The following is a 57,671-nucleotide window of genomic DNA, read 5'->3' on the forward strand; positions in this document are numbered from 1 at the left end:
ATTCCAATTGCGCCAAAATGGTGATTTATAAAAAGGACTATAAACCGGCCACGTAACTATATTGATCAGCATTTTGGCGAAAATTCATTCCAATTACGCCAAAATGGTGATTGATAAAAAGGACTATAAACCGGCGACGTAACTTTATTGAGCAACAATTTTATTAAAAATCCGCTCAATTGTGCTAAATTGTCAATTAATAAAGAAAGATTATGAATCTGTGACATCATAAAGTAACTCATCCTTTTGGCTTTAATCCCCAAATAAGCTCTAATGTTGAATTATAAATATTGTGTATGTCTTAATATTTAACCAATCTACATCCAGAACATGAAAGTCAATTATTTCAAATGCCTACTGACGTTATCAATTTGCTTTTTTTCTTATTCCGTTTTTTCGCAAAAGGAAGTTAAAAATAAAATTTCTGATTTTGGGACCTTGATGCCCATTGAAAGTGCAAGTATCTATGTGCAAAACACAACCATTGGAACGGTAAGTAATGCCGATGGTAAATTTGTTTTGTTGGTCCCAAATCAATTCGAAAACGATACTTTAGTCATTTCTTCCATCGGGTATAAAAGTTTTAAAACACCCGTAAATGAATTTGACAACGCTCAAGAAATTTATTTGGAAGAGGATATTGCATCCTTAGACGAAATTGTCCTCATAGCTGAAAATAGGCCAACAACAGCAAATGATATTGTGTTGAGAGCTCTTGAGCGCTTGCCCGTAAACATGCCGGATACGCCTTATCTGCAAAAAGGCTTTTTACGTCATAAAGAGCGAAATCGACGCGAATTTAAATGGCTGATTGAAAGTGCCATTACAGTTTATGATTCCAGCTATATGTCATCGGCGGCATCCAATCTAAAAATAAATGTTGATCAAGTTAGAAAAAGCTATGATTTGCGTGATGTGGACAGCTTGCTCACCTATACCGCCTATCTTAAGGAAAAGGCAAATAGACGCAATCTAATGGCAAGAAACTTAAGAAGAGACACGATCAAAACCTCTACACTGGTCAAAGCCATTAAATGGAACGATACCAGAATTAATGGTCTTCAAAACCTTTTTGAAAGTAAATTGAATGTATTAAGAAATGCCAATAATAACCGTGCTTTGTTTGGTGAGGACATTCTTGATAGGCACCAATTTAAATTAGATACCATATTGGTTGACGACGATCGGAAGATTTATAAAATTGAGATATCAGAAAGCTATAAGTATATAAACTTAGAGACAAAAGGTATTTATAATGATGGCTATCACGCCAAGGGATGGCTTTATGTTTATTATGACAATTATGCCATTAAAAAATTGGAGTACGAGTTGGTAGCTGCATCAGATGCCCAAAAGAGCAGAAGTAAAACGCTTTTTGATACAAAGATCAACCATAAGTTAGTCATGACCTTTAGGGAATATGAAGATAAGATGTATCCTAACTATTTGTATTACGAAACCCCAAAACTGGTAAATGTCGGTTATAAGCCAACAAAGCCTGGAGAAATAAACGATCCTGATGCCAACACCGATGAGCGCTTTTACTATACGGTACAAGAGCTATTGTTCACTGAGGTTATTCTTGATCCGGAACAAATAGAAATCGCATTAAATCAACCATGGGACCCTGATATTTTTGCTGTAAAACCATATAATAAGGACTTCTGGAGAAGTTATAATACATTATTGGAAAGTGAAGAGGACGAAAAATTGATTCAGGACCTGACCAAGAGATCTTCTTTATTTAAAGAGAATTAAATAGAAATAATTATTTTCTTCTCTCTGTTTGTCATCTTCTTAGATGTGGTAAATCTCCAATTAATTATTTTTAAAAAAATTAATTGGAGATTATAATTTACTTTCTATATTTGCAGCCTGAAAATTCTAAAAGAGAGGAGGTTAAGACACTATGTTAATAATACCAATTAAAGAAGGAGAAAATATAGATAGAGCGTTGAAGCGTTACAAGCGTAAGTTTGATAGAACGGGCACGAAACGTCAGTTACAGACGCGTAAGCAGTTTGACAAGCCTTCAGTTCTGAATAGAGCTTCATTTCAAAAAGCACAATATGTTCAACGTTTACGAGATCAAGAAAACTTCTAATTGTATTTTTGAAATCAAATAAAGAGATTCCTGCACCCGCAGGAATTTTTTTTGTCCTATATTTAATGAGCCAAATCCAAATGTGCTCATTAATGTCTAAAATGAAATCACAATTTAAATCCTTTACCGACTACTTACTGCACGAAAAAAAATATTCAAAATTAACGGTCAGGGCATATCTTACAGATCTTGAGGGTTTTTCAGGATGTATGAAAGAGTTTTATGGCTCCAGCGCCATTCAAGATGTCAATTATTCACAAATAAGAAGTTGGATTGTTTTTTTAGTTGAACAAGACCTCTCCAATAGGAGTATTAATCGTAAAATCTCATCACTCAATTCTTATTTTAAATTTCTGATAAAAACAGAAACTATAAAAGCCAACCCTCTTTCTAAACATAAAGCCTTAAAAACCACGAAGAAAATTCAGATTCCGTTTTCAACGAAAGAAATGGAAGAGGTTATTCAAATCTTAGAAAACGAAACTGATTTTGAGGGGGTAAGAAACCGTTTGATCATTGAACTTTTTTACGCCACAGGTATGAGACGTATAGAACTCATCCAAATTAAACTAAAAGACTTGGACTTAAACAATAAGTCCTTAAAGATTCTTGGGAAGCGAAATAAGGAGCGCTTTGTGCCATTGATTGATAGTGTTGTAACGGCGGCAAACAATTATCTGAAATTAAGAAATGAATTGCAAACAATTGAGGATAGAGAATATTTGTTTTTAACCAAAAAAGGGTTAAAAATATATGAAACACTTGTTTACAGAATTATAAATGAGTATTTTAGTTTGGCTTCTAATAAAGTAAAAAAGAGTCCTCATATATTGAGGCATTCATTTGCAACTCATTTGCTTAATCAAGGAGCTGATTTAAATGCCGTTAAAGAATTATTAGGGCATTCAAGCTTGGCGGCGACCCAGGTTTATACACATAATAGTATATCGGAATTAAAAAAAGTATATGCCAATGCGCATCCAAGGAGTAAAAATAATAACTAGTATCCAATCAAATAAACTAGTGTCTAACCAAATGAAAGTATGTAACCTTTATGGTTTTGTACGTTTAATTTATTAAAAAATCGAACAGATGAAAGTAAACACACAATCAGTTAACTTTACAGCAGACAAGAAGTTGATCGACTTTATTCAAAAAAGAATGGACAAGTTAGATTTGTTTTATGATAAAGTCATCCAATCAGATGTCTATCTTAAAGTCGAAAACACCAGTAATAAGGAAAATAAAATATTTGAAGCGAGAGTAAGCGTTCCGGGAGATAGTTTTGTGGTAAAGAAACAATGTAAAACATTTGAGGAAGGGGTAGATATGGCGGTTTCATCCCTCGAAAGACAGCTAAAAAGACGAAAAGAGAAATTAAGATCACATATTTGATAAAAATTTCTTCGAAAATGTTTTGAATAAAAAAATAAATCTCTACATTTGCAGTCCGTTAGAAATAGCGGGCTTTTTTATTGAAGTAAAAGTTCACAAAAAGCCGATGTAGCTCAGCTGGCTAGAGCAGCTGATTTGTAATCAGCAGGTCGTGGGTTCGAGTCCCTCTATCGGCTCCAAATTCCTGAGAAAGCAGGAGTCTCAAAGTTTAAGAATTTTGGGGAGCGTTCATAAAAATATTGAAAGTAAGATTTGAAATTTAATTTCGAATCGGTTTGGGGAGATACTCAAGCGGCCAACGAGGGCAGACTGTAAATCTGCTGACTACGTCTTCGCAGGTTCGAATCCTGCTCTCCCCACAAAACTTTTAAATAAGCAGTTGTCAAAAGCTTGCTTTTGTAAAACTGCGTTTTAAAAGTTTTAGTAAGGGGCCACCCTTACGGATCACCGACCAATGGGAGGTAATCCAAAATAATATGTTGAAGCTTTTAAGCTTGCTTTTGTAAAACTGCGTTTTAAAAGTTTTAGCAAGGGATCACCCTTGCGGATCACCGACCAAAGGGAGGTGTCCAGAATATTTCCGTGAAAGCGGCGATTTCAAATTTGGAATTCCAAAAGTACTTGGGGTTGCATTTGAAAATGTTCATTACATATTGGAAATCACATTAGGATGAAGTTCCTAAATAATTGCGGGAGTAGCTCAGTTGGTAGAGCGTCAGCCTTCCAAGCTGAATGTCGCCGGTTCGAACCCGGTCTCCCGCTCAAAGAGTGGATGTCGTCACGCCGAAAAGCGTGATCTTCCGTTCAAAAGAGTGAGTGTCGTCATGTCAAAAGCGTGACCTCCTTCTCAAAAGAGTGAAATGTTGTCACGTCGCAATGCGTGACCGGCCCTCTCAAAGAGTGAGTCTTGTATTTGAGGATATATGATTTACTATTCTGGATAAGTTTCAAGTTTCTTGTTGCAATTTTTTGAGCTTGAAATCAGAAACCTGTAACCACCAAACTCAAACGCCGGTGTAGCTCAGGGGTAGAGCGCTTCCTTGGTAAGGAAGAGGTCACGAGTTCAATTCTCGTCATTGGCTCTTTTTAAATAAGCAAAATTAAATTTTTGAACACTAATATAAATTAAGACTAAAATAAATTAAACATGGCAAAGGCAACTTTCGATCGTTCAAAACCACACCTTAATATAGGTACTATTGGACACGTGGATCACGGTAAAACAACTACGACTGCAGCTATTACTAAAGTATTAGCTGATGCAGGTTTTTCAGAAGTAAGATCATTTGATCAAATTGATAACGCTCCTGAGGAAAAGGAAAGAGGTATTACAATTAATACATCACACGTAGAATATGCAACAGCAAATCGTCATTACGCACACGTTGACTGTCCAGGTCACGCGGATTACGTAAAGAACATGGTTACTGGTGCTGCTCAAATGGACGGTGCTATCCTTGTTGTTGCTGCGACAGATGGTCCAATGCCACAAACACGTGAACACATCCTTTTAGGTCGCCAAGTAGGTATTCCTAGAATTGTTGTATTTATGAATAAAGTTGACTTGGTTGACGATCCAGAATTATTGGAATTGGTTGAAATGGAAATCCGTGAATTGTTGTCGTTCTACGATTATGATGGTGATAACGGTCCGGTTGTACAAGGTTCTGCTTTGGGTGCGCTTAACGGCGAGCAACAATGGGTTGACAAATTGTTGGAATTGATGGAAGCTGTTGATTCGTGGATTGAAGAGCCTGTTCGTGATATGGATAAGCCTTTCTTGATGCCTATTGAAGATGTTTTCTCTATTACTGGTCGTGGAACTGTTGCTACAGGACGTATCGAAACTGGTATTGCTAAAACTGGAGATCCAGTTGAAATCATCGGTATGGGTGCAGAAAAATTGACTTCTACAATTACTGGTATTGAAATGTTCCGTCAAATCCTTGATAGAGGTGAGGCTGGAGATAATGCTGGTATCTTATTGAGAGGTATTGAGAAAACTCAAATCTCAAGAGGTATGGTTATTGTTAAGCCAGGATCGGTTAAGCCACACGCTAAGTTTAAAGCTGAGGTTTATATCTTGAAGAAAGAAGAAGGTGGACGTCATACGCCATTCCATAACAACTACCGTCCGCAGTTTTACGTTCGTACAACTGACGTAACTGGAAACATTACATTGCCAGAAGGTGTTGAGATGGTAATGCCTGGAGATAACCTAACTATTACTGTTGAGTTGATCAACTCAATTGCAATGACCGTAGGTCTGCGTTTTGCGATCCGTGAAGGTGGACGTACAGTAGGTGCAGGTCAGGTAACTGAAATCTTAGACTAATTGTAATCTAAATATTTATTAAGGCGTCTTGATTTTTCAGGATGCCTTGATTTATATTTATCTGTCACGCTTAAAACGTGAGCTCAGCAACTGAGTCGTTTCATATTGAGAATTAAAATAAAAGGAAGAAGATGCTGGTCATGATTTTCTTTTTATAATACGGGTTTAGCTCAGTTGGTAGAGCACTGGTCTCCAAAACCAGGTGTCGTGAGTTCGAGTCTCTCAACCCGTGCAGAGCAATTTAAAATGTTTGACGCAAATATTTTAAAGTAAATTAACAGAGATTAAAGCGCTCATATTAAAATAAACACAACTGTAATGGCAGGATTTGTAAACTATATATCAGAATCATTTGGTGAATTAAAGAACAATGTTACTTGGCCAACATGGGCTGAAGCACAACGTTTAACCATAGTAGTAGCTGTTTTCTCAATCTTATTTGCTTTGGCAATTTGGGGAGTTGATACAGTTTTTAGCGGCGTTATCGAAGCATATTTTGACTGGATCAAGTAAAATACAAATATAGAATGTCAGAAACTAGTGGAAATAAAAATTGGTATGTTGTAAGGGTTGTTAGCGGCCAAGAAAACAAAATCAAAACTTATATAGAAAACGAAATCGCCCGCTTGGGCCTTGAGGACTATGTGGATCAAGTTTTGGTGCCTACCGAAAAAGTGATACAAATTCGTAACGGAAAAAAAATAAATAAAGAGAAAGTTTATTTTCCTGGTTACATAATGCTTCAAGCCAATTTGGGTGGTGAAATTCCTCATATCATTAAATCCATTACCAACGTTATCGGATTTTTGGGCGAAGTAAAAGGTGGAGATCCAGTACCGTTAAGGCAATCAGAAGTAAACAGGATGTTAGGTAAAGTTGATGAACTTACTGTTGATGCCGATGCTAGTGTAGCCATTCCTTACACCATTGGAGAAACTGTCAAAGTAATTGATGGACCGTTCAATGGGTTTGATGGAACCATCGAGAAAATAAATGAAGAAAAGCGTAAACTTGAAGTGATGGTGAAGATTTTCGGAAGAAAGACACCGTTAGAATTAAGTTATATGCAAGTAGAAAAAGTTTAATAAGTGTTACAAATAGATCGTATGTCTTTTGGCTTCCAATGAAAAGAGATACACTAAAAATTAAAAAATGGCAAAAGAATTAAGTAAAGTAGTTAAGCTACAAGTTCGGGGAGGTGCAGCGAATCCATCGCCACCGGTAGGACCCGCTTTAGGAGCTGCTGGAGTTAATATCATGGAATTCTGTAAGCAATTTAATGCTCGGACCCAGGATAGACCAGGTAAAGTATTACCGGTTGTTATTTCTGTGTTCAAGGATAAATCGTTTGATTTCGTAATTAAGACGCCACCAGCTGCAGTACAATTAATGGAAGCGGCCAAAGTTAAGAAAGGATCTGGAGAACCGAACAGAAAGAAGGTAGCAAAAGTAACCTGGGATCAAATTAAAGCGATAGCAGAAGATAAAATGCAAGATTTGAATGCATTTACTGAAGCAAAAGCAATGGATATGGTTGCTGGAACAGCAAGATCAATGGGTATTACTGTAACAGGTAAAAAACCTAATTAAAAATTTCTGAAATGGCAAGATTAACAAAAAAGAAAAAAGAGGCAAGGGCTAAAGTTGACAAGAATAAACTTTATTCGCTTGAAGAAGCTTCGGCTTTATTGAAAGAAATCACCTATACAAAGTTTGATGCTTCAGTGGATATCGCTGTAAGACTTGGGGTAGACCCACGTAAAGCAAACCAAATGGTAAGAGGTGTAGTTTCTTTACCTCACGGAACAGGAAAGGACATGAAAGTTCTTGCATTGGTAACTCCTGACAAAGAGCAGGAAGCTATAGATGCAGGTGCTGATTATGTAGGATTGGATGAATACCTTGACAAAATTAAAAGTGGTTGGACAGATGTTGACGTTATTGTTACCATGCCTGCAATCATGGGTAAATTAGGTCCTTTAGGTAGAATATTAGGCCCAAGAGGTTTAATGCCAAACCCTAAAACAGGTACAGTAACTATGGATGTGGCCAAAGCGGTTGCTGAAGTTAAAGCTGGTAAGATTGATTTTAGAGTTGATAAAACAGGTATCGTTCACGCACCAATCGGGAAGGCATCGTTTACTGCCGACATGATTGCAGACAATGCAAACGAACTTTTGACAACTTTAGTAAAAATGAAACCTGTTGCAGCTAAAGGTGTATATATGAAGAGTATCTTCATGTCAACCACCATGAGTCCAAGTATATCAATTGATACTAAAATAGGTTAGTAGTTAAACTTTAATATTATGACAAGAGAAGAAAAATCACAAGTTATTGAAGAGTTGACTACTCAATTAGCAGATAATACAAATATCTATTTAACAGATATTTCTGGATTAAATGCAAAAAACACTTCAGAATTACGTCGCGCTTGCTTCAAGGCAGGTATTAAAATGTCGGTCGTAAAGAACACATTGTTGGACAAAGCTATGGCAGCCTCTGTCAAAGATTTTGGAGATCTTCCAAAAACTTTAAAAGGCAATACGTCTGTGATGTATTCTGAAACTGGAAACGCTCCAGCTAAAGTAATTAAAACATTCCGTAAAAAATCTGATAAGCCTTTGCTTAAAGGAGCATTTATTGAAGAAGCAATTTACATTGGCGACGAGCAATTAGATGTATTAGTCGACATCAAATCAAGAGAAGAGCTCATTGGAGACATTGTAGGATTACTACAATCTCCTGCTAAAAATGTTGTTTCAGCACTTAAATCAAGTGGTGGAAAATTAGCAGGCATTCTCAAAACACTATCCGAAAAAGAAGGATAGTCAAAACAGTACGCACTTAAACAAATTATATTTTATTAAAATTATTAAAACGATAGAAAATGGCAGATTTAAAAGATTTCGCAGAAAAATTGGTTAATTTAACCGTAAAAGAGGTTAATGAATTAGCTACAATACTAAAAGATGAGTATGGTATCGAACCAGCTGCTGCTGCTGTTGCAGTTGCTGCAGGTGGTGCTGGTGCTGCTGAAGCGGCTGAAGAGCAGTCAGAATTTGACGTAGTTCTTAAAGCGGCAGGTGCATCTAAATTGGCAGTTGTTAAATTGGTAAAAGAATTAACTGGTTTAGGCTTGAAAGAAGCTAAAGAATTAGTTGATAACGCACCAAGCAACATTAAAGAAGGTATTGCTAAGGATGAAGCAGAAGCTTTAAAAGGTCAATTAGAAGACGCAGGAGCAGAAGTTGAGCTTAAATAAGCTTAACCCAAACTACAGATTTTGGTTTAGGTCTTCCGATCCCGATTACTATCGGAAGTTCGGAATGACCTAAACCCTTTTGTGTATACTTAAGGTACACAAAAAAACACACAATTATTTTAATCAAAATCCCGTTCATCGATGTTAGCACAAAAAGCTGAAAGATTAAATTTCTCGTCTATTGTAAATAGAACGGAGTATCCGGATTTTTTGGATATCCAAATAAAATCCTTCCAGGATTTTTTCCAATTAGAGACTAAATCTGAAGAAAGAGGGAATGAAGGTCTCTACAATACCTTCATGGAAAACTTCCCAATTACCGACACTCGCAATCAGTTTGTTTTGGAATTTTTGGATTATTTCATTGATCCACCAAGATATTCGATTGAAGAATGTATTGAAAGAGGATTGACATACAGTGTGCCACTAAAAGCGCGTTTAAAATTGTATTGTACAGACCCTGAGCATGAAGACTTTGAAACTATTGTTCAAGATGTGTATTTAGGTACAATTCCTTATATGACGCCAAGCGGAACGTTTTGTATCAATGGCGCTGAGCGCGTTGTGGTTTCACAATTGCACAGATCGCCAGGGGTTTTCTTCAGCCAATCCTTCCATGCCAATGGAACCAAGTTGTATTCGGCAAGAGTTATTCCTTTTAAAGGCTCTTGGATTGAATTCGCAACGGATATCAATAGCGTTATGTACGCCTATATTGATAGAAAGAAAAAATTACCTGTTACTACCTTGTTCAGAGCCATTGGTTATGAACGTGATAAAGACATTCTTGAAATATTTGATCTTGCAGAAGAGGTTAAAGTTTCTAAGTCTGGTCTAAAGAAAATAATCGGCCGTAAACTTGCAGCACGTGTTCTTAACACATGGCACGAAGATTTTGTAGATGAAGATACAGGTGAAGTAGTATCTATTGAGCGTAACGAGATTGTGCTTGATCGTGATACTGTATTAGACAAAGATAATATTGAGGAAATTCTTGAAGCTGAGGCAAAAACAGTTCTTTTACACAAAGAAAGTGCACAGCAGGGAGATTACGCCATTATACATAATACGCTTCAAAAGGATCCAACAAACTCCGAAAAAGAAGCTGTAGAACATATTTACCGTCAATTGAGAAACGCAGAGCCGCCAGATGAGGAGACTGCGCGTGGCATTATTGACAAATTGTTTTTCTCAGACCAACGTTACTCTTTAGGTGAAGTAGGTCGATATAGAATGAACAAAAAATTGAATCTTGATATTGGTATGGATAAGCAAGTGCTTACCAAATTGGATATCATTACCATTATCAAATATTTAATCGAGCTCATCAACTCTAAAGCAGAAATTGATGATATTGATCACCTTTCAAACCGTCGTGTACGTACCGTGGGTGAACAGTTATCACAGCAATTTGGTGTTGGTTTAGCACGTATGGCACGTACTATTCGTGAGCGTATGAACGTTCGTGACAATGAGGTGTTTACACCTATAGATTTGATCAACGCTAAGACCTTGTCTTCAGTGATCAACTCTTTCTTTGGAACAAATCAGTTATCTCAATTCATGGATCAAACCAATCCATTGGCTGAGATTACGCACAAACGTCGTTTATCAGCATTAGGACCAGGAGGACTATCCAGAGAACGTGCTGGTTTTGAGGTTCGTGACGTTCACTACACACATTACGGCCGTTTATGTCCAATTGAAACCCCTGAGGGACCAAATATTGGTTTGATCTCTTCTCTTTCGGTTTACGCCAAAGTGAACGGAATGGGCTTTATTGAAACACCTTATCGTAAAATTACTGATGGTGTTGTTGATATTAAGAATGAACCAGTTTATTTGAGTGCGGAAGAGGAAGAAGATATGCTGATTGCTCAAGCCAATATCCATGTAGATGATGAAGGTAAAGTTCTTGAGGACAAAATTATTGCACGTCAAGAAGGTGATTTCCCAGTAATTGACGGTGCAACCGCAAATTATACAGACGTTGCTCCTAACCAAGTGGCTTCCATTTCAGCGTCGTTAATTCCATTCTTGGAGCATGATGATGCCAACAGAGCCTTGATGGGATCTAACATGATGCGTCAGGCAGTACCTTTATTGCGAGTTGATGCACCAATTGTTGGAACAGGTTTAGAACGCCAAGTGGCGTCAGACTCAAGAGTATTGATCAATGCTGAGGGCGAAGGTACTGTAGAGTATGTTGATGCCAATGAAATTGTTATCAGATACGAACGTACGGAAGAACAAGCCATGGTAAGTTTTGATAGTGATACTAAAACCTATCCGTTGGTGAAGTTTAGAAAAACCAACCAAGGTACCTCTATCAACTTAAAACCTATTGTAACCAAAGGCGATAAAGTTAAAAAAGGTCAAGTACTTTGTGAAGGGTATGCCACTCAAAATGGAGAACTTGCTCTTGGGCGTAACATGAAAGTGGCGTTCATGCCATGGAAAGGTTATAACTTTGAGGATGCGATTGTAATTTCAGAGAAGGTTGTTCGTGATGATATCTTTACCTCTATCCATATTGATGAATATTCATTGGAAGTTAGAGATACCAAATTGGGTAATGAAGAGTTGACCAATGATATTCCTAACGTTTCGGAAGAGGCTACAAAAGACTTGGATGAAAATGGAATGATTCGTATTGGTGCTGAGATTAAGCCGGGAGACATCTTAATTGGTAAGATTACTCCAAAAGGTGAATCAGACCCAACACCGGAAGAAAAACTATTAAGAGCGATCTTCGGTGATAAAGCAGGCGATGTAAAAGATGCTTCGTTAAAAGCATCACCATCATTGCATGGTGTTGTTATTGAGAAGAAACTATTCGCCAGAGCGGTAAAGGATAAACGAAAGAGAGCTAAGGATAAAGAAGATATTGATGCGTTAGAATCTGTTTACTACAGAAAGTTTGACGAGTTAAAAGCAATTTTAGTCGAAAAGCTATTCGCTATTGTAAACGGGAAAACAGCACAAGGAATCTTTAATGATCTTGGAGAGGAAATCATTCCAAAAGGTAAGAAGTACACCTTAAAAATGTTGAACTCTGTTGATGATTATACACACTTAACATCAGGAACTTGGACCGTTGATGAACAGACGAATAATCTTGTTTTGGATTTGATCCACAACTATAAGATTAAAGAAAATGATCTTCAAGGATCATTGCGTCGTGAGAAGTTCACAATTTCTGTAGGGGATGAGTTACCATCAGGAATTATCAAATTGGCCAAAGTTTACATCGCTAAGAAACGTAAGCTTAAGGTTGGTGATAAGATGGCAGGACGTCACGGTAACAAAGGTATCGTTGCACGTATTGTTCGTCAGGAAGATATGCCGTTCTTAGAAGATGGAACGCCGGTAGATATCGTATTGAATCCACTTGGTGTACCTTCTCGTATGAACATTGGTCAAATCTATGAGACTGTTCTCGGATGGGCTGGTCAGAAATTAGGACGTACTTATGCGACACCAATTTTTGATGGTGCCACATTGGAGCAGATCAACGAATTGACTGATGAAGCTGGAATTCCACGTTTTGGGCATACTTATTTATATGATGGTGGTACGGGAGATCGTTTTGATCAACCTGCAACTGTTGGTGTGATCTATATGTTGAAATTAGGACACATGGTTGATGATAAGATGCACTCACGTTCTATTGGACCTTACTCATTGATTACACAACAACCATTGGGTGGTAAAGCTCAATTTGGTGGTCAGCGTTTTGGTGAGATGGAGGTTTGGGCACTTGAGGCTTATGGCGCATCTGCAACCTTACGTGAGATCTTAACAGTAAAATCTGATGATGTTATCGGTAGAGCTAAAACTTACGAAGCAATCGTAAAAGGAGAGCCAATGCCAGAACCAGGACTGCCTGAATCATTCAATGTGTTAATGCACGAATTGAAAGGTCTAGGTTTGGATATTAGATTGGAGGAATAATTTCTGTGAAATTATTCCGTAGGGCAAGCTCGCGAGCTGGCTCTAAAATCGGACAGCTTGCGAGCTGTCCGTACAACAATCATAAAAATTAAATTATAATTTGTTAGTACCATAAAAAATGGCAAGAAGACAAGATAAGAATACAGTACAGAGATTTAATAAAATCTCCATTGGTTTGGCGTCGCCGGAGTCTGTTTTAGCAGCATCTCGTGGTGAGGTTCTTAAACCTGAAACTATTAATTATCGAACACACAAACCTGAAAGAGATGGTTTGTTCTGTGAGCGTATCTTTGGTCCTGTAAAGGATTTTGAATGTGCTTGTGGTAAATATAAGCGTATCCGTTACAAAGGTATTGTTTGTGACCGTTGTGGTGTTGAAGTAACTGAAAAGAAAGTACGTCGTGACCGTGTAGGACATATCAACTTGGTAGTTCCTGTGGCTCATATTTGGTATTTCCGTTCTTTACCAAACAAAATTGGATACCTATTGGGGCTACCTTCCAAGAAATTGGATATGATCATATATTACGAGCGTTATGTGGTAATCCAACCAGGGAATGGTAAAAACGTTGATGGCGAACCTCTACAAAAGATGGATTTCTTGACGGAAGAAGAATATTTGTCTGTTCTTGAATCACTTCCACAGGACAATCAATATTTAGATGACACCGATCCAAACAAGTTCATTGCAAAAATGGGCGCTGAATGTTTGATCGATTTGCTTGCAAGAATTGATTTGAACGAGTTGTCTTTTGAATTGCGTCATAAGGCAAATACTGAAACTTCAAAACAACGTAAGACGGAAGCGTTAAAACGTCTTCAAGTTGTTGAAGCGTTCCGTGATTCTAACGTAAATCGTGAAAACCTTCCAGAATGGATGATCATGAAGGCCGTACCCGTAATTCCACCAGAGTTACGTCCATTGGTGCCTTTAGATGGTGGTCGTTTTGCAACGTCAGATTTGAATGATTTGTATCGACGTGTCATTATTCGAAACAACCGTTTGAAGCGTTTGGTTGAGATCAAGGCGCCAGAGGTTATTTTACGTAATGAGAAACGTATGTTGCAAGAATCAGTCGATTCTTTATTTGACAACACACGTAAAGCATCTGCTGTTAAAACTGATTCTAACAGACCGCTAAAATCATTATCTGATTCCTTAAAAGGAAAACAAGGACGTTTCCGTCAGAACTTACTAGGTAAACGTGTGGATTATTCAGCACGTTCGGTAATTGTCGTCGGACCAGAATTAAAATTATTTGAATGTGGATTGCCTAAAAACATGGCAGCTGAGCTTTACAAACCATTTATCATCAGAAAACTGATTGAGCGTGGTATCGTAAAAACAGTAAAATCTGCAAAGAAAATTATAGACCGTAAGGAGCCTGTAGTCTGGGATATTTTAGAGAATGTTTTAAAAGGACACCCAGTTCTTTTAAACCGTGCTCCAACATTACACAGATTGGGTATCCAAGCTTTTCAACCTAAATTGATTGAGGGTAAAGCCATCCAATTGCACCCATTAGTATGTACGGCGTTTAACGCGGATTTTGATGGTGACCAAATGGCGGTGCACTTACCACTAGGACCTGAAGCTATTTTAGAAGCGCAACTATTGATGTTGGCTTCCCATAATATTCTGAACCCAGCCAACGGTTCTCCGGTTACTGTACCTTCTCAAGATATGGTTCTTGGTCTCTATTATATGACCAAGGAACGTTTGTCTACAGACGATGTTAAAGTAAAAGGAGAGGGGATAACATTCTATTCCCCGGAGGAAGTGACTATTGCTTACAATGAAAAACGAGTAGATTTAAACGCAAGCATCAAAGTAAGAACAAAAGACTTCAATGAAGAGGGTGAGTTAGTCACAAAAATTATTGCCACTACGGTTGGACGTGTATTGTTTAACGAAACAGTACCAGCTGCCGCAGGTTATATCAATCAAGTATTGACCAAAAAATCATTGAGAGATGCTATTGCGGTCATCTTAAAGGTAACTTCAGTTCCTGAAACGGCTGAGTTCTTGGATGAGATCAAGGATTTAGGGTATAAGTTCGCATTCCAAGGTGGATTGTCATTTAGTTTAGGAGATATTATCATTCCTGCTGAAAAGCAAACCATGATCAATAGTGCCAATACCCAAGTAGATGGTATTATGGCCAACTATAACATGGGATTGATAACCAATAACGAACGTTATAACCAAGTAATTGATATCTGGACGTCAACTAATGCCGAATTGACTGAATTGTCAATGAAGCGTATCCGTGAAGATCAGCAAGGGTTTAACTCAGTATATATGATGCTTGATTCTGGAGCTCGTGGATCTAAAGAACAGATTCGTCAGTTAACTGGAATGCGTGGATTGATGGCAAAACCTAAAAAATCTAGTGCAGGTGGAGGAGAGATTATTGAGAATCCAATTCTTTCCAACTTTAAGGAAGGTCTTTCAATTTTGGAATACTTTATTTCTACCCACGGTGCTCGTAAAGGTCTTGCAGATACCGCCCTTAAAACGGCAGATGCTGGATATTTGACACGTCGATTGGTGGATGTATCACAAGATGTTATTGTCTATAGTGAAGACTGTGGTACATTGAGAGGTATTGAAGTCTCTGCTTTGAAGAAGAATGAAGAGGTTATTGAGAAGCTTCAAGATCGCGTTGTTGGTAGAACATCGTTAAATGATGTTTATGATCCATTGACAGAAGAACTTATTGTTGGTGCCGGAGAACATATTGACGATACGGTTGCAAAACGTATTCAGAATTCTGCTTTAGATTCAATTGAAGTACGTTCAGCATTAACCTGTGAAGCTACACAAGGAATTTGTGCTAAGTGTTACGGACGTAACTTGGCAACCGGTAAGATGGTTCAAAGAGGTGAAGCTGTTGGTGTTGTTGCTGCCCAATCAATTGGAGAGCCAGGAACACAGTTAACCCTACGTACGTTCCACGTTGGAGGTATTGCAGGTAACATTTCTGAAGATAATAAATTGATCGTCAAGTTTGATGGTATAGCGGAAATTGAAGATTTAAAAGTGGTTAAAGGAACAGATAACAATGGAGACCCTGTTGATGTCGTGATTTCTCGTACCTCCGAGTTTAAATTGGTAGATGCAAAAACGGGTATTACCTTAAGTACGCATAACATTCCTTATGGATCATTTATCTACTGTAAACCAGGAGATAAAGTGAAAAAAGGCGATGTAATTTGTTCGTGGGACCCTTATAACGGTGTCATCATTTCTGAATTTGCCGGTAAGATTTCTTATGAAAATATTGAACAAGGGGTTACCTACCAAGTTGAAATTGATGAGCAAACTGGATTCCAGGAAAAAGTAATTTCTGAATCAAGAAACAAGAAATTGATTCCAACCTTACATATTGAAGATGCCAAAGGCAATGCGATACGTTCTTATAACTTACCAGTTGGAGCTCACTTGATGATTAATGACGGTGAGAAAATTAATGTTGGTAAGGTCTTGGTAAAAATCCCACGTAGATCAGCTAAATCTGGTGATATTACTGGAGGTTTACCTCGTGTAACTGAATTGTTTGAAGCGCGTAACCCATCCAATCCAGCTGTAGTAAGTGAGATTGATGGTGTTGTGTCTTTCGGTAAAATCAAAAGAGGTAATCGTGAGATTATCATCGAATCGCGATTAGGTGAAGTTAAGAAGTATTTGGTGAAACTGTCCAGTCAGATTCTTGTTCAAGAAAATGATTATGTGAAAGCTGGGATGCCATTATCTGATGGTTCTATCACTCCAGACGATATTTTAAATATCAAAGGACCAGCTGCGGTTCAGCAATACTTGGTTAACGAGGTACAGGAAGTATATCGTTTACAAGGTGTGAAAATTAACGACAAGCATTTTGAAGTAGTCGTAAGACAAATGATGCGTAAGGTGAGAATCATTGATTCTGGCGATACTATTTTCTTAGAAGATCAATTGGCACATAAATCTGATTTCATTGAAGAAAATGATAAAATTTTCGGAATGAAAGTGATCGAAGATGCTGGAGATTCTAAAACCCTTAAACCAGGACAAATCGTTACGATGCGTCAATTAAGAGACGAGAACTCTGTAGTAAGAAGAGAAGATGGTCAGTTGGCTGTTGCAAGAGATGCACAACCAGCTACTGCAACTCCAATTCTACAAGGTATTACGAGAGCTTCATTACAAACAAAATCATTTATTTCGGCGGCGTCGTTCCAAGAAACTACTAAAGTTCTTAACGAAGCTGCAGTAAGCGCTAAAGTTGATCATTTAGAAGGCTTGAAAGAAAATGTTATTGTTGGACATAGAATTCCTGCCGGAACCGGTGTAAGACGATATGAGAATATCATTGTTGGTTCTAAAGAAGAGTTCAATGAAATGATGAAAGCTAAAGAAGAAATGAATTTTAACTAATACAAATCCCCGCAGTAGCGGGGATCTGTTTAATTAAACGGCGTGCGAAATTTATAGAATATTTGAAATAAAGGCGTCGAATAATTTAGATACTAACTTTTAAACAGGAGATTCCTTCCCGATAGCTATCGGAATTAGCAGGAACGTAAAAAATATGAGCGATAATAAAGAAGCACCAAAACAAGGACAAATCAATATTGAATTGGATGAAAATGTAGCTGAAGGAATCTATTCCAACTTGGCTATCATTAACCATTCGGTTTCTGAATTTGTAGTTGATTTTGTCAGTATCATGCCAGGTACACCAAAAAGCAAAGTGAAGTCACGTATAATTTTGACCCCACAGCACGCCAAACGGTTGCTAAAGGCTTTAGGTGAAAACGTCAAGCGTTTTGAAAATGCTCACGGTGAAATTAAAGATTATGAGCAACCAGCTATTCCATTAAATTTTGGACCGACTGGTCAGGCATAATAAAATTACCGCTCTAATACTAATTTAAAATCCCTATGAAATTATTTTCATAGGGATTTTTTTGTCTCTTATCAATTGGATTTTCGAATGTTCAATTGAAGATTATCGCATATCTATAAAGAATTTTAGAAGACTGAGATTTTCATTTGAAATCCATATCATCTTGCCTTTCCCGATAATTATCGATACTAAAGGTTGGCCTAGCCCAAACAAATAAATCATTTGAGGTTTTTACTCTGTTTAAGTGGGCCAAAAAAAGTCGGCATTGTAATTTCAGTTTTAGAGTTTTCTATTACATGCGGATAATAAGCATAACTTTAAATTTCTTACAGTTTATGATTGCACCATAGCTACAAACGACCAGACAGCATTCAGTCAATAGGGCTGTTTCTACATCGCGGTAAAAAGCCCATTTTTATGAGGATAAAGGCTTTATTGGCCGGTTAAGTAAAGAAAACCATTAATATTAGGCAACATTTGAAGGCTGTTGCAACAGAGTGTCTCATTGGATTTAAGCAACCTTCTGATTGCGATAAAATTTCAAAGCCCCTGAAGGGCATTTTTTGACCTGTTCTATGATTTTTTCAGTTGGCGCGCCGTCCAAGTCAATCCAAGGGATTACTGAGTTTCTAAAAACATCGGAAAGTTCTCTTGCACATCGTCCAGCATTGATGCAAACAGACGGTTCGTAGGTAATAGTAATATCACTATTACTAAAATGATTAGCATTTGTTTTCATAAGTAGTTCAATTTGGGGTTTGAATCTCTCTAAATCTAAATAATTTACATATCATTTCTCTAAATCATCCATTAAAGGTAGTAAATGATCGATGAAAAGCAAATTTAACGGGTTGAATTCGACGAACGACCATAGTGGATTTGAAAATAAAAGTTTTTTAATCTAAATGGGGCGAATTAATTGTGCGATTTAAATTGTGATTCACCATCACTATGAAAATATTATTGACTGCTGCTGCTATCAACTGCATTCTACCATCCTCCAGAAGCACCGCCACCTCCAAAGCCACCGCCACCGAATCCACCACCAAAACCTCCGCCACCGCCAAAGCCACCACCAAAACCACCTCCAGAAGAACGCCCGCCGCCGCCAAAACCACCACGTCCTAAATTGCTCAGAATTATGGCATCCCAGATACTTGGTCCCGAACTTCTATGATTCCCAGGGCCACCGCCACCATTATTGTTTTTAGAGACTGATATCATGATGATGATGAAAATGATAAAGAGAAGGAAAATAAAACCAACCGGAATTCCTTCTTCAGTATTGACTTGTCGAGTGCCTTGATATTCTCCCATCATCACTTCAAAAATAGCATCTGCGCCTCGGTTCAGACCGCCGTAGTAATCATTTTGTCTAAAATAGGGGAGGATGTCGCGCTCAATGATCCGTTTGGACATCGCATCTGTTAATAAATGCTCGGTGCCATAGCCTGTATTGATTGCAATTTTTCGGTCGTCTCTAGCCAATAGGATCAAGATACCATTGTCTTCTTTTTCTTGTCCAATGCCCCATTTTTGTCCCCATTGCGCACCTAAATAATTGATGTTTTCTCCTTGTGTAGAACTAATAATTGCGACTACAATTTGGGTGGAAGTAGTGTCTGAATATTTAATCAGTTTTTGTTCTAAAGTCGTTTTCTGACTATCCGATAGTAACGGAACGTATTGGTAAACACTCGTCTGTTCAGTGGTTTTTGCTGGTTTATCCGGGATATTAAATTGAGAAAAACCAAATTGGAAACAACCTAAAATCAACAAGGTGCTAAAAAGAAAGCGTTTAAAAACGCTTTCTTTGGTAATGGTAATTAATGGACTGTTGAGCGAAGACTGCATACGGCTTACTTAATTTATTATCCTATTGAAATATCGTCAGGAATTTCATTTTTATCGCCGGTTTCCCAAGGGAAATAAGTTTCCAATTGCTTTCCAGCTTTTAAAATGCCATCAACTAATCCTTGTTTGAAATGACCTCTCTTAAAATGAGCTTGCATGACATTTTTTGTGCTTTCCCAGAAATCATCGTCCACGACATTGTTAATGCCTTCATCCCCGAAAATCACAAAAGTCTTATCTTCTACAGCTACATAAATTAAAACCCCATTCTGTAATTTGGTGTTGTCCATTTTAAGTAAGTGAAACACCTCTAACGCACGCTCATAAGCATCCATTTTAGCCGTTTTTTCGAGATGGACGCGTATTTCTCCCGAGGTATTCTTTTCCGCTGTCCTTATGGCCTCAATCACTTGTTGCTCCTCTGCGGCAGTTAGGAAATCTTCTATTTTCGACATTTTATGTTTTTTTAGAATTGGTGCTTCAATGGAAATTATTCAGTTAACGCTAAGATTTCTAAAAATCAAAATCTACATCTGGCGCATTCTCAGCACCGGCATCTGCTTTATAATAGCTCATGTCATCAAAGTTAAAGAGACCTGCCAGAATACTGTTGGGAAAGATTTTGATATGTTTATTATAAGGTTCAACGTTTCCGTTAAATCGATCTCTCGCCACGTTAATTCTGTTTTCAGTGCCTTCCAACTGCGACTGTAATTCCAAGAAGTTCTGATTTGCTTTTAATTCAGGATAACGCTCTACCGATACCAAAAGTTTGGACAGTGCACCACTCAACCCGTTTTGGGCTTGTTGAAACTGTGCCATGTTCTCTTCAGTAAGATTATTGGCATCTATGGTTGTAGATGTGGCTTTTGCACGTGCTTCAATAACCTCTGTCAAAGTAGTACGCTCAAAATCGGCGGCCCCTTGTACTGTTTTTACAAGATTGCCTATAAGATCATTTCGACGTTGGTAGCTACTTTCAACATCGCCCCAACTTCTGGTGGCAGTTTCTTTTAATTCTACCGCTGTGTTGTTGAAGTTTTTTCCCCAAGAGTAAAGTGCAATTGCAATTAAAGCAATAATAATTACAGGAACGAGCCATTTTTTCATATAATGTTGGTTTTAGAGTTGTGTTTTAATTTTTATTAATTGAGCTTTTATACCTTTTAATTTGCTGATGATTTCAAACGTGCTGAGCGCTTCTTGTTTTTGCTCCTTCAAATGGGTCTTCGCGCCTTCAAGGGTAAAACCGCGCACCTTAACCAAATGATAAATAAATTTAAGGTTTTTAATGTCTTCCGGTGTAAACTTACGGTTGCCTTTAGCGTTCTTCTTTGGCTTTAAGATGTCAAATTCTTTTTCCCAAAATCGGATTAAAGATGTGTTGACCTTGAAGGCCTTGGCTACTTCACCAATACCATAATATCTTTTTTCTGGAAGATCGATCTGCATATTAATCTAAGGATTGATTTTCTAGAGAAGCATGCTCCAATAATTTACTATACTCTTCAGCCGATAAATTTCCGTAATAGAAGTTGATTGGATTGATCCGATCACCATCTTTAAATACCTCATAATGTAAATGTGGCGCTTCAGAACGTCCTGTACTACCAACAAATCCAATTAAATCACCACGTTTTACCTTCTGATTAACCCGAACATTATATTTGTACAAGTGGGCATACAAGGTAACATAACCATAGCCATGATCAATACGGATGTGGTTGCCATAACCGGTTGAGGAATTATCAGCTCGTTTGACCACACCATCACCTGAAGCGTAAATTGGTGTACCACGAGGCGCTGTGAAATCCATTCCATAATGAAACTTTCTAACTTTCGTAAACGGATCGGTTCGATAACCATAACCAGATGCCATTCGGGTCATATCCTCGATGTTTATGGGCTGAATGGCAGGAATTGACGCTAAAAATTTTTCTTTGTCTTCAGCAAGCACCACTATTTCATCCAAAGACTTGGATTGCACTACAATTTGCTTTTGTAGAATATCCATGCGCCGGTTGGCTTCAATGATTATTTTTGAATTATCAAACCCTTCTAAAGCTTTATATCGATTGATGCCTCCAAATCCAGCCTTCCGCTGCTCTTCGGGAATAGGATTGGCAGCAAAATAAAGTCTATAAATGGCATTGTCCCGTTGTTCAACATTGGCCAACACCGCTTGCGCCTCGTCCATCTTTTTGTTGAGCAATTGGTATTGAAGTTCCATGTGTTGCAATTCTCTTGCTAACGCACGCTCTTTAGGCGATTGTATAAACTGACTCGCCAAAAAGACAAATAAGAAACCAAACAAGGCTGAGCCTAAAATAAAGATAGAAGCATATTTAAAAGTATTCCTTTTTCTACGCTCTATTTTCTTATAAGAGAGGGTGTCAGAATCGTAATAATATTTTACCTTACTCATTTCCTAATTTATACTATTTTTGCACAGTTAAAAAGACTGTAAAAGGTCTTTAGACATGAAGCTAACGAACAAACCTACAAAATATTTTATTTGTAAATTTAGTAAAACTAAATGATTCTCGATTAAACTAAGCCTGCGATATATCAACTTTAAAATAATTTTGTGAAAAAGTCGGCCATATCACAATTATAACCTATTATAAGACATCAATTTATCAAAATGAAATCTCAAGACATCCGTTCCACATTTTTAAACTTTTTTAAGAACAAACAGCATAGTATTGTGCCATCGGCACCCATGGTTCTAAAAGATGATCCAACCTTAATGTTTGTCAATTCCGGAATGGCACCTTTTAAGGAATATTTCTTGGGCAACGCGCAACCCAAAAACAGCAGAATTGCCGATTCCCAAAAATGCCTTCGTGTTTCTGGCAAACACAATGATTTGGAAGAAGTGGGGTATGACACCTATCATCATACCTTGTTTGAAATGCTTGGTAATTGGAGTTTTGGAGATTATTTCAAGAAAGAAGCCATTGCTTGGGCCTGGGAACTACTGGTGGATGTTTACGGAATAGATAAAGATATTCTGTATGTGACCGTTTTTGAAGGCAACGCTGAAGATAACTTGCCAATGGATCAGGAAGCTTTTGACCTGTGGAAATCTTTTATTTCTGAAGATCGTATTTTGATGGGTAATAAAAAGGATAACTTTTGGGAAATGGGCGAGCAAGGCCCATGTGGTCCATGTAGTGAAATTCATGTGGATATCCGATCGGCAGAAGAAAAAGCAGCGGTCGATGGTAAGACCTTAGTGAATATGGATCACCCTCAAGTGGTTGAAATTTGGAATTTGGTTTTTATGCAATACAACCGAAAAGCCAACGGATCTTTAGAGCCATTGCCTCAAAAACATATTGATACTGGAATGGGGTTTGAGCGTCTGTGCATGGTGTTGCAGGGTGTTCAGTCTAATTATGATACGGATGTATTTACGCCAATTATTCGTGAAATAGAAACCATTTCAGAAAAACCTTATGGCAATAATGAAGACGTAGATGTTGCCATACGGGTTATTTCCGATCACGTACGTGCCGTGGCATTTTCTATTGCCGATGGACAATTACCAAGTAACACCGGTGCAGGTTATGTCATTCGCCGGATTTTAAGAAGAGCCATTCGTTACAGTTTCACATTTTTAGATCAGAAAGAGCCGTTTATTTATAGGTTAGTTGATGTACTGAGCAAGAAGATGGGCGATGCTTTTCCGGAATTGAAATCGCAAAAACAGCTGATTGAAAACGTTATAAAAGAGGAGGAGCAATCGTTCTTAAGAACTTTAGATCAAGGTTTGGTCCTTTTAAACCGAGTAGTAGAAGAATCAAACTCAAAAATTATATCAGGTGAAAAGGTGTTTGAACTTTACGATACCTTCGGATTTCCAATTGACCTTACGGCATTAATATTGAGAGAGAAAGGACTGGAACTTAATGAAGAAGGGTTTCATCTTGAAATGAAAAAGCAAAAAGACCGCTCACGTGCCGCCAGCGAAATGTCCACTGAAGATTGGACTATTTTGATGGAAGATGATGTACAGGAATTTATAGGCTATGATTTTCTTGAAACCAATGTAAAAATTACCCGATATAGAAAAGTCGTATCTAAAAAAGACGGCGAAATGTACCAATTGGTATTCAATCTGACGCCATTTTATGCAGAAGGCGGCGGACAAGTTGGTGATAAGGGGTATTTAACCGACAGTAACGGTGATGTTGTGTATATTTTAGACACTAAGAGAGAAAATAATGTTGCCATTCATTTCACTAAAAGTTTGCCAAAGGATCTTACGGGAACTTTTAAGGCCTCAGTAGATGCAAAACAGCGCAGAAGAACTGAATCCAACCATACGGCAACGCACTTGTTGCATCAGGCCTTACGAGAGGTATTGGGTGAACATGTGGAGCAAAAAGGAAGTGCGGTGCATTCAAAGTACCTTCGTTTTGATTTTTCGCATTTTTCAAAACTGACACCGGAAGAATTGAATGATGTTGAAAATTTCGTCAACGCGCGTATTGATGGGAAATTGGATCTTCAAGAGCAGCGTAATATTCCGATGGAGTTAGCGATTGAAGAAGGTGCCATAGCGTTATTTGGAGAAAAGTATGGTGATACCGTTCGGACGGTTCGTTATGGGAAGTCATTTGAATTATGTGGCGGTACACACGTTAAAAACACTAGGGATATTTGGTATTTCAAGATAATTTCGGAAAGCGCAGTAGCTTCTGGTATTCGTCGTATAGAGGCCATTACCAATGATGCCGTAAAAGACTATTATCAAGAACATGACCGTGAATTTTATAGAATCAAAGGTCTTTTGAATAATGCGCAAGAGCCTTACAAAGCCATTCAGAGTTTGCAATCTGAGAACGATGAGTTAAAAAAGCAAATCGAGAATTTGTTAAAAGATAAAGCCAAAAACTTGAAAGGCGATCTTAAAAACGAATTAAAGGAAATTCAAGGCATCCAGTTTTTAGCGAAAAAAGTAGATTTGGATGCCTCGGGAATCAAGGATCTTTCATTTGAAATGGGGCAGCAATATGACAATTTATTTTTGTTGTTTGGCGCTGAAAATGATGGAAAGGCATTATTATCCTGCTATATCTCTAAAGAATTGGTGAAAAGTAAAGGTTTAAATGCAGGTGCTATTGTCCGCGAATTGGGTAAACATATCCAAGGCGGTGGGGGCGGACAGCCATTTTTTGCAACAGCGGGCGGTAAAAATCCGGCTGGGATTGAAAAGGCTTTAGAGGCTGCGGCGGGGTATTTGAAATAAATTATCTTTTGATAAAGTTGAATAGATTTCTCGCAGAAGCACTCATCAAATCTTACGCAGAGGCTTCAATTAAATCGATCGTAGAGACACAGAGATTTAATGGACAATAGATTGATTGGAGATTCGATAAATAAGTTTGAAATATTAAAAACTTGGCATCTTCGCGACTTTGCGAGCTGAAAAAGAAAATTTCTTAAATACGTATTTCATCGTATGGTTTTATAGGTTTCAAAAGCTTTTATTTGTAAAAAAGTCTACCTATGCTGTTTTCTGTTTATATGCCTAATCGCAACAATTTGTATGTGTGGATGAATATCGTGTTTCTGGTAGGCTTCCTTCTGATGGGAAAAATTACACCCTATGCAATTTTGTTTGGATACTTTTTAGAGACAGTAATTATCGGGATGTTCAATATTTTTAAGATGGTGGCAGCATCTCGTCACGATGGCTCAGGCAAATCTATTGGTTTTTTAGTTCTTTTTTTTATCTTCCATTATGGCATGTTTGTGGCCATTCAGTCCGTTTTTGTTTTTGTAATCATCGGAATGGAGGGGCAAACTTTCGTTAAGGAGCCGTTTCACATTATTGAAAATTATCGGGCGATACTGAGTTTGGAAGGTATGGTTTATGTTCTTCCTATTTTAATTGGAACACAGTTGATGAAATTCATTTTCGATTTTATGCAGTCTCAAAAATATCTTGAGTTTGCAGCTTATGAAATTATGTATAAACCTTATGTCCGAATAGTGATCCAACAATTTGCGGTCATAATTGCGTTTTTTTTCTTTATAATATTTGCCGACGCAGCACTTATAGCAGCGCTTTTACTTATTTTTTTCAAATCGCTTATCGATTTTGGTTTAACTGCTATTCGTGAAGACACCAAAGTTCTCGAATACCTTGTAGAGAAATTTTATGATGGCAAAACACCTAAGGATAAATTAAGAAAACAACTTTTATTGTTTTCGGAATAGTCTTGAAAATTCCAAATTCCGTTTCTGATTAAACTTTAATATTCAACATTCAGGATGCGATATTCAAATACTGCTAATCCATAACCTCTCATCCCACATCCGCCTATAGCCCAAAAGTTACATTCAGACAAATTTTGATTGCCCAAAATATACGACATATGCCGTATTGATTCCCCTTCTCTTTATTTGCAATTTTGGAATATTATAAACCCCTTAATATTTCAACAATGAAAATTCTATTACTTCAATTCAAACTTATGATGATGATTGCTCTCTTTTTCGGAACAACATCTGCAAATGCCCAAAAAGCTGAAACACCCAATCAAAGCTATGATCTTGGATCAAGTATCAACGAAATGACGCTCACCGTGGGTGGTGTATTAGTAGTCGCAACCAATGATGGTTTGGTCGGGATCAGGCCCACCGAAAGTCAGCCGGTTTTTAGGTTTAATGATTTTGGGAAGCTCAAACCAGAAGAAACTCAGTTTGTTCCTAACTCCCCATATATAATCGTTACTCAAGGCGTTGGGTCTAAGTTTGCAGGTATAGCCAAAACCAAACGTGCCGTAATCGATTATATGACCGGAAAAGTCATTTTTAATTCAGATACGGACAACTGGAATCAAGTTTTTACTTGCGATGTGGTGTTGCCACAGAATAAATTGATCTTAAGTGGCATACAAAAAGAAGGAGATAAATTTGAAAAAACTACACCAAAAGTAGCCGTATATGATTTAGGAGCATCAAAATTGGATTATAGTTTTTTCTTGGATAAACCAGGTCGTGTTGGTGTTGCCAAGGATGTCAGTGTGACCGGAACTCCATTGCTGTTAAAAGACATGTTAATTATTCCAACGGCACAAGGCTTGGTTGCAAAATCACATACGGGAGAAGATATATGGACCACTAAAATCAAAGGCATTAATTGGATGGTTGCTGATGCTACTGAAAAGGAAATTTATGGTTTTGAGACCACGTCCAACGGTAAAAACACCCGCATCCATAAAATAGGAAATAATGGTGCTGAACTGTGGAAGGATGACCGTAAAGTGCAAGGTAATATCTCCAATTTCCAGATTCTTCCGCAGGGCTTGGCTGTGGTCAGTGATAAAAGTGACGGTGGCAGTTCGAGTGTGTTTTCAACAAAAAATGAATCTGAAATCGCCTTTTTAAGTGCAAATTCTGGAGAGGACTTGTGGGATAAAGCGCCAAAGACAAAAGGCTATGTCCAGCATTTCTATGTTCAGGACGATGGCATCTTATTTGGCATCCAACAAGGTGGCATCAATAAAATTTCTTTTGATGGAAAAACTTTGTTTAAAAAGCCCCTAAAGACTGGAGAGAATATACTTGTTATGGCTGAGTCTCCACAAGGCTTGATTTATATCACTGGAGAAGATGCTAATATTGTCGACTTAAAAACGGGGGACCAAGTCTGGAAAAAGCCATTGAAATATAAAAATTCAGCTGCGGTGGCTTCAACTTTTGATAGCGCCAAAAATAGATACCTTATCGCTGCAGATGACACGGTGTTTGCCATTGATGCAAATTCCGGAGATGTTTCAGAACTGGCCAAAGTGAAATTTGACGAAAAGGAAGCTGCGAATACGATGGAAATGAGAGATGGCAACATATTTCTTAGCGCTTCACAAAATTTGATGATGTTGGGTGATAATGGCGACCAAAAATACCATGGATACTATAAATCTCCTGGAAAAAGCGGATTTATGAAAGTTATGGGAGGTGTCATGGCAGTGGCGTCCACAGGTTTGGCAATGGCCCATGCGGCAAAGGCTGGAATGAACAAAACAGGCTATGGCAGCAGCAACAATTTAAGAAACTATAATGATTATGGTAAAGAAAACCAACGCGCGGCAGATATGTTTGCCTCTATTGGAGATGCCTCTTTTAATATGATGTCACAACGTTTTAAAGCTACAGCCGCGACAGAGAATGCACAATTCATTCTTACAAAACTGGATGATGGCGTTGGTTTGGTTAAAGTCAATAAGGATACCGGAAACGTAGATAAAGAAATTGTTTTAAAAGATAAAAAACCCGAATATCAAGTAGATGATCTTGCGGGTGTTCTGTACTATAAGGCCAACGATAAGTCTATCTACGCTTACGATCTTAATAAATAATTATATTCTTGGGATGAAGGTTAGGCGTGATTATCATATAATTACGCTTAATCTTTTTTAATTGCTATTTGTCGAAAAATACCTATCACAAAAACTTTTAGAACTATATTGGTAATGCTATTAATCAATTTTCTTAAGAAAGCATCAGCTATTTCCATTATTCAAAAATATGGGTTAATACTGATGCTTTCTTTTTTTCAAATGCTTAACATGAGACAGGTACTTTTGATTCTAATATTCTTTTGTATCCTATTTTCCTATGGGCAAAAGAATGCACAATTTTCTTCAATTGCTCTAACCAAAGCAGATTCCCTTCAAATATCAAAACTTCAAAATCGTCTGAAATCGGCTAATGATAAAGAAAAGCTTGAACTCTATTATAAACTGGCTACTATTTATCTTTCTAAAAATGATTCCATAGCAACTACATATACTGATTTACTTTTTAAAAATGTAACAAATTTCAACAACACTCAGTATAAAGGAAGAGCTCTATTCCTTAAGGGTAAAGTAAATGCAACCTCGTCATCTCTAAGAGCTTTGGATTATTATCAAGAGGCCACCAAAATTTTGGAAGATTATGAAGATCAAGTTCTCAAGGATATTTATTATGAACAGTCTCAAATACACACTTTGTTTTCAGAATTCCCTGAGGCTTTAGATCTTAGTTTTAGGTCATTGGAATTCAATAAAATAAACCACATTGAAGTCAATGTTTTAAGAGATATGTCTTTAATAGGCTATATCTATGACCGAATGTACGAATACGAAGAATCCATCAAATGGAACAGAGAAGCGTTGAAAATTGCCATAAAGATTGATGATAAAAAAGGTGAAGCACTATGTTATGGACGCATTGGAATTGCCTATGATGAATTGGCAGAAAAGGATAATTTCAACAAACGTTTGTTTGATAGTGCTTTGTATTACAATAAAAAAGCCGCAAGATTGAGCGAAAGTATGAATTACCTAGCCTTTTCTAGAACTACGTATTCAAACATCGGCAATACTTATTCTAAGTTAAAAGATTATAAAAGAGCTGAGGAATACACTTTGAAATCGCTCTCAGTGCCAGGGTTTGAAGCCAGAAAGGGTGTGACCTTGGTCAACTTGGGAAAAATTTATTTGGAAACCAAACGCTTTAAAGAGGCTAAAAAGGTTTTGGATAGTGCCATGCGTAATACCTTAAAATATGGAACGCGCAAATACCAATTGGAAGCGTATTATAGATTTCATGAGTTGGATGTTAAAAAAGGAGATTACAAGAGCGCATTAAATAATTATATAGAATACAAATCCATAGAAGATTCACTTCTTAACGAAACCAAAACACGGCAGATTGCTGAAATGGGAGAGCGTTATAAAACGGCAGATAAAGAACGGCAAATTTTGATTCATCGCGCAGATTTGGCAGAACGGGATCTGACCATTCAAAAGCGAAACTCACAGCTTTTTGGAATGATAGCCTTTGCTGTGGTTTTAACGTTTATTGGTTATTTATTTTACAATCAGCAAAAACTTAGGAACCAACAGCTTAAGAAGGAAAGTGAATTGAAAGATGCTTTGCTGAAAATTGAAACCCAAAACAGACTTCAAGAACAACGCATACGAATCAGTAGAGATCTGCACGACAATATAGGTGCGCAATTAGCTTTTATCATTTCTTCTATCGATAATTTGAAATACGGTTTTGACATAACGGATCAAAAACTTAACGATAAACTAACAAGTATCAGCGAATTTACCACAGAAACCATTTATGAATTGCGGGACACTATTTGGGCAATGAATAAAACCGAAATTACTTTTGAAGACTTGCAGTCGCGTCTTTCAAATTATATTGATAAAGCACATGTGTTTGAAGGAAAGGTGGATTTTTCATTTAAGGTTGATGCTGATGTTGATCTTAAGCGAAAATTTAATTCCATGGAGGGTGTTAATATCCATCGCGTCATTCAGGAAGCCATACATAACAGTTTAAAACATTCCAATTCCAAAAATATCGAGGTTAAGGTAGAAAAGTTTTTAGATCATTTAAAATTCACAATTTCAGACGATGGTCAAGGGTTCGATATAACTACTGTGGAAAAAGGAAATGGTTTAATAAATATGCAAAAAAGAATTCATGAAATAGATGGGAAGTTTGAAATTGAATCCTTTCCTAATCATGGCACCAAAGTAAGTTTTATCATATAGAAACTAAGGATCTTCTGAAAAATCAATATTTTAACAGTGGCAATCCAAAAAATGAACTTGAAACCATTTATCTGTCTTTTATTTTTCCTGTCCATCAGCATTGGTTTTTCTCAAGGAACTGCAGAAAAGCTAAATGATTCGGCCATGACATTATATAAACAGGACCCGCAAAGAGCTTTGGTTATTTTGGAAAGCGCTCTTGATATTGCTCAGAAACACAAGCAATCAGAATGGATTGCTTACTCAAAAAATAATTTAGGCATCGTCTACCGAGATTTAGGGCAATTTCAGAAGTCCAAAGCTTTATCTGAAGAGGCGTTGACAAGAACAAAAGACGAACGCGCTTTAGCCTCAGCATATAACAACATTGGCGCATGCAATCGGAGTTTGGGAGATTATGAAGCTGCGCTGACTGCCTATTTAAACGCCTTAACTATTTATGAAAAAGAAAACTTAGTGATTGAGCAGGCCACTGTAATCAATAATATAGGAATGGTCTATAGCTATTTGGGAATGAATTCCAAAGCGGTCGAAAACCATTTGAAAGCCATTGCGATATTTGAAAAGGAAAACAACAAAAAAGGACTGTCTGATGGTTACAATAATATTGCCATTCTATATGCTAATGATGGCGAATTGGACAAAGCCCTTAAATATTTTAAAAGTTCATTAACCATAGAAAAATCCCTGAAAAGTCAAAAGGGAATTGCAGAGTCGACCAATAATGTTGGGGCCGTTTTCTATTATTTGGCAGAGATTGATTCGGCATTGGTGTATTTCAACCAGTCAGCCAGTATAGAAAGAGCTATCGGGAATTTGGCAGGTGTTGGCGCCAGTTATAATAATATTGCCCAAATTCTATTGGAAAATGAACGTTTGGAGGATGCTAAAATCTATATTGATAGTGCTTATTATTGTGCCAATCAGTCTAAAACGGCGGTCGATATTGAAACCGCTTTAAATATGTATTCACAATATTACGAAGCCAAAAATGATACAGAAACAGCCCTCTATTATTATAAGAATTTCACCACATTAAAAGATAGTTTGCTCAATATTGAAACCAACAGCAGGGTGGCAAAATTGGAAATTGAATATCAAACTGAGAAAAAGGAAAAGGAAATACTTTCACAACGCGCTGATTTAGCTGAAAAGGAACTCGATTTGAGTAGAAAAAACAGCTATATATGGGGACTCGTTGGTTTAGCAGTGGTATTGACGCTTTTGGGACTTCTGTTTTACAACCAACAAAAGCTTAAAAATAGTCAGCTAAAAAAGGAAAATGAACTTAAGGACGCTTTGATCAAAATTGAAACCCAAAACAGATTACAGGAACAGCGTTTGCGTATCAGTAGAGATTTGCATGACAATATTGGTGCGCAATTGACCTTTATTATTTCGTCTCTGGACAATCTCAAATATGGCTTTCAGTTGCCAGATAAATTGAATGCGAAACTGAAGTTTATAAGTGAGTTTACCACAACTACAATTTATGAGTTACGAGATACTATCTGGGCCATGAATAAAAACAACATCTCTTTGGAGGATTTGAAGGCCCGTATTTCTAATTTTATAGATAAAGCCAATAGTACTTCAGAAAATGTGACCTTTAGCTTTGAAGCGGAGGATACGTTGCAGACAGAAATCAAATTCTCTTCTGTTGATGGGATGAATATCTACCGTATTATTCAAGAGGCGCTGAACAATGCATTAAAATATGCCGGTGCGAAACATATAGATGTCAAAATCCACTCCGAAAATCAGCACTTGGAAATTTTAATAACCGATGATGGCCATGGTTTTGATCCAAAAACAATTGAAATGGGAAATGGCATTAATAATATGAAGAAAAGGGCCAATGATATAGGAGCGGAAATTTTAATTGAATCAGTCATAGCCAAAGGAACGACTATTATTGTAAAGTTGTCATTGCAGAAATTAAATACGACGTTTGACGTATAGGAAGATGCTTAAAAACATCCGAAATTTAGACTTTAACTAATCAAGAAAGCATTTATGAACATCAAAATAGCTATTGTAGATGATAATTCTTTTTTAATCTCTACGGTTAAGGAGAAACTCTCCTTTTTTGAGGATTTGAATTTCAAATTCTCGGCGTTCAACGGTTCTGAGTTATTGACGAAGCTGGAAGAGAACTCCAACCTCGATTTAATTTTGATGGATATTGAAATGCCTGTTTTGAACGGTATCGAAACCACAGAATTGGTAAAAAATAAATATCCCCACATCAAAATAATCATGTTAACCGTTTTTGACAATGACGAGAATATTTTTAACGCCATAAAAGCGGGGGCAGACGGCTATTTACTAAAGGAAATCAATGCCCAAGAGTTACATAATGGTATTTTGGAAACTCTAAACGGGGGTGCGGCCATGAATCCATCCATTGCCTTAAAAACCCTGAAACTACTCAGAAATCCGATTGATATAGACAATAGAAAGGATCAAGAGGATATCCAACTTACGTCACGCGAAACTGAAGTTCTGGAACACTTGAGCAAGGGGTTAAATTATAATAGAATTGCCGAAAATTTAATCCTGTCTACTGGAACGGTACGCAAGCACATTGAAAATATTTATAAAAAGCTGCAGGTACACAACAAAATAGAAGCGGTTCAAAAAGCAAAGCGAAATAATTTGATTTGATAGTGGCCTATGTGCGAACGATTGAGAATTAGAGGTTCCAATTGTTAAGTAAAATCAATTTTTTGTCTCAGAAGGCATGCCGACGATTTTAATTTTGACTTGAAGAATACTGAGCTTAGTTATAAAAATGCATATACATCTTAAATTGATAGCTATTTATTCAAATGTCCATGTGTGGGACTTGAATTTAAGAACCTTTCAATTGGCTTAATATTTCTTTTGGTGAAACTGTATGTGAAGAGAATTTTACACAACCCGAACACTATCCGGTACCAAAACGGTATAATCTCCATTGTTCCTGATCACATCTCTTACAATAGAAGAAGAAATATAGGATGTGCTCGCAGCGGTCAGCAAAAAAACAGTTTCTATCCTGGAAAGTTTTCGATTGGTATGTGCAATAGCTTTTTCAAATTCGAAATCGGCTGGATTTCGTAAACCCCTTAAAATAAACTGAGCCTCAATCTCTTTACAAAAATCAATGGTCAAACCTTTATAGGTCATCACCTTTACTTTAGGATTGTCTCTAAACGCCTCTTCTATAAACTTTAGACGCTCTTCTAAAGAAAACATATACTTTTTATCGGCATTGATACCAATGGCAATCACCACTTCATCAAAAACTTTCAATCCGCGTTTAATGATGTCAAAATGTCCTAAGGTTAGCGGATCAAATGACCCAGGGAATAGTGCGCGTTTCATCGATAAATTTTTATCGTTCCCTCGAAAGAGGAAATCCTATATTAAATTAGACCTAAATATACAACTCTTTTTCATAAGGTTTATGTCAGACACTTATTGTCAAAAGCATCAAGTCTTCAAGCATTCCTCAATGGCATTACCAAACAAGTCCACTAAGCTAATGCCCGCCGCCGCCGCTTGTTGGGGTAAAATACTTGCCTTTGTCATTCCTGGAATGGTATTGATTTCCAAAAAGTGTGGTTCACCGTCTTTAAATATAAACTCACTACGACTAAAGCCTTTCATTTTTAAGACTTCATAAACTTTCTTGGCGGCAGTCCTTACTTTTTCCTCTTGTTCGTCGGTCAATCGAGCTGGCGTAATTTCTTGAGATTGTCCCAAATATTTGGCCTGATAATCAAAAAAGTCATTATTGCTCACAATTTCGGTAATGGGAAGTACAGTCACTTCACCTTTATACATAATAACGCCAACCGAAACCTCTACGCCATCTAAAAAAGACTCAATAATCACTTCATCATCTTCCTTAAAAGCGACTTCCAATGCTTTCTTGAACTCTTCTTTTTTATAGACTTTGCTGATCCCAAAACTGCTGCCAGCTTTATTGGCTTTTACAAAACATGGCAAACCTACTTTGGCGATAATGGCATCTTCATCAATAACATCGCCTAAATTTACATAGTAAGATTCGGCGGTTTTGATACCATAAGGTTTTAAAGAGCTCAAACAATCCCGTTTGTTAAAAGTCAATGCCGCTTGGTACATATTGCAACTTGTCTGTGGAATTTCTAGCAATTCTAAATAGCCTTGCATAAATCCATCTTCCCCAGGAGTTCCGTGTATGGCGTTAAAAACACAGTCAAAATTGGTTTTAAGTCCGTTAACAGAAATCGAAAAATCATTTTTATCCACAGGATACTCGTTGTCGCTTTCATCGACATATACCCATTTGTCTTTAAAAATATGAATGCGATAAGGATTATATTTTGACCGGTCAAGCGTTTCATAAACTACTTGTCCGCTTTTGAGGGAAATCTCGAATTCGCTCGAAAATCCGCCCATGATGATGGCTACATTCTTTTTCATATTTAATTCCCGCAAAAGCGGTAGTCTAATTGGGGTTTATTTTTTTAGCCACGAATGCACAAATACATTTATGGTCGTTTAGAAAGTTATTAATAATAGCATTTCACATCTAGGTATTGAAACAACAATATTTACAAGTAATAAAAGTTATACATTCGTAAATTAATGGACGATATTCTACGAACAAAAATATCACATTAAAAGGAAAAGAAAAAACGGTTGGATTTATATATCTTTGCCACTTATAACAAATTTTCATGAGTCTAATAAAATTTTTAACGAGTAAAGCATTTTTAATACAAATTGTACTTGCTATTGTGGCAATTATAGTATTGTCTTTTTTAATGTTGAAATGGTTAGATTATCGCACTAAGCATGGGAGTTTTGTAACAGTCCCGGATTTGGCTGGCAGAACCATTGAAACCGCAGGGATTTTATTGAACGACAATCAGCTGACTATGGAAATTCAAGATTCTGCCAATTATAATCCTAAATATCCTAAATACTCAGTAATAGAACAATATCCGTTAGCCGGTAGTCAGGTTAAGGAAGACCGAAAAGTATATTTGATTTTAAATCCTTCAGGCTATCGTAAAGTTGAAGTGCCTATAGTGGTTGGTCGTACCTTTCGGCAAGCCAAGCCAACTTTAGAAGCCATTGGATTTGAGGTGGGTAAAATATCTTATATTGATGATATTGGTAAAGACGAGGTTCAATCCATCTCGTTTGAAGGTACATCGGTCAAAGCAGGCGATTTACTGCCCATGACCTCTAAGATTGATATTGTTTTGGGGAATGGTAATAGAGGTACAGACGAAGAATGATAGAAAACACCCCAGATTTAGAAGATCAAAATGATGATGATTTGTATGAGCATTACGCTTTTACAGCAGAAAAAGGTCAAACACCATTGCGCATCGATAAATACTTAATGAATTTTATCGAGAACGCTACGAGAAATAAAATTCAGGCAGCGGCCAAAAATGGTAGTATCTATGTCAACGATATTCCTGTAAAATCCAATTACAAAGTCAAACCTTTTGATAAGATTCGTGTGCTTTTTGAGCATCCACCTCATGAATATTTACTGACACCAGAAGACATCCCACTTGATATTGTATATGAAGACGATGATTTGCTTGTAGTGAATAAAGAAGCCGGTATGGTCGTGCATCCAGGGCATGGTAATTATTCGGGCACGCTCATTAACGCCCTGATTTTTCATTTTGAAAATCTGCCCAACAACTCCAGCAACAGACCTGGTTTGGTGCATCGTATTGACAAGGATACCAGCGGCTTATTGGTCATAGCCAAAACCGAAGCTGCCATGGCCAATTTGTCAAAACAATTCTTCAATAAAACCAGTGAGCGCGAATATATTGCGATTGTATGGGGCAATGTTGAGGCGGACGAAGGTACAATTGAAGGTAATATTGGCAGGCATCCCAAAAACAGGTTGCAAAATACCGTGTATTTAGATGATGTTGAAGGTAGAGGTAAACCTGCCGTCACACACTACAAAGTTATTGAGCGCTTAGGTTACGTCACATTGGTGTCCTGTAAATTGGAGACTGGCCGTACACATCAAATCCGTGTGCACATGAAACATATTGGACACACATTATTTAATGACGCACGTTATGGTGGTGATAAGATCTTAAAGGGAACGACATTTACAAAGTATAAACAATTTGTTGATAATTGTTTCAAAATATTACCGCGTCAGGCGCTACATGCCAAAACCTTGGGCTTTGAACACCCTACAACGGGAGAATTTATGAGTTTTAATTCTGAAGTCCCACAAGATATGCAAGAATGTATTGCCAAATGGCAGCATTATGCCAAGCATAAGGATATGGATCAGGAATAATTGAAATCTAATATTGACTTTTCTTCAAAGTATTGAATTCTAATAATACTTTCATTTGGGCGTTTTTCCTCTACAATTCAATTGTCAGAGGGTCGGCTTTTTTTCTTCTCACTTACTTCTAAATACTACCAATAGAGAGACTCAAAAAAGTAGTTTATAAATTCATAGAATTCATGAGATTATTACTGCCATAAATGTGGGCAAATAATCCGAAACGCCATGGATGAAACAGTTGCAGATCATTTTGTGTCTTTTATAATTGAATATTCGCAATATTTTGACGCAACTAAGAGAGATAATTTGCATCTCTATAATAGACTCTATTTTTAAAAAAGCTATGAAAAATAAAATTTATCTCTTTATATTCATTGGAAGCTTAGTAATTTCTTGCTCTAATGATGATGACCTAAACTATAAAAATGAATTTGAAAAAAGCCACAAAGCCTGGTTGGATTTTAAAGAACACCATGCAGATTCTTACAGGTATACGGTTGTTGATAATTCTTGGGTGGGTTTTTCGTGGGAAACAATAATAACGGTTGTTGACGGACAAGTAACCCAAAGGCATTTCAAATATACATCTCCTGATGATTTAAATGATATTCCTGAGGAAGAGATAGAATGGATTGAGAATGGCTCAAAAGTAGGGAGCCATAAAAACCAAGCGGCTGAGCCCTTAACTATGGACCAGGTCTACACTAAGGCTGAAAAGGAATGGTTGATTAAAAGAAAAAATGCCAAAACCTACTTCGAAACCGGAAAAAACGGATTGATATCTTCTTGTGGTTATGTTGTAAATGGCTGTATGGATGATTGTTTCATTGGTATTCATGTTAAAAATATAGAGTTTTTATCTTTTTAACTGGCCAATGAGTTTAAAATCGTTGTATTTGTTAGCAGAAAGTCTATTGACATGATATACCTCATTTCCCAATTGCAATTTGATTCGTAACTTTGCACATTAAGAGCATATTAATCTAACAAAAGATACCCGCTTTAGTGGGAGGAAACTATGAAACTTGTATTATCGCCAGCAAAGAGCCTAGACTTTGAAACGGAATTGCCCACAGATAGAACTACGCAACCTGAATTTTTAAAGCAGTCAGAGCGTCTCAATAAAATCCTTAAAAAGAAATCTGTTAAGGCTTTAGCAGAGCTAATGGGAATTTCGAAAGATTTGAGCCAACTCAATTATGATCGCAATCAGGATTGGCAAATGCCATTTACAAAAGACAATTCGAGACCTGCAATTTATGCCTTTAGTGGTGATGTTTACAGAGGTTTGGATGCCTATTCCATTCCAACAGATAAAATGGAGAAGGTTCAAAATACGGTACGTATTCTTTCTGGATTGTACGGCATTTTGAAGCCATTGGACTTGATGCAACCCTATCGTTTGGAAATGGGTACAAAATTGAGCATCGGAAAAAATAAAAATTTATATGAATTTTGGAAAGAGGACATTACCAAAGCTTTGAATGCCGAGTTGAAAGATGATGAGATATTCCTTAACTTAGCAAGTGTAGAATATTTTAAGGCGATAGATAAAAAAGCTTTAAAAGTCCCTGTTGTGGATGTGGATTTTAAGGAATTGAAGAGTGGGGAGTATAAAACCATCGGAATTTATGCTAAAGTAGCCCGCGGACTCATGACCCGATATATTATAGATAATGATGCAAAGACCATAGAAGACATAAAGGGCTTTGACTTGGAGAATTACAGATTTCATGAAAAGCTATCTGTAGAAAATAAATTAGTTTTTACGAGATAGCTTTATGATGATAGAAACAAATTCAACCCAAACTTTTAAGGTTTAGACTTCTTTTCTAAATTGATTTTTTCAAGTGTGGTTGGTCTTTTCTTTATCCTAAGACGTTTGACACCGTAAGATCCACGTTGAATTTTTCCTCGTCTGGTTTTTTTATCGCCTTTTCCCATTGTTATTATAGTTTTATTGTAGTTAAAATGAAGTAATCCTGAAGGTACTCATTTTTAGAACTACAAACCAATACCTTCAGACTTTTAATATTATTTAACAGATGTATTTTTATTTTATCATTGCTTTTCAAGCCTTTTGTATCTATCATCTATTCAAAAATAGAAAGTCGTTTTATTGGATTTTTGCGATTATATTTTTGCCGTTGGTAGGCTGTGTCGCGTATTTGGTTACTCAAGTTCCCAAAAGAAATGATTCTGAAAAAATTCAGGAAAATTTTAAGAAAAGAATCAATCCTTCCAATAAAGTAAAAGCAATGCAACAAAAGCTTGAATTTGCTGACACATATCTCAATAGAGTCAATCTTGCCGATGCCTATTTGGAGGCCAATGATTATTCGGCTGCTATTGAACACTATACTATAGCCTTGGAGGATAAGACCCAAAACGATTTTTTTGTTAAAGAGCATTTAATCAAATCTTATTATAATATCAACGATTATGATCAGGTGATTGCACATAGTGACGGTTTGGAAAGTCATAACGAGTTTGAGAAATCAGAAGTTCCGTTTCTTTATGGGATGGCCTTGGCGGAAATGGGTAGAACGGATGAAGCTATAGCCCTATTGAGAATGATTGATAGACCATATTCCAACTATAATGAACGCGTGGCATTTGCAAAATTGATGTTGCGTATTGATAAAACTGCCGATGCCAAAGAAATTTTGGAAGAGCTCTCTGTTGAAATGCAAAATATGACAGCGCCTAACCAGCGCATATATAAAGAGACGATTCTTGAGGTTGAAAAATTGAGAAAAAATTTGTAGTTGTTTTTTCACCAACATCCATATCCCCCATTTATTAAAAGCGATACTACAAAGCTGATTGTTGGAACTTTACCGCCGCCACGCTTTTCTGTTGGCGAGTTGCTTGAAAAGGATGTCGATTTCTGTTATGGCAGTTATTTCAATTCGCTGTGGCTATTTATTGACAAGATTTATGATCTTAACTTGCGATATGATAATTCGGAAGAAGCTGTTGCACAACGTAAAGATTTTCTGATAGCACATAAGATTGGAGTTTGCGACATTGTAGAAAGCTGTGAGCGAGAAAAAATAAATGCCTCTGATTTGGGGATGATCAATATTCGGTTACGCAACCTTATTGGATATCTTCAAAAGTATCCCAATATAGACACCATTTTATTTACGGGAGGAAATAGCAAGAACGGGCCTGAGTATTTCTTCAGAAAACATTTAAAAACTTACGGATTGAAATTAAAAGTGGTATCTGATGAGGTGCCACGGATCCATGAATTTCAACTTCCAGCCAAACCGACTAAAGTTGAAGTTTCAAATTTATCATCTTTAGAAAAGTCAACACAACTCCGTACCATCAAAACAGTCTCCCTTACTTCAGGATCTGGAGCTGCAAATATTTCTATTAGTAGAATGCCTTTATACCAACATTTAAAAGCCAAAAATCCCAACTTCAATACCTTCGATTTTAGAGTGCTCCAGTACCGCGAGTTTATTTGAGTCAACACCATTTTTGAATGTGTTAATGCTTTGCAATGTATTTCGTAAATTGTCCTATTATCGAGAGGTGATCTTATATTACCGTTCGCAACTTCGCAGAACAGTCCAATGAAAAGAATTTTACAAATCAGCAATGGTATTGCGCTCGTTTCCACTATTATCGTCAATTATCTTTCCAATACTGGAGCTATCAATAATACCACAATTGGTGAGGTTTCAAAAGGTTTGAATTCACTTTTTACTCCAGCGGGATATGCTTTTTCAATTTGGGGATTTATTTACTTACTGCTCATTGGTTTTATTATTTATCAGGGGAGAAGTTTGTTTGTGAAAGTACGGGATGATGATTTCGTTTTGAAAATTGGATGGTGGTTCGTGATATCGTGTATAGCAAATTCTGCATGGGTGTTTCTGTGGATTTATGGGTATACAGGATTGTCTTGTGTGTTCATCTTCTTGCTGTTATTCTCTTTATTGAAAATTGTGATGAACAATGCGATGGAATTGTGGGATGCGCCCATTTCAGTGATTGCCTTTTTATGGTGGCCTTTTGTGTTTTATAGTGGTTGGGTTTCAGTAGCAAGTATTGCCAATGTGTCTTCCTATTTAACAAAAATAGAGTGGAGTGGCTTTGGAATGTCAGAAGTGGCATGGACGATTTTCATGATTATTGTGGCCTTGATCATTAATTTAATTGTGACCTGGACCCGAAATATGCGAGAGTTCGCATTGGTTGGCGCTTGGGCGCTCATTGCCATTGCCTACAATAATTATGAGTATGAAATCACTGTTGTCTATGTAGCGGGTGGTGCTGCGCTTGTTCTCATTGTAAGCAGTTTGACTCATGGTTATATAAACAAGGCTACCAATCCAATGGCGAAGTTAAAGGAGCGTTTTCAATAATTATCCGCTATGGATAAAGGCTTGTTTTATTTCTGTTAATGGGTTAATGTTTACACTCTACTTATCGTCTTTCGTTTTTGCCATTAGTCTTCAATCCATCTGTTGCTCCAAAATAAACAGCGCAATCTGATGGAATCGAAACACCATCAGACATCCAAATTGTTTATGTCGTTTAGCGCGTAGTACTTTTGTGTGAAATTTATTTTTGTATCAAGGTTCATCAAGCTATTTCAAGGATAGTATGTCCAGGAAACCATTAATAATGGACCTTTGTGGCTTCAATTACGAGTTGAGTGGTGATAATTTAAGTAATGCCCATAAAAATACCGTATTTTTCTAAACTGTGAGCGATTTAAATCTCCAAAATTCGTTTTTAGGTGGTGTTGCTTCGAAGGTTAGGACTTCCTTAGACTCAGAGGCTTGGTAGGTCAGTTTCCACGCATGAAGACAAATAGCTAATGGAAAATAGTTTTCATCTGAGCCGTATTTATCATCGCCAATAATTGGTAACCCTATGTGCGCCAATTGTGCTCTTATCTGATGGAAGCGACCCGTTTTAGGTTTTACTTCCAAGAGATAACCAAAAGCATTCTTGCCTAAAACTTGATAAGATAACATACACTTTTGAGAGTCTTTGGATTTTGATGGAACGATATCAGCTCTTTTTTCTAAAGTGTTTTTAACCAGAAAATTCGTTAAGTTATCTTTGTCTTTTGGCGGTTTGTTTTTAACCATGGCCAAATAGGTTTTTTGAACATTTCGACTGCTGAAGAGATGGTTAAATTCTACAAGAATACTTTTTTTCTTGGCAAATAACAATACCCCACTTGTAACCCTATCCAATCTGTGTATCACACCGACAAAGGGCTTTTGTTTGTTTTTTGAAAAATGATTGAACACTTGATCCTCGACGGTGTTTTTTTCATATGGACTTTTTTCACTAATAAGTCCAGCTGTTTTATTGACCACGATAAAATCATTGTTTTCATGTACTATTTCAAGTTTGGACATTGATGCTGCGCTTTTAAATTATCTGAATCGTAAGGATCGATAGGACTCAGTGCAAAAATAGGATTATCTATAGAGTATGGTAGAAGCTTAATCATTTTCTCTTTTATTATACTCAAATATAGTCGCAGAACATATAAAAATTTAGAAAAATCTTTTGATTTGGTAATCTAATTGTTGGTTTGCATCGTCAACCATGTTTTTGATGGGTTTAACCTCTTTTTAAATCTACTAACCAAAAATTCACTTTAAGCCCGTTAAGAAGTTCATACTCCATACGCACAAAACCGTAGAGGCTTGAAAAATAACTTGTTAGTTTGGTCGTGCCAATATCAGAGGAAGCCGAACTTTCTATAACAAAACACTCTAAAGTACCAAAGGCTGTTTTGACATTTTCCATTTTGCTTACCTTGTAATTGAGAGATAGTAGTAAAGGCTCTTCCCAAACACCCCAAAGCGGATTGCTCCAGTTTTTTCCAATCGCCATTTTGTCCGTCCATTCCTGACCTATAGATGGGGGCTTCTTTATAAACGGAAACGGGGCGGTTTGCAAGGCATTGAAAAACCCAGTTCGGACGGGATGAAGCCAAATATTGTGAGAATTATCTACCAATCCAGTTAAACTCATGCCTTTTGACAGTGGATCTTGAATGTAGGATATTTCCGTTTGTCCCTCGTTGGTTCTTTCCGTATCTGAAACCTGTTGTACAACCAATCGGATTCTGTCTACTTCAATACCATCAGTAGCTAAAGGCACCAATTCAAAATCGGCACTTCCGTACATACCTTTGTTGTGTTTAAGTTTCAGTACTTTACCGTCTTTTTTAATTTCATAGTCAAATATGTAGGCATTCCCTACCAAGTAAACCTCATTGGAAGCGTCAATATTGTGCGTATCCATAACAACCGTATCATAATTTTGGGTTACGCCAATTTGGAAGGTAATAAGAAATAGTATGGTCAATTTTCTGGTCATGACGATTTTTTAAAGGGCCTCGAAGAATTTTTAAAGATAATTAAAATAAATAGTTGAGAATGCTACACAACAAAAATAATCTTTCAGGATGGTTTTTATAGTACAGAACATCTTACATGTTATGAGACTTTTCGATTCTCTTTCTTACATTTTATAAGATAAAAGGGATAAATGTCCATCACCTCCGTTATCTCAAAAAGGCCTGCTTGACCAAATTCCTCCTGTATAGACTTTCTGTCATAGAAAAACATTCTTACACCACCAAAAATTTCAAATCTGTCTTTGTCAATACAAGTTCCTTGGCCATAAATTTGAGCTTCCTTAGTAACGGTCGTAAACACCATAAATCCGTTTTCCGAGAGTTGTTTATAACAATTTGTGATTAATTTTTTTCTGTCGTTTTTATCCAACAAATGAATTAGGGCATAGCAATAGATGCCACCATACTGTTTGCTGTCAAAAGGCATTTCGGTTACAGAACCGTGATGAATATGTAAGTCATTTCCAAAGTGTTTATGGGCTAAATCAATAGCTGTTTTAGAAATTTCAATACCTGTAACCGACATACCGTTATCCCTAAAAATTTGTGCGTTTCGTCCGTAACCAATCCCAGGAATAAGTATGTCTTTTACGTTTTGTTCAATAAAAAAATCTTTAATCAATACAGTGGATTTTGCGGGTTCAAAACCCCACATGTTCCGATTGATTTTAAATGCTTTTTCCCAAAAATCTGTCATTCATTTAGTGTTTTGGATGATATGATTCACTTCTTGTTTTTGAAATTCATCTTAAGCCATTCAAATATGATTTTATAAACATACTCTCTTACCTCATGTTTAGAGAGTACTAAATCATGCAAACCATGTTCAATTTCGCGAACAGTCACTTTGCCTTGGAGTTGGCTGGCATATTGGCGGATATGATCTACATTTAAAACCGCATCACCTTCCATAAACCGTTCCGACCATTTTTTATCCTTAATAGTTTGACTGCTATACAGTATCAGGCCAGGCACGTTTAGCTTCATATTGTTTTGTATACTCTTATGTGCCTTATGGATGGCATGGATAAAACTTAAAGTTACCTTCGGCAAATCGTGCGGCTTCCATGCCAGATTATAATCCCATTCCCCAAAGTGATCACGGTGAAGGCTATAACCATAGAATCTTGAAAATCCACCTGAGATTAACAAATTGGGAAAATAATTGCTCAAAAAGGATAATACAGGAATCCCGATTTTCCTTTCAATAGCATTCAGATTAAATTCATAAAACGGGCTGTTGCAGATGATTCCATGGAATAAATTGCTATGTAAATGTCTACCCGCATAATAGGTAATAATGAGCCCACCCGTAGAATGGCCCATGAGGATGACTTCAGAGTGCTTTTCCGATTTTATGATGTGCAAAGTGGCATTGATTTCTTCATCATACTCTATAAGTGAACGGACATTATTTATTATTTGATGATTCAGGTACGACCGACCATATTTTCTTAGGTCCAAAGCATAGAACGTATAGCCTTCTTTATTGAAGCGCTTAGCCATTTGGTCCTGAAAAAAATAATCGCTGAAACCATGAATATATAAAATGGCCTTAGCAGAAGGAATTGTCGTTTGTCTACGGATTAATGTTGCAATGACCTTACCTTCATAGTCATCTTTCAAGGTCAACGTCCGTTGTTCAAATTCATCACCAAGGATGTCAGGCACATATGCTTGGTTGCTATTTATCATCGACTTCTATTTTATATTTGATTTGGAAAGCCATTGAAGGCAGAAAAATCACGCCTTTTTCTTTCCGATGAATCGGATCACGCTGGCTAAACCGTTGTGAAAGTTACCTTCCTTTAATTCTATTAGCGTTTCTTCAAGATGAATAATTTCAAAATCTATAAAAGTGTCTTTAATCTCCTGCTTTGTATATAGCATCTCTCTATTGGCAGGGCCGCCAACTTTCGGATTTTTTTCACGAAGCTCAAGATTGTTAACGCTAAATCCTTCTAAAATGAGATAGCCATTTGGTTTTATTAATTCGGCTAAATCTTGGTGTAGTTTTTCTTTTTCATGAGCAGCAAAATGAGCGTAAATTAACGCGAGAGCGTCAAAGCTGTTCTTTTTTAGATCTAATTGGTTTAGCTCTCCGACTCTATAATCGATCTTCACATTTTCTGAACGGGCTAATTCCATTGCTTTATTTCTACCTTCTTCACTTATATCAAAAGCAATGACTTCTAAACCTTTTTTTGCCGCATAGACGGCGTTTCTGCCTTCGCCTTCGGCTGGCAAAAGCAGGGTGCCATCTAAATTTAGTTTATCAATGGTATTTTTAAAAAATACATTTGGATGTGTTCCGTAGGCGAATTCCTTTTCCTTGTATCTGTTATTCCAAAATTCTTCCATAGTAATTTTATGTTGCTTAGTATTTATTAATTCGTGTGTTAATCCATCAATCGGAATATTTTGAATAGAATGTTTTTATCCGTTGTAGATCTATTGAGAAGTTTATAGTGATACATATGAGCTTTTTATGCATACGATGTTCTCTTGCCACTAACTTCTTGTTTTTAGTTCACCAAAATACCCTATTAATGTAAGAAATCCTATTGACGGAATAAAGTCTTTGTCGCTTATTAAAAATGATCAATTTGTCGATTTACATGCGGATATTTTCGACAATCCTTCCACAACAGCCCGTCGTAACGAAGCACACTCGAGAAAATATTCGAAATTAGACCGAACAATAACTCCTGTAAACTGAGACCAATTGGTTGTAAACAAATAAAAAACAGCAGTGGGAGACAAGTATGAGCAAAGATTTATTGTTGGCTTATAAGCCTTTCAGAGCTGATAGGATATGCGTTTGTAGCCAATTACACATGGTGAGATTTGGAATATAATGCTACACATGGCGTAATACGATCAATTTAACCGTACATTTGCACAAAATTTAAAGGAGTGACCTAAATTAATAGTGTTTGCTTCGTAAACACAATTTATGTCATTCAAATCATTAGGATTATCTGATGCTTTGCTTAAAGCAGTCAGCAAACAAGGCTATACAACGCCTTCACCAATTCAACAAAAGGCCATCCCGTTAATTTTAGAAGGAAAAGATGTTTTAGCATCGGCACAAACGGGAACAGGAAAAACAGCCGGTTTTACATTGCCATTGTTACAATTATTGTCGCAAGGACAAACGTTGCGCAAACGCCCAGTTAGAGCATTGGTATTGACACCAACTCGGGAATTGGCGGCTCAGGTGTATCAGAACGTTAAACAATACAGCACGTATTTAGATATTAGAAGCACCGTTATTTTTGGCGGTGTCAACCAAAATCCGCAAGTGGCAACACTTCGCAATGGTGTGGATGTGCTTGTCGCCACCCCAGGACGGTTGTTAGACTTGCATAACCAACGCTTGTTGTCTCTTGCCAATATTGAAATTCTTGTTTTGGATGAAGCCGACCGTATGTTGGATATGGGTTTTTTACGCGATATCAAAAAAATCATGGCAGTGATGCCAGCCAAACGTCAAAACCTTTTGTTTTCGGCGACATTTTCAAAAGATATTAAAGCGCTTGCCAACGATATTCTTAACCATCCGGTCATGGTGGAAGCTACTCCGGAAAATACTACGGTGGAGGCTATTGACCAACAGGTCTATCGTGTTGCCAAAGGCTTAAAGCCCGACTTGCTTGTGAAGCTGATTTCTGATGGTAATTGGGAACAAGTGCTGGTGTTTACCCGTACAAAACACGGTGCTAATAAATTGACCAAAAAACTTATCAGCAGTAATATTACGGCCATGGCCATTCATGGGAATAAAAGTCAAGGTGCAAGAACCAAGGCCTTGGACGGATTTAAAAGAGGTTCGGTGCGTGTGTTGGTAGCCACTGATATTGCTGCTCGTGGATTGGATATTCCGTTATTACCACATGTAGTCAATTTTGAATTGCCAAATATTGCTGAAGACTATGTGCATCGTATTGGTAGAACAGGAAGGGCAGGAGCTAGCGGATTGGCCGTATCATTGGTTAGTGCGGATGAGACAAGCTATCTTCGTGATATCCAAAAACTGATAGGTGAGCGTATTCCTGTGGAAATTGTAGAAGGCTTTGAACCTGATCCGAACGCATCAACTGAGCCTATTAAGCAAGGCCAAGGAAGAGGTAGAAGACCCCAACAACGAAAGGCAGGTGGTAATAAAACAGGCTCCAAGGGTTCAAATTCTGGAACTGGTTCTGGAAGAAATAGAAATAGGAATCGACGGAATTAAAAAGTAAGTTAGCTGCCGTGGGTAGTTATAGTGATGGCAGGAAATCGAAATTGAATTCAAAGTCGAAATTTCAACGATATAACTTTGCTAAGTTTTAAATAAAATTGTCTCCAATCAGTGTTTTTAACTTGGATAGTTGTAAGAAACAATAAACAAGAACCTTCAAATGTTAAGTCCAACTTTAAAAGACAAAATGATAACGGTATGTGAGGCAAAGATTGCCTCGAAAGGCCCGAATGTCGGTTTGTCTTTTTATGCGTTTTTCGCCAATAAAAATGAGACGCCTGAGTTGTTGATGGAAGCTGCCACTTGGTGGATCATGAAACATAAGTTGGATCATTTTGAGAAGGCGGTGAAGATCTTAGCGATGGTGAAGGATTAGCGGTTGTTCTCTCGCAAAGTCTTAGTGCCACAGATTAAAATCTCAAAATACAAAACCCAACTTACAGAAGAATTGTCTAAGTTTTTTTTAATTTAGCGTCTAACAAAATTTGGGAATATCAGCTTAATCAGCGTCATAAGCCTGAACGTACGGGCAGGTCAGCTTTCCATTGATTGAGTTTTTGAACAAGAAACCTAAAACTTGCAACTAAAATAAGAAACCTTCAAAAAATGCAACCCAACAACCCTCTACACGGCATAAAACTTGAGCAAATCATTAATGATCTGGTGGCGCATTATGGCTGGGAGTATATGGGTACGGTGGTTAAAATCAGGTGTTTTAATGAAGATCCATCAGTAAAATCCAGTTTGAAGTTTTTACGACGAACCCCTTGGGCCCGCGCTAAAGTGGAACGGATGTACCTGAATATGTTGGCAAATAAACGCTAAAGTTCTACTGGTTTTCCAATCTCATTGATTTCATCTGTATTTGGTCCTTTATGGATTCGGTTCCCATTTGTTCGGCATCGGTTCGCTATCCTGTACTGTGAAAATCAGAAGAATATATGAGCCTTTTTAAGGGATTAAAATAAAATTAGATAAAACCAACCACTTTTTCCCGTATCATGCAAGCGTCTAACGTTTATTGCCAATGCTGGAAAAAAGGATACCAATATATATAAATCACCAGTAAAATCACAGCGATAGATTCCAGATGCAGTTCAACCAGTGCGCTTGACAGGAATGCCAAAAGAAGATGCTTAGGAGATGAAAAAGCATGAACATCCGATAGTCTATTCGTCTTGCACGTTTACTAAAGTCGGCATATTTGTTTTTGAAAGCTTCTAAATACCAATTTGTAGGTCGGTAGTCAAGCTGAGGTATTGGTTAAAATAGAAATATTGCTGAATAATTATCTCAAAACACTTGGTGTTGAACCATTGGTCAATTATCCTTATAAGGATACATCAATTTAAAAGTATCATTCACACTTTGATGTAAAATGGTGGCATGATTTTCATTCGGTAAAAAGAGAAACTCAGAGTTAAGATCTGGTTTTCCAGAGTTTTTCAACAGTTTGGCCAGACTTCTCGCCTCACGTTCCATAATTTCACCTTCAGTACCTACCGATATATATACATTGGCAGGCATCTTGGAATGGGCGCCTAAAAACATTTTGGCGTCTTTAAGTAAGGATTCATTATCCCACCATAAACTCGGACTTACAATAATATAATCTGTAAAGAGTGTTGGTTTTTTAAATAGAATTTCTGTAGCGAGCAAGCCTCCAAGCGATTGCCCAATGAGTATTTTTTGGTTTGTGGTAGCATAATTGGCCTTAATATAGGGTTGTACTTCACTTTCTATAAAGTCGATGAATTTACGCGAACCTCCTGTCGTTGGATAATCCATTTTTAGCTTCCTGTCTGTTGTGGGAAAAGTGAAGTCCCGTTTCCTATCGATATTGGCAATGCCCACCACTATGGATTTTGGCATAGTCATCTGTAAGTTAAAAAACTGTACTAAGCCAACTATATGCACAAAATCTTCATTAATACTGCCGTCCAATACATAGATTACTGGGTATTTTAAGGTGTCTGAAGTCTTATAACCCTCAGGCAAATAAATGTTGAGCGTTCTGGATTCTGATAGAATTTTGGAATCAATGGAAACTACTTCCCCAATCGTTAGGGGTAATTTTGAGTTTTCTTCTAACACGGTTTGTGCATCCGAAGAACTAAGGGTGATAATTATCAAAAAAATACTAAAAAGAAGGTGTTTCATTATAGAGAATAGTTTGGATGCTTTTTGATTTGTAAGAATAGGTTAAATATAGTGTATTGATGAGGTTTTATTAAGGTTTTTAACTTTTAGAAATTTTATTCTTTAACCACGAATTTCGCGGATTAAATGGATTCCTAAATTGCACTAATGTGAAATTAATTTATCTTATATTGCTTTAAACCTGGTTGTTCTGCGATGGTTTTGCGTGTTCCTTTCTTGAGTGCAGTCCAAGCAAACGGTCCTAATGCTCTTTGTGAAACTAAACAAAAGCTCCAGATTTTAAATAAAACCCGGAGCTTTAAAATTTGACCTATTCTGTTTTGATTCCATGCCTGGCCGATTGATTCTAACATCTAAAGGAGACCTATTATGCTGAGCGCAATCAAAGCAAGCGGTTTGCTTTAATCTTCTTCCTCCTCCTCATAAATGGCAATTGTAGCATCGAATTCTGCATCCTTAAATTCATCCCTACTGATCCAATATTCCGATGTGGTCATGATATAAGAATTCTCACCTGTATTTTCTAATTCCCACACAATATCTTCTGCTTCATCAAAGGCTTCCTTTCCTTCTAATTGGTCCGCGTACAAACGCTTAATAATGTTATTATTTGCAAGCGTCTTATCTAAAACTTTTAAGACCACTTCTTTTGAGACATCTTGATTTGGAGTGATTTCAAATTCAACAATGGTGGCTTTTGCGGACGGAAAGGTTCCATTATAAGCTTTGTATAGCAATTGATTGATGTTGAAAAGCTCATGATGCAAGCTGATGTCGCTATATTCTTCAGAAATTTTATCCAATACCATGTCGTGCGACATCTGGTCTATTTGACCTTCTGTTAAATGTTCGGATAATTTATACTCTAATAGGATGGCTGCGGCTTCTGGACCCTCAAAATCAGATATGGCCATAAAGAGTAGTTCTTCAAGTTCTTCAGGCTTTGATTTTTCGCCCCCTGGAAACCCAAATCGGTCTAAAAGTTCAATATAATCAGCATTGGTCCATGTATCTTTAAATTCTTCAACAGTTTTTACGCTATTGATAACAATATGATAGTTCATAATTACTTCTTTTTTAGTTCAAATAAATCTGTTCTTCTGTCCTTTAAGTTTCTGACGCTTCCAAATTGGTTCAGTTCTCTTAAAAGATCAATATCCACATCAGCGATGAGGATCATTTCAGCATTTTGTGTGGCTTCTGCTTTAACCCCATTGGTCGGGAATGCAAAATCGCAGGGTGTAAATACCGCCGATTGTGCATACTGAATGTCCATATTTTGAACATTCGGTAAATTGCCCACACTGCCCGCAATAGCAACATAACATTCGTTTTCAATGGCTCTTGCCTGGGCGCAATGGCGTACTCGTGAAAAGCCATTCTGCGTGTCGGTCAAGAAGGGTACAAATAGAATATCCATGCCCTCATCGGCTAAAATTCTGCTCAGTTCCGGGAATTCAACGTCATAACAAATCAGGATGCCTATTTTGCCACAGTCAGTATCAAAAGTCTGGAGTTTATTTCCACCAACCATACCCCAAACCCGTGCTTCATCTGGTGTGATATGTAGTTTTTCAAAACGTTCCGTGCTGCCATCCCGACGGCATAAATAGCCAACGTTATGAAGTTTATTGTCGACCACTTCAGGCATGCTTCCTGTAATGATATTGATATTGTAGGAAATAGCAAGTTTGGAGAAACGTTGCACCATTTCTAGAGTATGTTTCGCCAGCTCCCTGATGGCCTCAGGTGTTGAAAGATGGTTGTTATCCGCCATTAACGGGGCATTGAAAAATTCTGGAAACAAGGCAAAATCACTGCGATACCCCGAAACCGAATCGATAAAGAATTCCGCTTGTTGCATCATTTCGTCCATATCCTTATACAATCGCATTTGCCATTGTACCAATCCAAGACGTACAATCTTCTTAATGGTCGTGGCTTTTTTTGATTTCTTCTCATAATAGATATTGCTCCACTCCAATAACACGGCATAATCTTGAGAAGAAGCATCCCCTTCAAGATAATTTTTTAAAATACGTGTCGGGTGAAAGTCGTTGGAAATCTGAAAATTCAGCACAGGATCATGAATTTCCTTGCGCTTAACTTTATCGATGTATTCTTTAGGTGTTAACGTGTCTGAGTATTTGTGATAGTTTGGAATACGTCCTCCAAAAGCCAAACCTCTTAAATTTAAGCGTTCGCATAATTCCTTTCGATAGTCATAAAGTCGGCGTCCCAAACGTAGGCCTCTGAATTCTGGTTTGATAAATACATCAACACCATAAATAACATCACCCTCATCGGTATGAGTGCTAAACGTGTAATTTCCGGTAATATCCTTGTAGGTGTGATTATCATCAAATTGATTGTAATCTACAATAATACTCAGCGCGCACCCCGCAATTTGGTCGTTGATTTTAATAACCACTTGGCCCTCAGGAAACTCCTCGATTAGTTTTTTAATCTGATGTTCCTGCCAGAATGCATCAGGCATGGTAGTGTAAGAGGCAATCATGGCTTCCTTTAACTCCTGGTAATCTTCTAACTTTAGATACTTTAATTCAATATTTTCAATGTCTTCCATGGTGTCTTTCAATGTGGTTGGTTTTAACTCTTAAAGATCAGATATATGACCGTGTTGTTCAATATTCTATTTTAATTTTTTAATGCCTTCATAGACCACAATGGCTACGGCATTGGCAAGATTCAAACTGCGTACATGCTCACTAAACAGTGGAATTTTGTACAGATGCTCCTTATGTGTATCAAGAATGGTTTTGGACAAGCCTACCGATTCCTTGCCAAAAATCAGAAACAAATTATCCGTAAAAGGAATGTCCCAGTAATCTTTGTCGCCATGACTTGATAAAAACACCATTTTTGCTCCTTGGTGCGCTGCAAAAAACGAGCTTGTACTTTCATACGTGCTGATATTTAGGTGTGGCCAATAATCCAATCCTGCACGTTTCAGGCGGGCATCGGTAATTTCAAATCCGAAGGGTTTGACCAAGTGTAAATGTGCTCCAGAGGCTAAAGCCAATCTGCCGATGTTGCCGGTGTTATTAGGGATTTCGGGCTCAATCAATACGATGTTTAAGGACATACTAAAGTTATAATGTTTTACACTTATCAACAATCAATAGAGGTGATTTTATGGTATTTGCGACAGGTTTCAACCAAAAAGAAACCTATTCGTTAAAGATAAGAATAGGTTTCCTTTAAAATTATACCACCAAATCATTTTTTCGATTTTTGGTCCTTTATCGTCTTTTTATCAATATCAAACTGATTGGTATCCACTTTAGTATCTCCAGTTGGATTAGTGGGGTTTTTCTGTTCAGTTGATGTTTTAAATTTCTTATTCTCTTCTATTATTCCCATAATTTCTATTTTTTTAATTCATGTATAAATTAATGAAAACAGAATAAAATTATATTAAAAGTATCTTAAAACAATAGCTGTATTGTTAATGTCAAGTCCGAATTAAGGCAGAATCTGATTTATAAAAGGGTGCAAATTTTAAATACGCTCAGGTTGTTTTTTGGCTACGCTCAAGATACCGTTCCAATTTTGTTAATCTCCGCCTCATTGGGACGCTTTGGATCTGGTCCATAATTGTTGGGACCTACGTCACCTTCAGTCACAAAAAGTACAAGGAGCCAGATGCCTCCAATAAGTGGAATTAGACCAACTAAGTAAAACCAGCCACTTTTATTAATATCGTGTAATCTGCGCACCGCCACCGCCAAACTTGGAATTATTATGGCTAGGATGTAAATAAAATAAAGCCCAATAAATGCCGGTACGTCGGTTAGGTTTGCCAGTGCTCCAGAAATAATGACAATACCTATGGCAAAGAGGAAATTAAATAAAACAAACATCCAGTACTCTTCACGTCGTGCACGTCCATTGAAGTTTGTGTAGTTGTCTCTGACTACTTTTAAATACCATTTCATAAATTAAATTTTAAAGGTTGGTTAAGGTCAAATATAATTTTTAATTTAGAATGGACTGTATAAATTGTTCTGTATTATCAACACCATTTTTTGAGAGGTTCTTGATAAATGCACTTCCAATAATTGCGCCTTTGGCGTATTTAGTAGCTTGAGCGTAGCTTTCATGATCAGAAATACCGAAGCCAATAACCTGAGGATTTTTGAGGTTCATCTTGGCGATTCGCTTGAAATAATCCGTTTGGATATCTCCAAAACCAGAGCTGCTTCCAGTAACGCTGGCACTACTGACCATATAAATAAAGCCTTGTGAAATGGAATCGATAAACCGAACACGCTCCTCAGAGGTTTGTGGAGTTATCAAAAACACGTTGATAATATCATAGGTTTCAAAGATGGATTTATACCGATCATTAAATACGTCTACCGGCAAATCAGGAATAATAAGTCCGTCAATGCCAATCTCCCGGCATTTCTTGCAAAAGGCTTCCACGCCATATTGCAATATCGGATTGAAATAGCCCATAATGACTAATGGAATGTTGACTGTTTTCCTGATGTCTTTGAGTTGGTCAAAAAGCACTTCTGTAGTCATTCCATTTTTTAAAGCTTGTGTCGAACTGGCTTGAATGGTTGGGCCGTCGGCCAAAGGATCGCTAAATGGCAAACCGATTTCTATCATACCTACGCCACTTTTCTCCAGATCTTGAATGATGGTCGCCGTATCGTTGAGATTAGGATAACCTGCGGTAAAGTATATGGAAAGTAACTTTTCATTACTTTTTTCTTGCAATTTCTGATTGATTCTGTTCATGCTTACTTCCCGCGAATGCGGGAATCTTTTTTAGTTAAACTAAATTCCTGTGATCCCGATAACCATCGGGAAGGAATCTCTTCTTATTTAATACCTGTTTAATTCTTATTCTTTCGTAAATAAGGTTTTTTGATTTATATAAACCCTTCCGTCTTTGGGCTTTTCAGTAGCCCATAACCAACTTCCCTTAAAAAAAGGGAAGGAATTGATTGCCGATAGCTATCGGGAGAGAGCGACTGCCGACAGCCTGACCCTTTAGGGTAACCCAACTGCTAAAGATTAAAATGCTTTATATAAGTCTCCAAATCCTTATCCCCACGGCCTGACAAACTAACTACGACGACATCATCTGGTTGAAACTTTTTATGCTCAAAGACCGCTAATGCATGTGAGCTTTCAATGGCTGGAATGATGCCTTCCCTTTTGCACAATTCCAGTCCGGCGGTCATGGCATCATCATCGGTAATCGCAATAAATTCAGCTCGACCACTTTTGTACAAATGGGCATGCATCGGTCCCACACCAGGATAATCCAAACCTGCCGAAATACTGTACGGTTCCGTAACCTGTCCGTCAGGCGTTTGCATCAATAGTGTTTTACTGCCGTGAATGATGCCCTCTTTTCCTAAAACTGATGTAGCTGCGCTCTCTCCAGAATGCACGCCTTTTCCGGCAGCTTCCACAGCAATGAGTTTGACTTCTGTGTCGTCCAAAAAATGATAAAACGCACCTGCAGCATTACTGCCCCCGCCAACACAGGCTACTACATAATCGGGTTTTGTGGTGCCTTCTTTTTCTTTGAGTTGCCATTGGATTTCTTCGGAAACAATGGCCTGAAAACGCGCTACCATATCCGGATACGGATGCGGGCCTACCACACTGCCGATAATATAATGCGTATCTACAGGATTATTGATCCAATCGCGAATGGCTTCATTAGTGGCATCCTTTAAGGTGCGACTTCCAGAAAGAGCGGGAACAACGGTAGCCCCCAACATTTTCATTCGCGCCACGTTTGGTGCCTGACGCGCAATGTCAATTTCGCCCATATAAACAATGCATTCCAGACCCATCAGAGCGCAGACTGTAGCCGTAGCCACACCATGCTGACCAGCACCAGTTTCGGCTATGATACGATTCTTTCCAAGACGTTTTGCCATTAAAATCTGACCAATGGTGTTGTTGATTTTATGTGCACCGGTATGGTTGAGGTCTTCGCGTTTTAAATAAATCTTGGTGTTGTATTTTTCGCTTAATCGCTTGGCGAAATAGAGCGGGGAAGGGCGCCCCACATAATCTTTAAGCAGCGCGTTGAATTCTTCTTGGAATTCAGGTTCTGCCATGACTTTGAGGTAATTTTGGCGTAACTCCTCCACATTGGGGTATAGCATTTCTGGAATGTATGCTCCGCCAAATTCGCCGTAATATCCTTTTTCGTTGATGTTGTATGTCATATTCTTCATTCCCGTGAAAGCGGGAACCTCATGTTTAAAAGACCTGACAATCCCGATAACTATCGAGGCATACAGGTCTGGTTAAATCAATTCATTTCCTTTATAAATACTTCCAGTTTTTCCGAATCTTTCAATCCAGGTTCAATTTCAAATTTACTGTTGACGTCGATGGCGTGGCAATATTGGGATTCCTGTCTTCCCAAAAACTCAGTTAGCTTATCCACCTCTTCCAAACCAATCCCTCCACTTAAAAAATAAGGTTTTGTGGATGGGTAATCTTTCAAAACTTCCCAATTAAACGTGTAGCCATTGCCACCTGGTAACTTTCCTTTAGTATCAAACAAAAAGTAATCGCACACCGATTCGTAGGGTTGTAATTGGTCAAAATTGAATTGATCTTTTATTGAGAAAACCTTCAATATTCCTGCGAAGGCAGGAATCTCATCATTTTTACCTCGATCTGTATTTGTAAGAAGACCACGTAGTTCTTTGCAAAACTCCGGCGATTCCTCCCCATGCAATTGAACCAGATCTAAATCATATTTTTCAACTTTTTTAATCACTTCCTCAATCGTTGCATTCACAAAAACCCCTACCTTTTTGAGGTCTGAAGGCAACTTAGGAATGTTGCCATTGAAAAATCGACTGGACTTTTCATAGAATATAAATCCGAGATAGTCAGGTTGAAGCACAGCAATATCACCAATATTGTCGGGAAATTTCATACCGCAGATTTTAATCTTCGTCCCAGTCCTATCAGTAGGAGAGGGGGTTTGATTCTTTTTGTTTATTTCGTTTTTAATACCCATTTTAATCTTTAAGCCAGGTTTTTGATAAATGCTTTTGCACTTTCTCCCGCATTGTCGGTTTTCATAAAGTTTTCTCCAATTAAAAAACCTTGGTAACCGTAGGGTTGTAACTCTTTTATAGCTTCAACGTTGCTGATGCCACTTTCGGATATTTTTATAAAATCATCTGGAATTAAGGTGCTCAAATGCTTGCTCGTCTCTAAGCTGACCTCGAAGGTTTTTAAATTTCTATTGTTCACACCAATCATATCCAAACTGGGCATCACCGATTTGTGCAACTCTTCCTCATTATGAATTTCCAATAGGATTTCGAGATTTAAGCTCTTCGCTAGTTCTGAAAAACTCTTAATTTCCACTTTAGATAAAATAGATGCGATGAGCAAAATGACGTCTGCGCCATAAGCTTTTGCTTCCACTATTTGGTAGGGATGGATGATAAACTCCTTTCTTAAAAGAGGTAAATTGCAGCTCGCTTTTGCCAACAATAAATCGTCCAAAGAGCCTCCAAAATATTTCCCGTCAGTTAGAACTGACATCCCACAAACTCCAGCCGATTCATAACCTTGCGCGACGTCAGAGACGCTAAGTGTCTGATTGATCACTGATTTTGAGGGTGAACGGCGCTTGTGTTCAGCAATAATACCTGAAGCGCTGTTTTGCAATCTTTCAGTAAGTGAAACCGTATCTCTTTCAAACAAAACCGATTGTTCCAATTGTGACGTAGGAATAAGTGATCTTCTTAAATCAACTTCTTTGCGTTTGTCAGTAACTATTTGGTCTAAAATATTCATTTAAAAAAAGGTTTATTTTCTCTGTTCTCTGTTCTCTGTTCTCTGTTCTCTGTTTTCTGTTGTCTGTTGTCAGTTTTCTGTTTGGCTGCGAACTGTTGACTATTTTCTACTTATGTCAACCAATCTGTCAAATTTCTCTTTTGCTTTTCCGCTCAATAAAGCCTCTTTCGCCAGTTCGAAACAATCCTCCACCGATTTTTTGGTTACGGTCGAAATGGCCATCGCTGCATTCGCGCATACTACGTTGTTTTGTGCTTCGCTGCCTTGCCCATCTAATATTTGTGTGAAAATATTGGCTGATGATGCTACCGAATCGCCACCATAAATTTCACTTTGGTTTAAAGTGTTC

At 37.4% G+C, this 57,671-nt stretch carries 56 protein-coding genes and 5 tRNA genes (1 of these 61 running past the window's edge); 35 read left to right on the plus strand and 26 right to left on the minus strand.

The window, feature by feature from the left end; genetic code table 11:
* Positions 1-330 precede the first annotated feature (330 nt).
* From H3Z82_RS14555 to H3Z82_RS14645, 19 genes are all read left to right on the plus strand, one after another.
* Positions 331-1,758 (plus strand): carboxypeptidase-like regulatory domain-containing protein, encoded by a 1,428-nt coding sequence (locus tag H3Z82_RS14555; RefSeq protein ID WP_182206240.1) that lies wholly within the window; start codon positions 331-333, stop codon positions 1,756-1,758.
* A 151-nt stretch (positions 1,759-1,909) separates the two neighbouring features.
* Positions 1,910-2,104, plus strand: coding sequence for a 30S ribosomal protein S21 (gene rpsU, locus H3Z82_RS14560; protein WP_182206241.1), 195 nt, complete (start codon positions 1,910-1,912; stop codon positions 2,102-2,104).
* A 101-nt stretch (positions 2,105-2,205) separates the two neighbouring features.
* Positions 2,206-3,108, plus strand: a complete 903-nt coding sequence (locus H3Z82_RS14565) for a tyrosine-type recombinase/integrase (RefSeq protein ID WP_182206242.1) — start codon at positions 2,206-2,208, stop codon at positions 3,106-3,108.
* An 88-nt stretch (positions 3,109-3,196) separates the two neighbouring features.
* Positions 3,197-3,499 carry a ribosome hibernation-promoting factor, HPF/YfiA family gene (gene hpf / locus H3Z82_RS14570; RefSeq protein WP_182206243.1) on the plus strand — a complete coding sequence of 101 codons (303 nt, stop codon included), beginning with the start codon at positions 3,197-3,199 and terminating at the stop codon, positions 3,497-3,499.
* 102 nt (positions 3,500-3,601) lie between these two features.
* Positions 3,602-3,678: transfer RNA gene (locus H3Z82_RS14575), tRNA-Thr, on the plus strand.
* 98 nt (positions 3,679-3,776) lie between these two features.
* Positions 3,777-3,858 (plus strand) — tRNA-Tyr (locus H3Z82_RS14580).
* A 330-nt stretch (positions 3,859-4,188) separates the two neighbouring features.
* A tRNA-Gly gene (locus H3Z82_RS14585) sits at positions 4,189-4,261 on the plus strand.
* 248 nt (positions 4,262-4,509) lie between these two features.
* Positions 4,510-4,581: transfer RNA gene (locus tag H3Z82_RS14590), tRNA-Thr, on the plus strand.
* A 65-nt stretch (positions 4,582-4,646) separates the two neighbouring features.
* On the plus strand, positions 4,647-5,834 hold the full coding sequence (gene tuf, locus H3Z82_RS14595) for an elongation factor Tu (RefSeq protein ID WP_182206244.1): 1,188 nt from the start codon (positions 4,647-4,649) through the stop codon (positions 5,832-5,834).
* A gap of 159 nt (positions 5,835-5,993) precedes the next feature.
* A tRNA-Trp gene (locus H3Z82_RS14600) sits at positions 5,994-6,066 on the plus strand.
* Between the two features lie 86 nt (positions 6,067-6,152).
* Positions 6,153-6,347: a preprotein translocase subunit SecE gene (gene secE / locus H3Z82_RS14605; RefSeq protein WP_182206245.1), complete on the plus strand. Its 195-nt coding sequence runs from the start codon at positions 6,153-6,155 to the stop codon at positions 6,345-6,347.
* Between the two features lie 14 nt (positions 6,348-6,361).
* Positions 6,362-6,919: a transcription termination/antitermination protein NusG gene (nusG, locus tag H3Z82_RS14610; RefSeq protein WP_182206246.1), complete on the plus strand. Its 558-nt coding sequence runs from the start codon at positions 6,362-6,364 to the stop codon at positions 6,917-6,919.
* 67 nt (positions 6,920-6,986) lie between these two features.
* Complete coding sequence (gene rplK, locus H3Z82_RS14615; RefSeq protein WP_182206247.1) at positions 6,987-7,424, plus strand: 50S ribosomal protein L11; 438 nt, start codon at positions 6,987-6,989, stop codon at positions 7,422-7,424.
* Positions 7,425-7,435: 11 nt separating this feature from the next.
* Positions 7,436-8,125: a 50S ribosomal protein L1 gene (gene rplA / locus H3Z82_RS14620; RefSeq protein ID WP_182206248.1), complete on the plus strand. Its 690-nt coding sequence runs from the start codon at positions 7,436-7,438 to the stop codon at positions 8,123-8,125.
* 18 nt (positions 8,126-8,143) lie between these two features.
* Positions 8,144-8,665, plus strand: a complete 522-nt coding sequence (gene rplJ, locus H3Z82_RS14625) for a 50S ribosomal protein L10 (protein ID WP_182206249.1) — start codon at positions 8,144-8,146, stop codon at positions 8,663-8,665.
* Positions 8,666-8,724: 59 nt separating this feature from the next.
* Entirely contained in the window at positions 8,725-9,099 is a 375-nt protein-coding gene (gene rplL / locus H3Z82_RS14630) for a 50S ribosomal protein L7/L12 (RefSeq protein WP_182206250.1), read from the plus strand.
* Between the two features lie 141 nt (positions 9,100-9,240).
* On the plus strand, positions 9,241-13,053 hold the full coding sequence (gene rpoB / locus H3Z82_RS14635) for a DNA-directed RNA polymerase subunit beta (RefSeq protein ID WP_182206251.1): 3,813 nt from the start codon (positions 9,241-9,243) through the stop codon (positions 13,051-13,053).
* Between the two features lie 118 nt (positions 13,054-13,171).
* On the plus strand, positions 13,172-17,473 hold the full coding sequence (rpoC, locus tag H3Z82_RS14640) for a DNA-directed RNA polymerase subunit beta' (protein ID WP_182206252.1): 4,302 nt from the start codon (positions 13,172-13,174) through the stop codon (positions 17,471-17,473).
* Between the two features lie 154 nt (positions 17,474-17,627).
* Positions 17,628-17,945 carry a DUF3467 domain-containing protein gene (locus tag H3Z82_RS14645; RefSeq protein WP_182206253.1) on the plus strand — a complete coding sequence of 106 codons (318 nt, stop codon included), beginning with the start codon at positions 17,628-17,630 and terminating at the stop codon, positions 17,943-17,945.
* A gap of 511 nt (positions 17,946-18,456) precedes the next feature.
* Here the strand turns inward: H3Z82_RS14645 and H3Z82_RS14650 are convergent.
* From H3Z82_RS14650 to H3Z82_RS14675, 6 genes are all read right to left on the minus strand, one after another.
* The gene (locus tag H3Z82_RS14650) at positions 18,457-18,684 is read right to left on the minus strand and encodes a (4Fe-4S)-binding protein (RefSeq protein ID WP_182206254.1); all 228 of its coding nucleotides are present in this window, start codon (positions 18,682-18,684) and stop codon (positions 18,457-18,459) included.
* Positions 18,685-18,935: 251 nt separating this feature from the next.
* The gene (locus H3Z82_RS14655) at positions 18,936-19,799 is read right to left on the minus strand and encodes a TPM domain-containing protein (protein WP_182206255.1); all 864 of its coding nucleotides are present in this window, start codon (positions 19,797-19,799) and stop codon (positions 18,936-18,938) included.
* A gap of 17 nt (positions 19,800-19,816) precedes the next feature.
* Positions 19,817-20,254: a TPM domain-containing protein gene (locus tag H3Z82_RS14660; protein ID WP_182206256.1), complete on the minus strand. Its 438-nt coding sequence runs from the start codon at positions 20,252-20,254 to the stop codon at positions 19,817-19,819.
* Positions 20,255-20,312: 58 nt separating this feature from the next.
* Positions 20,313-20,909: a LemA family protein gene (locus tag H3Z82_RS14665; protein WP_182206257.1), complete on the minus strand. Its 597-nt coding sequence runs from the start codon at positions 20,907-20,909 to the stop codon at positions 20,313-20,315.
* 12 nt (positions 20,910-20,921) lie between these two features.
* On the minus strand, positions 20,922-21,251 hold the full coding sequence (locus H3Z82_RS14670) for a MerR family transcriptional regulator (RefSeq protein WP_182206258.1): 330 nt from the start codon (positions 21,249-21,251) through the stop codon (positions 20,922-20,924).
* A gap of 1 nt (position 21,252) precedes the next feature.
* Positions 21,253-22,224: a M23 family metallopeptidase gene (locus tag H3Z82_RS14675; RefSeq protein ID WP_182206259.1), complete on the minus strand. Its 972-nt coding sequence runs from the start codon at positions 22,222-22,224 to the stop codon at positions 21,253-21,255.
* 219 nt (positions 22,225-22,443) lie between these two features.
* On the opposite strand from H3Z82_RS14675, the gene alaS reads away from it, so the two are divergent.
* The 6 genes from alaS to H3Z82_RS14705 all read left to right on the plus strand — a co-directional run bounded on the left by alaS (position 22,444) and on the right by H3Z82_RS14705 (position 33,037).
* A complete protein-coding gene (alaS, locus tag H3Z82_RS14680; RefSeq protein ID WP_182206260.1) occupies positions 22,444-25,056 on the plus strand; it encodes an alanine--tRNA ligase in 2,613 nt (870 codons plus the stop codon).
* A 260-nt stretch (positions 25,057-25,316) separates the two neighbouring features.
* Complete coding sequence (locus H3Z82_RS14685) at positions 25,317-26,030, plus strand: DUF6498-containing protein (RefSeq protein ID WP_182206261.1); 714 nt, start codon at positions 25,317-25,319, stop codon at positions 26,028-26,030.
* Positions 26,031-26,257: 227 nt separating this feature from the next.
* Positions 26,258-28,174: an outer membrane protein assembly factor BamB family protein gene (locus H3Z82_RS14690; protein WP_182206262.1), complete on the plus strand. Its 1,917-nt coding sequence runs from the start codon at positions 26,258-26,260 to the stop codon at positions 28,172-28,174.
* 210 nt (positions 28,175-28,384) lie between these two features.
* Positions 28,385-30,370, plus strand: coding sequence for an ATP-binding protein (locus H3Z82_RS14695; protein ID WP_182206263.1), 1,986 nt, complete (start codon positions 28,385-28,387; stop codon positions 30,368-30,370).
* Positions 30,371-30,421: 51 nt separating this feature from the next.
* The gene (locus tag H3Z82_RS14700) at positions 30,422-32,332 is read left to right on the plus strand and encodes a tetratricopeptide repeat-containing sensor histidine kinase (protein ID WP_182206264.1); all 1,911 of its coding nucleotides are present in this window, start codon (positions 30,422-30,424) and stop codon (positions 32,330-32,332) included.
* 54 nt (positions 32,333-32,386) lie between these two features.
* Positions 32,387-33,037: a response regulator gene (locus tag H3Z82_RS14705; RefSeq protein WP_182206265.1), complete on the plus strand. Its 651-nt coding sequence runs from the start codon at positions 32,387-32,389 to the stop codon at positions 33,035-33,037.
* 246 nt (positions 33,038-33,283) lie between these two features.
* Here the strand turns inward: H3Z82_RS14705 and coaD are convergent, their stop codons facing one another.
* Together coaD and H3Z82_RS14715 are read right to left on the minus strand one after the other, a co-directional pair.
* On the minus strand, positions 33,284-33,739 hold the full coding sequence (gene coaD / locus H3Z82_RS14710; protein ID WP_182206266.1) for a pantetheine-phosphate adenylyltransferase: 456 nt from the start codon (positions 33,737-33,739) through the stop codon (positions 33,284-33,286).
* A 108-nt stretch (positions 33,740-33,847) separates the two neighbouring features.
* The gene (locus tag H3Z82_RS14715) at positions 33,848-34,825 is read right to left on the minus strand and encodes a D-alanine--D-alanine ligase (protein ID WP_182206267.1); all 978 of its coding nucleotides are present in this window, start codon (positions 34,823-34,825) and stop codon (positions 33,848-33,850) included.
* Positions 34,826-35,082: 257 nt separating this feature from the next.
* On the opposite strand from H3Z82_RS14715, the gene H3Z82_RS14720 reads away from it, so the two are divergent.
* The 4 genes from H3Z82_RS14720 (at position 35,083) to yaaA (ending at position 38,466) form a co-directional block, all read left to right on the plus strand.
* The gene (locus H3Z82_RS14720; protein ID WP_182206268.1) at positions 35,083-35,649 is read left to right on the plus strand and encodes a PASTA domain-containing protein; all 567 of its coding nucleotides are present in this window, start codon (positions 35,083-35,085) and stop codon (positions 35,647-35,649) included.
* The gene (locus tag H3Z82_RS14725; protein ID WP_182206269.1) at positions 35,646-36,695 is read left to right on the plus strand and encodes an RluA family pseudouridine synthase; all 1,050 of its coding nucleotides are present in this window, start codon (positions 35,646-35,648) and stop codon (positions 36,693-36,695) included. Before H3Z82_RS14720 ends, H3Z82_RS14725 begins: the two co-directional genes overlap by 4 nt.
* A 337-nt stretch (positions 36,696-37,032) precedes the next feature.
* Positions 37,033-37,557 carry a hypothetical protein gene (locus H3Z82_RS14730; RefSeq protein ID WP_182206270.1) on the plus strand — a complete coding sequence of 175 codons (525 nt, stop codon included), beginning with the start codon at positions 37,033-37,035 and terminating at the stop codon, positions 37,555-37,557.
* Positions 37,558-37,707: 150 nt separating this feature from the next.
* A complete protein-coding gene (gene yaaA, locus H3Z82_RS14735) occupies positions 37,708-38,466 on the plus strand; it encodes a peroxide stress protein YaaA (RefSeq protein WP_182206271.1) in 759 nt (252 codons plus the stop codon).
* 35 nt (positions 38,467-38,501) lie between these two features.
* Here the strand turns inward: yaaA and H3Z82_RS14740 are convergent, their stop codons facing one another.
* Positions 38,502-38,633: a 30S ribosomal protein THX gene (locus tag H3Z82_RS14740; protein ID WP_163517873.1), complete on the minus strand. Its 132-nt coding sequence runs from the start codon at positions 38,631-38,633 to the stop codon at positions 38,502-38,504.
* Positions 38,634-38,734: 101 nt separating this feature from the next.
* Between H3Z82_RS14740 and H3Z82_RS14745 the strand changes: the two genes are divergently transcribed.
* The 3 genes from H3Z82_RS14745 to H3Z82_RS14755 all read left to right on the plus strand — a co-directional run bounded on the left by H3Z82_RS14745 (position 38,735) and on the right by H3Z82_RS14755 (position 41,071).
* On the plus strand, positions 38,735-39,457 hold the full coding sequence (locus tag H3Z82_RS14745) for a tetratricopeptide repeat protein (protein WP_182206272.1): 723 nt from the start codon (positions 38,735-38,737) through the stop codon (positions 39,455-39,457).
* Entirely contained in the window at positions 39,458-40,168 is a 711-nt protein-coding gene (locus H3Z82_RS14750) for a uracil-DNA glycosylase family protein (protein WP_182206273.1), read from the plus strand. It abuts the gene before it with no gap.
* A gap of 108 nt (positions 40,169-40,276) precedes the next feature.
* On the plus strand, positions 40,277-41,071 hold the full coding sequence (locus H3Z82_RS14755) for a tryptophan-rich sensory protein (protein ID WP_182206274.1): 795 nt from the start codon (positions 40,277-40,279) through the stop codon (positions 41,069-41,071).
* A gap of 336 nt (positions 41,072-41,407) precedes the next feature.
* Here H3Z82_RS14755 and H3Z82_RS14760 read toward each other — a convergent pair whose 3' ends face one another.
* From H3Z82_RS14760 to H3Z82_RS14780, 5 genes are all read right to left on the minus strand, one after another.
* A complete protein-coding gene (locus H3Z82_RS14760) occupies positions 41,408-42,082 on the minus strand; it encodes an RluA family pseudouridine synthase (protein ID WP_182206275.1) in 675 nt (224 codons plus the stop codon).
* 208 nt (positions 42,083-42,290) lie between these two features.
* Positions 42,291-43,055, minus strand: a complete 765-nt coding sequence (locus tag H3Z82_RS14765; RefSeq protein ID WP_182206276.1) for a hypothetical protein — start codon at positions 43,053-43,055, stop codon at positions 42,291-42,293.
* 119 nt (positions 43,056-43,174) lie between these two features.
* Positions 43,175-43,792 carry a class I SAM-dependent methyltransferase gene (locus tag H3Z82_RS14770; protein WP_182206277.1) on the minus strand — a complete coding sequence of 206 codons (618 nt, stop codon included), beginning with the start codon at positions 43,790-43,792 and terminating at the stop codon, positions 43,175-43,177.
* A gap of 26 nt (positions 43,793-43,818) precedes the next feature.
* Positions 43,819-44,790, minus strand: a complete 972-nt coding sequence (locus H3Z82_RS14775; RefSeq protein WP_182206278.1) for an alpha/beta hydrolase — start codon at positions 44,788-44,790, stop codon at positions 43,819-43,821.
* Between the two features lie 48 nt (positions 44,791-44,838).
* On the minus strand, positions 44,839-45,456 hold the full coding sequence (locus H3Z82_RS14780) for a class I SAM-dependent methyltransferase (RefSeq protein ID WP_182206279.1): 618 nt from the start codon (positions 45,454-45,456) through the stop codon (positions 44,839-44,841).
* Positions 45,457-46,051: 595 nt separating this feature from the next.
* Between H3Z82_RS14780 and H3Z82_RS14785 the strand changes: the two genes are divergently transcribed.
* From H3Z82_RS14785 to H3Z82_RS14795, 3 genes are all read left to right on the plus strand, one after another.
* Positions 46,052-47,332 carry a DEAD/DEAH box helicase gene (locus H3Z82_RS14785; protein WP_182206280.1) on the plus strand — a complete coding sequence of 427 codons (1,281 nt, stop codon included), beginning with the start codon at positions 46,052-46,054 and terminating at the stop codon, positions 47,330-47,332.
* Between the two features lie 193 nt (positions 47,333-47,525).
* Positions 47,526-47,714, plus strand: a complete 189-nt coding sequence (locus tag H3Z82_RS14790) for a DUF6500 family protein (RefSeq protein WP_235982456.1) — start codon at positions 47,526-47,528, stop codon at positions 47,712-47,714.
* Between the two features lie 230 nt (positions 47,715-47,944).
* On the plus strand, positions 47,945-48,163 hold the full coding sequence (locus tag H3Z82_RS14795) for a VF530 family protein (protein ID WP_182206282.1): 219 nt from the start codon (positions 47,945-47,947) through the stop codon (positions 48,161-48,163).
* 134 nt (positions 48,164-48,297) lie between these two features.
* On the opposite strand, the gene H3Z82_RS19840 is transcribed toward H3Z82_RS14795, so the two are convergent.
* From H3Z82_RS19840 to trpD, 12 genes are all read right to left on the minus strand, one after another.
* Complete coding sequence (locus H3Z82_RS19840; protein WP_220459195.1) at positions 48,298-48,387, minus strand: DUF805 domain-containing protein; 90 nt, start codon at positions 48,385-48,387, stop codon at positions 48,298-48,300.
* Positions 48,388-48,658: 271 nt separating this feature from the next.
* Positions 48,659-49,498 carry an alpha/beta hydrolase gene (locus H3Z82_RS14805; RefSeq protein WP_182206283.1) on the minus strand — a complete coding sequence of 280 codons (840 nt, stop codon included), beginning with the start codon at positions 49,496-49,498 and terminating at the stop codon, positions 48,659-48,661.
* 401 nt (positions 49,499-49,899) lie between these two features.
* Positions 49,900-50,562: a hypothetical protein gene (locus tag H3Z82_RS14810; RefSeq protein ID WP_182206284.1), complete on the minus strand. Its 663-nt coding sequence runs from the start codon at positions 50,560-50,562 to the stop codon at positions 49,900-49,902.
* Between the two features lie 2 nt (positions 50,563-50,564).
* The gene (locus H3Z82_RS14815; RefSeq protein WP_182206329.1) at positions 50,565-52,085 is read right to left on the minus strand and encodes a bifunctional GNAT family N-acetyltransferase/carbon-nitrogen hydrolase family protein; all 1,521 of its coding nucleotides are present in this window, start codon (positions 52,083-52,085) and stop codon (positions 50,565-50,567) included.
* Between the two features lie 66 nt (positions 52,086-52,151).
* A complete protein-coding gene (locus tag H3Z82_RS14820; protein ID WP_182206285.1) occupies positions 52,152-52,604 on the minus strand; it encodes a tRNA (cytidine(34)-2'-O)-methyltransferase in 453 nt (150 codons plus the stop codon).
* Between the two features lie 134 nt (positions 52,605-52,738).
* Positions 52,739-52,882: a hypothetical protein gene (locus tag H3Z82_RS14825; protein WP_182206286.1), complete on the minus strand. Its 144-nt coding sequence runs from the start codon at positions 52,880-52,882 to the stop codon at positions 52,739-52,741.
* A 170-nt stretch (positions 52,883-53,052) separates the two neighbouring features.
* The gene (locus H3Z82_RS14830) at positions 53,053-53,457 is read right to left on the minus strand and encodes a DUF805 domain-containing protein (protein WP_182206287.1); all 405 of its coding nucleotides are present in this window, start codon (positions 53,455-53,457) and stop codon (positions 53,053-53,055) included.
* Between the two features lie 40 nt (positions 53,458-53,497).
* Positions 53,498-54,268 carry a tryptophan synthase subunit alpha gene (trpA, locus tag H3Z82_RS14835; protein WP_182206288.1) on the minus strand — a complete coding sequence of 257 codons (771 nt, stop codon included), beginning with the start codon at positions 54,266-54,268 and terminating at the stop codon, positions 53,498-53,500.
* Between the two features lie 272 nt (positions 54,269-54,540).
* The gene (gene trpB, locus H3Z82_RS14840) at positions 54,541-55,722 is read right to left on the minus strand and encodes a tryptophan synthase subunit beta (protein ID WP_182206289.1); all 1,182 of its coding nucleotides are present in this window, start codon (positions 55,720-55,722) and stop codon (positions 54,541-54,543) included.
* 86 nt (positions 55,723-55,808) lie between these two features.
* A complete protein-coding gene (locus H3Z82_RS14845) occupies positions 55,809-56,447 on the minus strand; it encodes a phosphoribosylanthranilate isomerase (RefSeq protein WP_235982457.1) in 639 nt (212 codons plus the stop codon).
* Positions 56,448-56,539: 92 nt separating this feature from the next.
* On the minus strand, positions 56,540-57,322 hold the full coding sequence (gene trpC, locus H3Z82_RS14850) for an indole-3-glycerol phosphate synthase TrpC (RefSeq protein WP_182206291.1): 783 nt from the start codon (positions 57,320-57,322) through the stop codon (positions 56,540-56,542).
* Between the two features lie 99 nt (positions 57,323-57,421).
* Positions 57,422-57,671 carry the 3' end of an anthranilate phosphoribosyltransferase gene (gene trpD, locus H3Z82_RS14855; RefSeq protein ID WP_182206292.1) on the minus strand. The gene runs 746 nt beyond the window's last position, so only the last 250 of its 996 coding nucleotides appear in the window; the start codon falls outside the window, past its right edge — the gene reads right to left on this strand; its stop codon occupies positions 57,422-57,424.

The organism is Gelidibacter maritimus (genome assembly GCF_014062315.1).
Classification (GTDB): domain Bacteria; phylum Bacteroidota; class Bacteroidia; order Flavobacteriales; family Flavobacteriaceae; genus Gelidibacter; species Gelidibacter maritimus.

Bases quoted from the DNA above. Each gene is read 5' to 3' on its own strand.
- H3Z82_RS14685 (WP_182206261.1), top strand. From the start codon at position 25,317: ATGCTGTTTTCTGTTTATATGCCTAATCGCAACAATTTGTATGTGTGG.
- tuf (WP_182206244.1), top strand. From the start codon at position 4,647: ATGGCAAAGGCAACTTTCGATCGTTCAAAACCACACCTTAATATAGGT.
- secE (WP_182206245.1), top strand. From the start codon at position 6,153: ATGGCAGGATTTGTAAACTATATATCAGAATCATTTGGTGAATTAAAG.
- H3Z82_RS14555 (WP_182206240.1), top strand. From the start codon at position 331: ATGAAAGTCAATTATTTCAAATGCCTACTGACGTTATCAATTTGCTTT.
- coaD (WP_182206266.1), bottom strand. From the start codon at position 33,739: ATGAAACGCGCACTATTCCCTGGGTCATTTGATCCGCTAACCTTAGGA.
- H3Z82_RS14845 (WP_235982457.1), bottom strand. From the start codon at position 56,447: ATGAAATTTCCCGACAATATTGGTGATATTGCTGTGCTTCAACCTGAC.
- nusG (WP_182206246.1), top strand. From the start codon at position 6,362: ATGTCAGAAACTAGTGGAAATAAAAATTGGTATGTTGTAAGGGTTGTT.
- H3Z82_RS14755 (WP_182206274.1), top strand. From the start codon at position 40,277: ATGAAAAGAATTTTACAAATCAGCAATGGTATTGCGCTCGTTTCCACT.
- rpsU (WP_182206241.1), top strand. From the start codon at position 1,910: ATGTTAATAATACCAATTAAAGAAGGAGAAAATATAGATAGAGCGTTG.
- H3Z82_RS14780 (WP_182206279.1), bottom strand. From the start codon at position 45,456: ATGGAAGAATTTTGGAATAACAGATACAAGGAAAAGGAATTCGCCTAC.
- H3Z82_RS14820 (WP_182206285.1), bottom strand. From the start codon at position 52,604: ATGTCCTTAAACATCGTATTGATTGAGCCCGAAATCCCTAATAACACC.
- H3Z82_RS14715 (WP_182206267.1), bottom strand. From the start codon at position 34,825: ATGAAAAAGAATGTAGCCATCATCATGGGCGGATTTTCGAGCGAATTC.
- H3Z82_RS14690 (WP_182206262.1), top strand. From the start codon at position 26,258: ATGAAAATTCTATTACTTCAATTCAAACTTATGATGATGATTGCTCTC.
- hpf (WP_182206243.1), top strand. From the start codon at position 3,197: ATGAAAGTAAACACACAATCAGTTAACTTTACAGCAGACAAGAAGTTG.
- H3Z82_RS14810 (WP_182206284.1), bottom strand. From the start codon at position 50,562: ATGAACTATCATATTGTTATCAATAGCGTAAAAACTGTTGAAGAATTT.
- H3Z82_RS14720 (WP_182206268.1), top strand. From the start codon at position 35,083: ATGAGTCTAATAAAATTTTTAACGAGTAAAGCATTTTTAATACAAATT.
- H3Z82_RS14770 (WP_182206277.1), bottom strand. From the start codon at position 43,792: ATGACAGATTTTTGGGAAAAAGCATTTAAAATCAATCGGAACATGTGG.
- H3Z82_RS14830 (WP_182206287.1), bottom strand. From the start codon at position 53,457: ATGAAATGGTATTTAAAAGTAGTCAGAGACAACTACACAAACTTCAAT.
- yaaA (WP_182206271.1), top strand. From the start codon at position 37,708: ATGAAACTTGTATTATCGCCAGCAAAGAGCCTAGACTTTGAAACGGAA.
- H3Z82_RS14645 (WP_182206253.1), top strand. From the start codon at position 17,628: ATGAGCGATAATAAAGAAGCACCAAAACAAGGACAAATCAATATTGAA.
- rplK (WP_182206247.1), top strand. From the start codon at position 6,987: ATGGCAAAAGAATTAAGTAAAGTAGTTAAGCTACAAGTTCGGGGAGGT.
- rpoB (WP_182206251.1), top strand. From the start codon at position 9,241: ATGTTAGCACAAAAAGCTGAAAGATTAAATTTCTCGTCTATTGTAAAT.
- H3Z82_RS14705 (WP_182206265.1), top strand. From the start codon at position 32,387: ATGAACATCAAAATAGCTATTGTAGATGATAATTCTTTTTTAATCTCT.
- H3Z82_RS14795 (WP_182206282.1), top strand. From the start codon at position 47,945: ATGCAACCCAACAACCCTCTACACGGCATAAAACTTGAGCAAATCATT.
- H3Z82_RS14725 (WP_182206269.1), top strand. From the start codon at position 35,646: ATGATAGAAAACACCCCAGATTTAGAAGATCAAAATGATGATGATTTG.
- H3Z82_RS14700 (WP_182206264.1), top strand. From the start codon at position 30,422: ATGAACTTGAAACCATTTATCTGTCTTTTATTTTTCCTGTCCATCAGC.
- H3Z82_RS14695 (WP_182206263.1), top strand. From the start codon at position 28,385: ATGAGACAGGTACTTTTGATTCTAATATTCTTTTGTATCCTATTTTCC.
- H3Z82_RS14675 (WP_182206259.1), bottom strand. From the start codon at position 22,224: ATGAGTAAGGTAAAATATTATTACGATTCTGACACCCTCTCTTATAAG.
- H3Z82_RS14765 (WP_182206276.1), bottom strand. From the start codon at position 43,055: ATGACCAGAAAATTGACCATACTATTTCTTATTACCTTCCAAATTGGC.
- H3Z82_RS14655 (WP_182206255.1), bottom strand. From the start codon at position 19,799: ATGCAGTCTTCGCTCAACAGTCCATTAATTACCATTACCAAAGAAAGC.
- trpB (WP_182206289.1), bottom strand. From the start codon at position 55,722: ATGACATACAACATCAACGAAAAAGGATATTACGGCGAATTTGGCGGA.
- H3Z82_RS14660 (WP_182206256.1), bottom strand. From the start codon at position 20,254: ATGTCGAAAATAGAAGATTTCCTAACTGCCGCAGAGGAGCAACAAGTG.
- rplJ (WP_182206249.1), top strand. From the start codon at position 8,144: ATGACAAGAGAAGAAAAATCACAAGTTATTGAAGAGTTGACTACTCAA.
- H3Z82_RS14745 (WP_182206272.1), top strand. From the start codon at position 38,735: ATGTATTTTTATTTTATCATTGCTTTTCAAGCCTTTTGTATCTATCAT.
- H3Z82_RS14825 (WP_182206286.1), bottom strand. From the start codon at position 52,882: ATGGGAATAATAGAAGAGAATAAGAAATTTAAAACATCAACTGAACAG.
- H3Z82_RS14760 (WP_182206275.1), bottom strand. From the start codon at position 42,082: ATGTCCAAACTTGAAATAGTACATGAAAACAATGATTTTATCGTGGTC.
- rpoC (WP_182206252.1), top strand. From the start codon at position 13,172: ATGGCAAGAAGACAAGATAAGAATACAGTACAGAGATTTAATAAAATC.
- H3Z82_RS14665 (WP_182206257.1), bottom strand. From the start codon at position 20,909: ATGAAAAAATGGCTCGTTCCTGTAATTATTATTGCTTTAATTGCAATT.
- rplA (WP_182206248.1), top strand. From the start codon at position 7,436: ATGGCAAGATTAACAAAAAAGAAAAAAGAGGCAAGGGCTAAAGTTGAC.
- H3Z82_RS14790 (WP_235982456.1), top strand. From the start codon at position 47,526: ATGATAACGGTATGTGAGGCAAAGATTGCCTCGAAAGGCCCGAATGTC.
- H3Z82_RS14740 (WP_163517873.1), bottom strand. From the start codon at position 38,633: ATGGGAAAAGGCGATAAAAAAACCAGACGAGGAAAAATTCAACGTGGA.
- H3Z82_RS14815 (WP_182206329.1), bottom strand. From the start codon at position 52,085: ATGGAAGACATTGAAAATATTGAATTAAAGTATCTAAAGTTAGAAGAT.
- H3Z82_RS14565 (WP_182206242.1), top strand. From the start codon at position 2,206: ATGAAATCACAATTTAAATCCTTTACCGACTACTTACTGCACGAAAAA.
- H3Z82_RS14730 (WP_182206270.1), top strand. From the start codon at position 37,033: ATGAAAAATAAAATTTATCTCTTTATATTCATTGGAAGCTTAGTAATT.
- trpA (WP_182206288.1), bottom strand. From the start codon at position 54,268: ATGAACAGAATCAATCAGAAATTGCAAGAAAAAAGTAATGAAAAGTTA.
- H3Z82_RS14670 (WP_182206258.1), bottom strand. From the start codon at position 21,251: ATGCAGATCGATCTTCCAGAAAAAAGATATTATGGTATTGGTGAAGTA.
- H3Z82_RS14805 (WP_182206283.1), bottom strand. From the start codon at position 49,498: ATGAAACACCTTCTTTTTAGTATTTTTTTGATAATTATCACCCTTAGT.
- H3Z82_RS14650 (WP_182206254.1), bottom strand. From the start codon at position 18,684: ATGAAAACAAATGCTAATCATTTTAGTAATAGTGATATTACTATTACC.
- trpC (WP_182206291.1), bottom strand. From the start codon at position 57,322: ATGAATATTTTAGACCAAATAGTTACTGACAAACGCAAAGAAGTTGAT.
- rplL (WP_182206250.1), top strand. From the start codon at position 8,725: ATGGCAGATTTAAAAGATTTCGCAGAAAAATTGGTTAATTTAACCGTA.
- H3Z82_RS14775 (WP_182206278.1), bottom strand. From the start codon at position 44,790: ATGATAAATAGCAACCAAGCATATGTGCCTGACATCCTTGGTGATGAA.
- H3Z82_RS14785 (WP_182206280.1), top strand. From the start codon at position 46,052: ATGTCATTCAAATCATTAGGATTATCTGATGCTTTGCTTAAAGCAGTC.
- alaS (WP_182206260.1), top strand. From the start codon at position 22,444: ATGAAATCTCAAGACATCCGTTCCACATTTTTAAACTTTTTTAAGAAC.